This is a genomic window from Paenibacillus sp. J22P169 (genome assembly GCF_059691995.1).
The window spans coordinates 1-57,671 of record NZ_JCAUAO010000017.1 but is presented as its reverse complement, the minus strand read 5'-3'; the positions used below and the strand labels follow the sequence as shown (position 1 = coordinate 57,671).

Annotated in this window: 56 protein-coding genes, 1 rRNA gene, 1 pseudogene and 1 riboswitch (1 of these 59 running past the window's edge); of the genes and pseudogenes, 5 read left to right on the top strand and 53 right to left on the bottom strand. The window is 46.5% G+C overall.

The genetic code is table 11. The features are described 5' to 3' along the window. The 29 genes from AC58QG_RS35160 to pth form a co-directional block, all read right to left on the bottom strand. Positions 1–247, bottom strand: partial view of an anthranilate synthase component I family protein gene (locus AC58QG_RS35160; RefSeq protein ID WP_497366644.1) — the 5' end (the start) only. It extends 1,232 nt beyond the left edge of the window; only the first 247 of its 1,479 coding nucleotides appear in the window; it begins with the start codon at positions 245–247; its stop codon lies beyond the left edge, outside the window. Between the two features lie 169 nt (positions 248–416). Continuing rightward, positions 417–1,358 carry a cysteine synthase A gene (gene cysK / locus AC58QG_RS35155; RefSeq protein ID WP_056617904.1) on the bottom strand — a complete coding sequence of 314 codons (942 nt, stop codon included), beginning with the start codon at positions 1,356–1,358 and terminating at the stop codon, positions 417–419. A gap of 113 nt (positions 1,359–1,471) precedes the next feature. After that, entirely contained in the window at positions 1,472–2,422 is a 951-nt protein-coding gene (locus tag AC58QG_RS35150; protein ID WP_497366643.1) for a peptidyl-prolyl cis-trans isomerase, read from the bottom strand. A 73-nt stretch (positions 2,423–2,495) separates the two neighbouring features. Further along, a complete protein-coding gene (gene hslO / locus AC58QG_RS35145) occupies positions 2,496–3,362 on the bottom strand; it encodes an Hsp33 family molecular chaperone HslO (protein ID WP_497366642.1) in 867 nt (288 codons plus the stop codon). A 23-nt stretch (positions 3,363–3,385) separates the two neighbouring features. Next, on the bottom strand, positions 3,386–4,150 hold the full coding sequence (locus tag AC58QG_RS35140) for a type III pantothenate kinase (protein ID WP_497366641.1): 765 nt from the start codon (positions 4,148–4,150) through the stop codon (positions 3,386–3,388). Next, positions 4,147–5,016, bottom strand: a complete 870-nt coding sequence (gene nadC / locus AC58QG_RS35135; RefSeq protein ID WP_497366640.1) for a carboxylating nicotinate-nucleotide diphosphorylase — start codon at positions 5,014–5,016, stop codon at positions 4,147–4,149. Before nadC ends, AC58QG_RS35140 begins: the two co-directional genes overlap by 4 nt. 1 nt (position 5,017) lies before the next feature. Continuing rightward, positions 5,018–6,628, bottom strand: coding sequence for an L-aspartate oxidase (nadB, locus tag AC58QG_RS35130; RefSeq protein WP_497366639.1), 1,611 nt, complete (start codon positions 6,626–6,628; stop codon positions 5,018–5,020). Between the two features lie 129 nt (positions 6,629–6,757). Further along, the gene (gene nadA / locus AC58QG_RS35125) at positions 6,758–7,696 is read right to left on the bottom strand and encodes a quinolinate synthase NadA (RefSeq protein WP_056617922.1); all 939 of its coding nucleotides are present in this window, start codon (positions 7,694–7,696) and stop codon (positions 6,758–6,760) included. Positions 7,697–7,896: 200 nt separating this feature from the next. After that, positions 7,897–9,858, bottom strand: coding sequence for an ATP-dependent zinc metalloprotease FtsH (ftsH, locus tag AC58QG_RS35120; RefSeq protein ID WP_497366638.1), 1,962 nt, complete (start codon positions 9,856–9,858; stop codon positions 7,897–7,899). Positions 9,859–9,955: 97 nt separating this feature from the next. Beyond that, the gene (hpt, locus tag AC58QG_RS35115; RefSeq protein ID WP_497272814.1) at positions 9,956–10,495 is read right to left on the bottom strand and encodes a hypoxanthine phosphoribosyltransferase; all 540 of its coding nucleotides are present in this window, start codon (positions 10,493–10,495) and stop codon (positions 9,956–9,958) included. 61 nt (positions 10,496–10,556) lie between these two features. Then, entirely contained in the window at positions 10,557–11,984 is a 1,428-nt protein-coding gene (gene tilS / locus AC58QG_RS35110) for a tRNA lysidine(34) synthetase TilS (RefSeq protein WP_497366637.1), read from the bottom strand. A 35-nt stretch (positions 11,985–12,019) separates the two neighbouring features. Then, on the bottom strand, positions 12,020–12,925 hold the full coding sequence (locus AC58QG_RS35105; RefSeq protein WP_497366636.1) for a protein kinase domain-containing protein: 906 nt from the start codon (positions 12,923–12,925) through the stop codon (positions 12,020–12,022). Continuing rightward, positions 12,909–13,631: a vWA domain-containing protein gene (locus AC58QG_RS35100; RefSeq protein WP_497366653.1), complete on the bottom strand. Its 723-nt coding sequence runs from the start codon at positions 13,629–13,631 to the stop codon at positions 12,909–12,911. Before AC58QG_RS35100 ends, AC58QG_RS35105 begins: the two co-directional genes overlap by 17 nt. Before the next feature lie 213 nt (positions 13,632–13,844). Further along, positions 13,845–17,159 (bottom strand): collagen binding domain-containing protein, encoded by a 3,315-nt coding sequence (locus tag AC58QG_RS35095; RefSeq protein ID WP_497366635.1) that lies wholly within the window; start codon positions 17,157–17,159, stop codon positions 13,845–13,847. Positions 17,160–17,315: 156 nt separating this feature from the next. Further along, positions 17,316–18,053: a class D sortase gene (locus AC58QG_RS35090; RefSeq protein WP_497366634.1), complete on the bottom strand. Its 738-nt coding sequence runs from the start codon at positions 18,051–18,053 to the stop codon at positions 17,316–17,318. Between the two features lie 68 nt (positions 18,054–18,121). Further along, positions 18,122–20,587: a stage II sporulation protein E gene (gene spoIIE, locus AC58QG_RS35085; RefSeq protein WP_497366652.1), complete on the bottom strand. Its 2,466-nt coding sequence runs from the start codon at positions 20,585–20,587 to the stop codon at positions 18,122–18,124. A gap of 368 nt (positions 20,588–20,955) precedes the next feature. Further along, positions 20,956–21,555: a S1 domain-containing RNA-binding protein gene (locus tag AC58QG_RS35080; protein ID WP_057313299.1), complete on the bottom strand. Its 600-nt coding sequence runs from the start codon at positions 21,553–21,555 to the stop codon at positions 20,956–20,958. A 222-nt stretch (positions 21,556–21,777) separates the two neighbouring features. Beyond that, positions 21,778–22,101, bottom strand: a complete 324-nt coding sequence (locus AC58QG_RS35075) for an FtsB family cell division protein (RefSeq protein WP_497366633.1) — start codon at positions 22,099–22,101, stop codon at positions 21,778–21,780. Positions 22,102–22,116: 15 nt separating this feature from the next. Next, a complete protein-coding gene (gene yabQ, locus AC58QG_RS35070) occupies positions 22,117–22,692 on the bottom strand; it encodes a spore cortex biosynthesis protein YabQ (RefSeq protein WP_497366632.1) in 576 nt (191 codons plus the stop codon). After that, positions 22,689–22,976 carry a sporulation protein YabP gene (gene yabP / locus AC58QG_RS35065; protein ID WP_028557380.1) on the bottom strand — a complete coding sequence of 96 codons (288 nt, stop codon included), beginning with the start codon at positions 22,974–22,976 and terminating at the stop codon, positions 22,689–22,691. Before yabP ends, yabQ begins: the two co-directional genes overlap by 4 nt. A 139-nt stretch (positions 22,977–23,115) precedes the next feature. Beyond that, entirely contained in the window at positions 23,116–23,379 is a 264-nt protein-coding gene (locus tag AC58QG_RS35060; protein WP_057313307.1) for an RNA-binding S4 domain-containing protein, read from the bottom strand. Further along, positions 23,379–23,651: an HU family DNA-binding protein gene (locus AC58QG_RS35055; protein ID WP_028557378.1), complete on the bottom strand. Its 273-nt coding sequence runs from the start codon at positions 23,649–23,651 to the stop codon at positions 23,379–23,381. Before AC58QG_RS35055 ends, AC58QG_RS35060 begins: the two co-directional genes overlap by 1 nt. A gap of 120 nt (positions 23,652–23,771) precedes the next feature. After that, on the bottom strand, positions 23,772–25,298 hold the full coding sequence (gene yabN, locus AC58QG_RS35050) for a bifunctional methyltransferase/pyrophosphohydrolase YabN (protein ID WP_497366631.1): 1,527 nt from the start codon (positions 25,296–25,298) through the stop codon (positions 23,772–23,774). Between the two features lie 89 nt (positions 25,299–25,387). Beyond that, on the bottom strand, positions 25,388–27,163 hold the full coding sequence (locus tag AC58QG_RS35045; protein WP_497366630.1) for a putative polysaccharide biosynthesis protein: 1,776 nt from the start codon (positions 27,161–27,163) through the stop codon (positions 25,388–25,390). 133 nt (positions 27,164–27,296) lie between these two features. Further along, positions 27,297–27,839 (bottom strand): stage V sporulation protein T, encoded by a 543-nt coding sequence (gene spoVT, locus AC58QG_RS35040; RefSeq protein ID WP_065854327.1) that lies wholly within the window; start codon positions 27,837–27,839, stop codon positions 27,297–27,299. Positions 27,840–28,083: 244 nt separating this feature from the next. Continuing rightward, positions 28,084–29,175, bottom strand: a complete 1,092-nt coding sequence (locus AC58QG_RS35035; protein ID WP_497366629.1) for a peptidylprolyl isomerase — start codon at positions 29,173–29,175, stop codon at positions 28,084–28,086. Further along, complete coding sequence (gene mfd, locus AC58QG_RS35030) at positions 29,162–32,683, bottom strand: transcription-repair coupling factor (RefSeq protein ID WP_497366628.1); 3,522 nt, start codon at positions 32,681–32,683, stop codon at positions 29,162–29,164. The genes AC58QG_RS35035 and mfd overlap by 14 nt, the downstream gene beginning before the upstream one ends. A gap of 74 nt (positions 32,684–32,757) precedes the next feature. Then, a complete protein-coding gene (gene fin, locus AC58QG_RS35025; protein WP_310502535.1) occupies positions 32,758–32,985 on the bottom strand; it encodes an anti-sigma-F factor Fin in 228 nt (75 codons plus the stop codon). Between the two features lie 135 nt (positions 32,986–33,120). Further along, positions 33,121–33,681, bottom strand: coding sequence for an aminoacyl-tRNA hydrolase (gene pth, locus AC58QG_RS35020; protein ID WP_436239426.1), 561 nt, complete (start codon positions 33,679–33,681; stop codon positions 33,121–33,123). 218 nt (positions 33,682–33,899) lie between these two features. Here pth and AC58QG_RS35015 point away from each other — a divergent pair, with 218 nt between their 5' ends. Beyond that, positions 33,900–34,100 (top strand): hypothetical protein, encoded by a 201-nt coding sequence (locus AC58QG_RS35015; protein WP_497366627.1) that lies wholly within the window; start codon positions 33,900–33,902, stop codon positions 34,098–34,100. 231 nt (positions 34,101–34,331) lie between these two features. On the opposite strand, the gene glmU is transcribed toward AC58QG_RS35015, so the two are convergent. The 11 genes and pseudogenes from glmU to AC58QG_RS34960 form a co-directional block, all read right to left on the bottom strand. Beyond that, the gene (glmU, locus tag AC58QG_RS35010) at positions 34,332–35,729 is read right to left on the bottom strand and encodes a bifunctional UDP-N-acetylglucosamine diphosphorylase/glucosamine-1-phosphate N-acetyltransferase GlmU (RefSeq protein WP_497366626.1); all 1,398 of its coding nucleotides are present in this window, start codon (positions 35,727–35,729) and stop codon (positions 34,332–34,334) included. Between the two features lie 133 nt (positions 35,730–35,862). Further along, positions 35,863–36,147: a septation regulator SpoVG gene (spoVG, locus tag AC58QG_RS35005; RefSeq protein ID WP_028557369.1), complete on the bottom strand. Its 285-nt coding sequence runs from the start codon at positions 36,145–36,147 to the stop codon at positions 35,863–35,865. A gap of 118 nt (positions 36,148–36,265) precedes the next feature. Next, positions 36,266–36,649, bottom strand: coding sequence for a RidA family protein (locus tag AC58QG_RS35000; RefSeq protein WP_497366625.1), 384 nt, complete (start codon positions 36,647–36,649; stop codon positions 36,266–36,268). 16 nt (positions 36,650–36,665) lie between these two features. Beyond that, positions 36,666–37,490, bottom strand: a complete 825-nt coding sequence (gene purR, locus AC58QG_RS34995) for a pur operon repressor (RefSeq protein WP_056617995.1) — start codon at positions 37,488–37,490, stop codon at positions 36,666–36,668. A gap of 196 nt (positions 37,491–37,686) precedes the next feature. Next, positions 37,687–38,541: a 4-(cytidine 5'-diphospho)-2-C-methyl-D-erythritol kinase gene (gene ispE / locus AC58QG_RS34990; RefSeq protein ID WP_497366624.1), complete on the bottom strand. Its 855-nt coding sequence runs from the start codon at positions 38,539–38,541 to the stop codon at positions 37,687–37,689. Positions 38,542–38,808: 267 nt separating this feature from the next. Continuing rightward, positions 38,809–38,982 (bottom strand): annotated as a pseudogene (locus AC58QG_RS34985) (small, acid-soluble spore protein, alpha/beta type); the annotation flags it as partial. Between the two features lie 190 nt (positions 38,983–39,172). Then, positions 39,173–39,448, bottom strand: a complete 276-nt coding sequence (veg, locus tag AC58QG_RS34980; RefSeq protein ID WP_028557365.1) for a biofilm formation stimulator Veg — start codon at positions 39,446–39,448, stop codon at positions 39,173–39,175. Positions 39,449–39,826: 378 nt separating this feature from the next. Continuing rightward, positions 39,827–40,708: a sporulation peptidase YabG gene (yabG, locus tag AC58QG_RS34975; RefSeq protein WP_497366623.1), complete on the bottom strand. Its 882-nt coding sequence runs from the start codon at positions 40,706–40,708 to the stop codon at positions 39,827–39,829. A 55-nt stretch (positions 40,709–40,763) separates the two neighbouring features. Then, positions 40,764–41,672 (bottom strand): 16S rRNA (adenine(1518)-N(6)/adenine(1519)-N(6))-dimethyltransferase RsmA, encoded by a 909-nt coding sequence (rsmA, locus tag AC58QG_RS34970; RefSeq protein ID WP_497366622.1) that lies wholly within the window; start codon positions 41,670–41,672, stop codon positions 40,764–40,766. Positions 41,673–41,712: 40 nt separating this feature from the next. Then, complete coding sequence (gene rnmV, locus AC58QG_RS34965) at positions 41,713–42,246, bottom strand: ribonuclease M5 (RefSeq protein ID WP_497366621.1); 534 nt, start codon at positions 42,244–42,246, stop codon at positions 41,713–41,715. Positions 42,247–42,363: 117 nt separating this feature from the next. After that, positions 42,364–43,503, bottom strand: coding sequence for a resuscitation-promoting factor (locus AC58QG_RS34960; protein ID WP_497366620.1), 1,140 nt, complete (start codon positions 43,501–43,503; stop codon positions 42,364–42,366). 284 nt (positions 43,504–43,787) lie between these two features. Then, positions 43,788–43,981: riboswitch (cyclic di-AMP (ydaO/yuaA leader) on the bottom strand. A 283-nt stretch (positions 43,982–44,264) separates the two neighbouring features. On the opposite strand from AC58QG_RS34960, the gene AC58QG_RS34955 reads away from it, so the two are divergent. Both AC58QG_RS34955 and AC58QG_RS34950 read left to right on the top strand, forming a co-directional pair. After that, positions 44,265–45,008: an ABC transporter ATP-binding protein gene (locus tag AC58QG_RS34955; RefSeq protein ID WP_497366619.1), complete on the top strand. Its 744-nt coding sequence runs from the start codon at positions 44,265–44,267 to the stop codon at positions 45,006–45,008. Then, on the top strand, positions 45,005–46,255 hold the full coding sequence (locus tag AC58QG_RS34950; protein ID WP_497366618.1) for an ABC transporter permease: 1,251 nt from the start codon (positions 45,005–45,007) through the stop codon (positions 46,253–46,255). The genes AC58QG_RS34955 and AC58QG_RS34950 overlap by 4 nt, the downstream gene beginning before the upstream one ends. Here AC58QG_RS34950 and AC58QG_RS34945 read toward each other — a convergent pair. Next, positions 46,238–47,005 carry a TatD family hydrolase gene (locus tag AC58QG_RS34945; protein ID WP_497366617.1) on the bottom strand — a complete coding sequence of 256 codons (768 nt, stop codon included), beginning with the start codon at positions 47,003–47,005 and terminating at the stop codon, positions 46,238–46,240. The two genes, AC58QG_RS34950 and AC58QG_RS34945, sit on opposite strands and share 18 nt — an antisense overlap. A 50-nt stretch (positions 47,006–47,055) precedes the next feature. Beyond that, positions 47,056–48,333 (bottom strand): HD domain-containing protein, encoded by a 1,278-nt coding sequence (locus AC58QG_RS34940; protein ID WP_497366616.1) that lies wholly within the window; start codon positions 48,331–48,333, stop codon positions 47,056–47,058. Between the two features lie 365 nt (positions 48,334–48,698). Here AC58QG_RS34940 and AC58QG_RS34935 point away from each other — a divergent pair, with 365 nt between their 5' ends. Then, positions 48,699–48,953, top strand: coding sequence for an AbrB/MazE/SpoVT family DNA-binding domain-containing protein (locus AC58QG_RS34935; protein ID WP_028557356.1), 255 nt, complete (start codon positions 48,699–48,701; stop codon positions 48,951–48,953). A gap of 246 nt (positions 48,954–49,199) precedes the next feature. On the opposite strand, the gene rsmI is transcribed toward AC58QG_RS34935, so the two are convergent. The 10 genes from rsmI to AC58QG_RS34885 form a co-directional block, all read right to left on the bottom strand. Next, the gene (gene rsmI, locus AC58QG_RS34930) at positions 49,200–50,087 is read right to left on the bottom strand and encodes a 16S rRNA (cytidine(1402)-2'-O)-methyltransferase (RefSeq protein ID WP_497366615.1); all 888 of its coding nucleotides are present in this window, start codon (positions 50,085–50,087) and stop codon (positions 49,200–49,202) included. 45 nt (positions 50,088–50,132) lie between these two features. Continuing rightward, positions 50,133–50,894, bottom strand: coding sequence for a tRNA1(Val) (adenine(37)-N6)-methyltransferase (locus tag AC58QG_RS34925; protein WP_497366614.1), 762 nt, complete (start codon positions 50,892–50,894; stop codon positions 50,133–50,135). 72 nt (positions 50,895–50,966) lie between these two features. Beyond that, entirely contained in the window at positions 50,967–51,311 is a 345-nt protein-coding gene (yabA, locus tag AC58QG_RS34920; RefSeq protein ID WP_497366613.1) for a DNA replication initiation control protein YabA, read from the bottom strand. Between the two features lie 60 nt (positions 51,312–51,371). Continuing rightward, a complete protein-coding gene (locus AC58QG_RS34915) occupies positions 51,372–52,175 on the bottom strand; it encodes a PSP1 domain-containing protein (protein ID WP_497366612.1) in 804 nt (267 codons plus the stop codon). A gap of 1 nt (position 52,176) precedes the next feature. Beyond that, positions 52,177–53,154 (bottom strand): DNA polymerase III subunit delta', encoded by a 978-nt coding sequence (gene holB, locus AC58QG_RS34910; protein WP_497366611.1) that lies wholly within the window; start codon positions 53,152–53,154, stop codon positions 52,177–52,179. Positions 53,155–53,184: 30 nt separating this feature from the next. Next, a complete protein-coding gene (locus AC58QG_RS34905; protein WP_497366610.1) occupies positions 53,185–53,631 on the bottom strand; it encodes a YaaR family protein in 447 nt (148 codons plus the stop codon). A 32-nt stretch (positions 53,632–53,663) separates the two neighbouring features. Beyond that, positions 53,664–53,993: a cyclic di-AMP receptor DarA gene (gene darA, locus AC58QG_RS34900; protein ID WP_056618038.1), complete on the bottom strand. Its 330-nt coding sequence runs from the start codon at positions 53,991–53,993 to the stop codon at positions 53,664–53,666. Positions 53,994–54,038: 45 nt separating this feature from the next. Further along, the gene (gene tmk / locus AC58QG_RS34895) at positions 54,039–54,695 is read right to left on the bottom strand and encodes a dTMP kinase (protein WP_497366609.1); all 657 of its coding nucleotides are present in this window, start codon (positions 54,693–54,695) and stop codon (positions 54,039–54,041) included. 21 nt (positions 54,696–54,716) lie between these two features. Continuing rightward, complete coding sequence (locus AC58QG_RS34890) at positions 54,717–56,228, bottom strand: aminotransferase class I/II-fold pyridoxal phosphate-dependent enzyme (RefSeq protein WP_497366608.1); 1,512 nt, start codon at positions 56,226–56,228, stop codon at positions 54,717–54,719. A gap of 111 nt (positions 56,229–56,339) precedes the next feature. After that, on the bottom strand, positions 56,340–56,540 hold the full coding sequence (locus AC58QG_RS34885) for a sigma factor G inhibitor Gin (protein WP_477593109.1): 201 nt from the start codon (positions 56,538–56,540) through the stop codon (positions 56,340–56,342). A gap of 139 nt (positions 56,541–56,679) precedes the next feature. Between AC58QG_RS34885 and AC58QG_RS34880 the strand changes: the two genes are divergently transcribed. Continuing rightward, positions 56,680–57,207 (top strand): hypothetical protein, encoded by a 528-nt coding sequence (locus AC58QG_RS34880; RefSeq protein WP_497366607.1) that lies wholly within the window; start codon positions 56,680–56,682, stop codon positions 57,205–57,207. Between the two features lie 354 nt (positions 57,208–57,561). Here the strand turns inward: AC58QG_RS34880 and rrf are convergent. Further along, positions 57,562–57,671: ribosomal RNA gene (gene rrf / locus AC58QG_RS34875) — 5S ribosomal RNA — on the bottom strand; the annotation flags it as partial.

Below are 57,671 nucleotides of genomic sequence, written 5' to 3'. Positions count from 1 at the left end.
TCCATTGCTTGACGATATCGAGTGGCTTACCTTGAACGCGAGATAATGTCGAGTTCGTGTGCGTTGTGATTTCTGCTTCCAAGCCTGTGCCCCGCACAGTCGAAAAGGGATGCAGCCCAAAGTGCGTATACCGTCCGCCTTTTCCACTTTCAAGTACGAAGGAATCTGACGAAGCTTCTTTCCACGCATCTTCCCACGAGGCAATCCGATCATCTGCGAGTCCTAATTTAATCACGTACGGCAGCATGGTGTAGGTAGAGGCCCACTCCTGCCATTGTTCCACTGAAGTTAAAATCATACTTGCTCTCCTTAAAATCCGTTAATTCGTTGTCCATTAGTATACTCCAACCCTATACAGAAAAAAAGCCCCAGCTGTAATAGCTGAAGGCTTGATCTCTTTTGCATGCGATTCGATCTTATTGCTCTTCGAATTGGTACAAAGGCGTGGAAAGGTAACGCTCACCGTTACTTGGAACGACAGCAACTACACGCTTGCCAGCGCCAAGCTCTTTAGCAACCTTCAATGCTGCGAAAATCGCTGCACCGGAGGAAATTCCGCCAAGAATTCCTTCTTCTTTGGCAACACGGCGTGAAGTTTCGAACGCGTCTTCGTTCTCAACAGCAATAATTTCATCGTATACATTTGTGTTCAAAATATCCGGGACAAAACCTGCGCCGATACCTTGAATTTTATGAGGACCTGGTTTACCACCAGAAAGAACTGGGGATGCCGCAGGTTCAATTGCGTAAATTTTGATATTCGGGAAGTTTTCTTTCAAAACGCCACCCGCACCTGTGATTGTACCACCTGTACCGATACCGGAGATGAAAGCATCTAATTTACCATCATGAGCGTTGATCGCTTCCACGATTTCTGGTCCTGTTGTTTCACGGTGAACTTTCACGTTCGCTTGGTTCTTAAATTGTTGCGGGATGAAGTAGGACGGATTCTCAGCTTGAAGCTCTTCCGCACGTTTAATCGCACCCTTCATGCCTTCTGCCCCAGGAGTTAGTACGAGCTGTGCACCGTAAGCGCGAAGCAGGTTACGTCTTTCCAAAGACATCGTTTCTGGCATAACAAGAATGGCTTTGTAACCTTTTGCTGCAGCGACTAACGCAATTCCGATTCCAGTGTTACCACTTGTCGGCTCTACAATTGTGTCACCTGGCTTCAATTTACCTTCTTGCTCAGCTACTTCGATCATGGAGATGGCAATACGGTCTTTAACACTAGCACCTGGATTTTGGTACTCTAACTTCACATAAACCTCTGCACTGCCTTCTGGAACAACACGGTTCAAACGAACTAGCGGTGTATCTCCAATCAAATCCGTAATGCTCTGTACTAATCTTGCCATAATGTTTCCCCTCCAGATTGAGTATCGAATGATTTCCGAGTTAAAAGGTCGGTATTAATAAATCTAATCTTATCAATGCACTTACAGGTTGTCAACCAAATTTTCACATTCACTTACTGGAACGTCGGATCCACTACACTAGCCTTCCATTTAGTTCGCAGCTGCACGACAAAGTCTTTCAATGGAGGCGCTTGTTGCAGTGCAAGCTCTCTGCGAACGTTCTCACGTACAAACACCAGATCCGGGTTCTTTTTATCCCGTCGATCCTTAAGTGAGACGACCGCAAACCCCTTTGAAACAAGGAGGGGCTTACTCACTTCGCCAACCTTCAACAATTTCGCCGCTTCCAAGATAGGCGCCTCTACAAAAGGATCGTCACCTTCTATCCAACCCAAATCACCGCCGGTGTTATTGGTTGCATCATCAATTGACCGATCTCTGGCTAGGGTCGCAAAGCTCTCCCCTTTAGCCAGTTCTGCAATGACTTTCGTCGCTTGCTCCTTCGTGGTCACAATAATCTGCTGAATGTTGTATTCCGTTTCTTGCTTAAACTCATCCGCATGTGTATTTATGTAGGTATCAACCTGAGTGTCTGTGATGTGAATCGAGGCCGTTGCTAGCTTCTCAAGTAACAACTTATTCGATACATCCTCTTTGATTTCCTGCTCTGACATCCCTAATTGGCTCTGCATGGAGTCGTAAAATTGCTGTTCATTTTCGTACCCTTGCTGCATCCTTTTCAACTCACGGTTGACTTCCACACTCTCTACCTTAGTTCCCGACTCATTTCCCTCTAGGCGAATCACTTCACGGTCCAGCATTTGACTTAGCTGCTCTGCTCCATAATGGCGCGCGAGCGCTGATTCGAGCTCATCCATGGTAATTTCTCGATCCCCAATTTTGGCGATAACTCGTGTATTCTTATTCTCACCCTGCTGTTCTGGCTCTGGTGATTGTCTTGGTTCTGATTGGTTGATGGCATGACTGATCAGCAAGGATGCGAGCACGAGAATACATATCGCCATCGCGATGATGACTCCCCACAATCGCTTTACATTGCGCATCCTATTTCCCTCTTTTACTTCCATATTGCTGCTTGCACCCGTGTTCCAGCTAAATCAAGCAGATCACCCACGCTTACACATCAATCATCCGTTGTAAATCTTCGCCTTCATACCGGTAAGCTTCATTGCAGAAATGACAGACGACTTCCGCAACTCCTTCTTCCTCCAGTATTTCTTGAAGTTCGTGTTTACCCAAGGAAATCAAAGTAGATTCCACTTTCTCCCGACTGCATTTGCACCGGAACATAACGTCCATCTCATCGAGCTTCCGGAAGGATGGGAGCACCGTTTGTAATATTTCCTCTAGATTCAATCCGCCGCCTAACATGTTCGTGAAGGCTGGTATTTGGCCTAGCATGGCTTCGATCTCATCAATCTCACTATTCGTCAACCCTGGGAGCAACTGAATTACGAATCCCCCTGCAGCAAGGATCGAATAATCCGTATTCACCAATACACCTAGCGCAACAGCCGACGGTGTTTGTTCAGACTTAGCAAAATAATAGGTAAAATCTTCTGCCAATTCGCCCGAAATCAAAGGAACACTTCCTTTATACGGTTCTTTCATGCCTAGATCTTTCGTTATGTATAAAAAACCATCTGTCCCTACCGCAGCGGCAACATCCAATTTGCCGTTCTCTTTGAGCGGCGGATCTACGGAAGGATTATCTACGTATCCACGCACTTCACCCTTCGCATTCGCATCAACAACGATTTGTCCGATTGGGCCATCCCCTTTAATTTGTACAATGAGATGTTCTTCTCCTTTGAGCATAGCAGCAACGAGTAGAGCCGCGGCAGCTGTTCTACCTAACGCTGCTGACGCTGTCGGTGTCGTTTGATGCCTTTGACTAAGCTCTTCGGTTAAGCGCGTCGTCTGAACAGCGAAAGCACGTACACGCCCATCTAACGCTGTTCCTCGAATTAAATAATCACTCATGTCAATTTCCTTCCTTAAACAGCTTAGACATTTTTCTCATAAATCATTTGCAACCCCTGTAAGGTAAGCAATGGATTGACGACTTGAATCGTCCGTGACTCACTGGAAATGAGTTCTGCCAATCCACCCGTCGCGATAACGGTTGGATTTACATTAAACTCTTGAATGACCCGTCCGACGATTCCGTCAACCTGGCCAACATAACCATAAATAATTCCCGCTTGCATCGCCGCTACGGTATTCCGACCGACAACACTTTTCGGCTTAACCAGCTCAATACGAGGCAACTTCGCCGCCTTTTGATACAGCGCTTCCGTTGAGATCCCAATGCCTGGCGCAATGGCGCATCCCACCAGCTGCCCTGACGAATCAATGTAATCGTAGGTTGTAGCTGTACCGAAATCAACAATAATACATGGAGCTCCATATAGCTCCAGTGCTGCTACCGCATTCACGATGCGATCTGCGCCAACTTCCTTCGGATTGTCCACACGGACATTCAATCCTGTTTTGATCCCTGGCCCTACGATAAATGGCGCCCTTTTCAAGTAGTGTAAGCAGAGGTTTTCCATGGCATTCATCAACGGGGGCACGACAGATGAAATAATGACACCTTCTACTTGCGCAAAGGAAATGCCCGAGTGTTGGAACAAGCTGTGCAGCTGCATGCCATACTCATCCACGGTAGCCGAACGATTCGTACTCACACGCCAATGATGCATGAGCGTCCGTTCTTGGTAGAGGCCAAGCACAATGTTCGTATTCCCGACATCGATAACGAGAATCATAGTGCTGTCTCCTTCCGCTCATTCAGATCTAGTGAAATATCGAGCGCTGCTACCGAGTACGTCAGTCGTCCAACAGAAATCACGTCTACACCCGTTTCCGCCATTGCTTTAATCGTTTGCGGGGTGACCGAACCTGACCCTTCTACTACAATATGCGGCGCTTTGCTTTTAATTATCGAAACTGCTTCTTTCATTTTGACTGGAGCCATGTTGTCCAGCATGATGATATCAGCCCCTGCTTGGAGCGCTTCATGCAGCTGTTCAAAGTTTTCAACTTCCACCTCGATCTTCATCGTGTGGGGGATGTTCTGTCGAGCGGCTTGAACCGCCTGGGTGATGCCACCCGATCCTTTGATATGGTTATCTTTAATCATCACCGCATCATAGAGGCCAAAACGGTGATTATACCCACCACCAACGCGCACAGCATATTTCTCAAGCATTCTGTGCCCAGGTGTTGTTTTACGTGTGTCAACAAGTCTAGTCGGCAAGCCTTCCAAAGCGACCACAAATTCATTCGTTTTCGTGGCAATCCCCGACAATCGTTGCATCAGATTCAGACTCAATCGCTCGCCCAATAGGATACTCCGTGTATTGCCTTCCACTTCTGCTAGTATGGTCCCTTTATGAACAGACGATCCTTCGAGCACTTTTGTTTCAAAACGAAGTGATGCATCGACAACAGCAAAAACCTCCTGTGCGATGCGAAGTCCACAAACGATTCCATCTTCTTTGACGTGGATAATCCCTTTGGATTCTTGTTCCAAAGGGATTGTTGTCAGTGTCGTGACATCGCCAGTGCCGATATCTTCTTCAAGCCAAAGGCGAATTTGCTTCCGAACCAATTCCATATTTATTTCTAACATGCTAAATCCACTCCTCAATCCTAGCTTCCCCGCGCTGGAAAACAATATGCTTCTTCCATACCAAGTCATCCCGTTCAGGGAAATCTTCTCTATAATGACCCCCGCGGCTTTCCTCACGGGTTAATGCTGCTGTCGTTGTTAAAAGGGCTACATTAAGCAAATTGGCAAACTCATACTCTTCACGTTTCGTCATCAAGGAATCAAAAATCGACAATTGTCTCGCAAGCTCCTCATGCCCCTTTTGCAAGCCTTTGGCATCGCGCTTGAGACCTGCATAACGGAGCATGACTTTCTGAAGCTTCAACTTTTTCTCTACAACAGCTTGGTTTGGGATCTCTGTCCTTGGAGCTTCGGATGCCGTGCGGATCTGAATATCTCCTTGGAGCGCAGGCAGCTCTTGAATTCGCTCAATAATTCTACGTCCGAATACAATTGCTTCTGATAAGGAGTTGCTCGCTAAACGGTTAGCACCATGTACCCCTGTCGACGAAACTTCCCCGCATGCAAATAGGCGACGAACCTGTGTTTCTCCGTGCAAGTCGGTTTTTACGCCACCCATCATATAGTGCGCGGCCGGTGCTACTGGAATCCAATCCGTGCTCATATCGAGCCCGTAATTCAGACAATATTCAAATATCGTTGGGAAACGATGTTTAATCAGTTCTTCCGATTCGTGTGTAATGTCAATATAGACGAAAGTTGATTTACAGCTCTCCATTTCGTCAACAATGGCACGAGCAACAACATCTCTAGGCGCTAGCTCCAGTTGAGGATGATAGCGATCCATGAAGCGCTCTCCTTTGATGTTGCGCAAATAAGCGCCTTCGCCCCGCACCGCTTCAGAAATCAGAAACCGCGGTGCGCCCGGGTAGCATAGCGCTGTTGGATGGAATTGAATGAACTCCACGTCTTGAATCTGAGCACCCGCACGGTGAGCTATCGCTATCCCGTCGCCAGTGGCGATATCAGGGTTCGTTGTATAACGGAACAGCTGTCCCGCGCCACCGGAACAAAGAATCGTGGCGTTGCCGCGCACAAACACGCGCTGTCCACTTGGTTTCTGAACGAGCGCTCCGTAACATTCGCCGTCTTGGGTAATCAGGTCGATCACGAAGTGGTCGTCCCAAATTTCGATATTCGGATCTTGCTTCGTTCGTTCCGAAAGAGCTCTGACAATTTCTGCACCTGTCGCATCACCATTGGAGTGTAATATGCGTCGTTGGCTGTGTGCCCCTTCTTTAGTTAAAGCAAATTCCCCATTCTCTAGATCGAACTGGGTTCCCATACGGATCAAGTCCTGAACGCCTTCAGGACCTTCATGTACAAGTACATCGACAGCTTCCGACGAGCAAAGACCTGCGCCTGCAATCAACGTGTCCTGACGATGATATTCCGGTGAATCTTCGTCCGAAATCACTGCGGCAATTCCGCCCTGCGCATAACGTGTGTTGCTATCTAAGAGAGACTTCTTCGTAATCATGAGGACTTTTTTATTCTCACTAGCGCGCAGCGCTGTGAAAAGCCCGGCAATACCTGCACCAATAACAATAACATCCGTATGTATATGAGGAATAGAATCTAAATCAACATCTACGAGATATCTAGGAATCATGACGTTTCACCTGTTCTTCACCATTAATACCTCGTAAAGCAACGTCAGTTCGTCCACAATTTACTCATTGGATCGATACTAGCCTTGCTTCACGAGGGCACCTATTCACGGACAAGAGAGTAGCGCATGCTACTTAACTTGTAACATGCGCTCTAAGGACAATCTTGCTTTATCTGCTACGTCTTCTGGTACATAGATCTCTGGTTGCATCGTCTCAAGACATTTCACGATTTTCTTCAAATTGTTCACTTTCATATTCGGACACACCAAGTATTTGGTAGCAAAATGGAACTTCTTATTAGGACTGTCTAGACGCAGCTGGTAGCCAGTTCCATCCTCGGTACCTACGATAAATTCTTGGCAGTCGGACTCTTTACAATATTTAATAATCGCGGTCGTGCTCCCAACAAAGTCCCCTAGCTTCACTACTTCAGGGCGACATTCTGGGTGAACAACAAACTGTGCATTCGGATACTGCGCTCTCATTTCTTCAACATCTTTAACAGTCAGCATATCATGCGTATTGCAGTAGCCTTCCCAGATGATCACTTTTTTGCTTGTGAATTTTGATACATAGTCACCCAAATTTTTATCCGGTACCCAGATGATTTCATCTGAATCGACGGAATTGATGACATTGATGGCATTCGCAGATGTACAACAAATATCGGTTTCGGACTTCACATCAGCCGATGTATTAATATAAGCAACGACTTTGGCATTCGGATGTTGACGTTTAAGGGCACGCAGACCTTCCACATTTACCATATCTGCCATCGGGCAACCAGCACGTTCGTCTGGAATAATCACGGTTTTGTTCGGCGCAAGGATCTTCGCGCTTTCACCCATGAAATGGACACCACAGAATACGATGACATCCGCATCAGTTTGTGCGGCCTTCTGAGCAAGCAAAAAGGAGTCCCCTCGAAAATCCGCTACCTCTTGAACTTCGTCACGCTGATAATAATGAGCAAGAATAATAGCATTCCGTTCTTTCTTCAATTGCAACAGTCGTTCTTTGAGCTCGCGGTTTTGTTCCGCTTTGCGTTCTAATGCTAAGGCTTCCATGGTGCTTCCTCCCCTATCTGGGACGTAAGATGGTCTCATCGTCTATCTAAAAGTAGTATGATCTAATCGCAATAAAATTAGAGATTTACAACTAATTTACACATTCTCACATCGCCTGTCAATGCGCAAATACATTGAAAAAACTCGGAAATCCGCGCACACTTGATGTGTACAACGGATTTCCGAGTTCGTATTGCAACTTACTCTTCTGTTTGATCCGGTTTGATATCTTTAACTTCTTTTTCCTTGTCAAACTCCAGCTTATTGCTTTCGCTAGCTTGGCTTTGACCTTGAATATTAACTTTCACATCGTCCTCATCAGAACTGGCGTTTAACTTGCCCTTTTCCAAAAGTTCAATGATTTCGTCTTTATCCAACGTTTCTTTCTCAAGCAATGTCTTGGCAACAAGGTGGATCTGATCTGCATGCTCCGTAAGAATCGCGCGTGCACGTTCATAGCACGTACGAATAAAGTTTTGCATCTCCTGATCGATCTCGTAGGCAATCGCATCACTATAATTTTGTTCATGTCCGATGTCGCGGCCTAAGAATACTTGACCTTGGGAACTACCGAACTGCATCGGTCCAAGCTTATCGCTCATCCCGTATTCCATAATCATGCGGCGAACGATTCCCGTTGCTTTCTGGAAGTCGCTGTATGCCCCTGTGCCAATTTCCCCGATGAACAATTCTTCGGAAACACGACCACCTAAGAGTCCAGTTACTTTATCCAGAAGCTCGTTCTTCGTTTGCATCATGCGATCTTCGCCTTCTTTAGGCAACATCATCACATAACCACCAGCGCGTCCACGAGGAACGATTGTAACTTTATGAACCATGTCCGCATTCTCTGCATGATAACCGATAATCGCGTGTCCCGCTTCATGATACGCTACGATACGCTTCTCAGTCTCAGAGATGATACGGCTTTTCTTCTGTGTACCCACGATAATACGGTCAAATGCTTCTTCAACCTCCGCCATCGAAATATCTTTACGATTACGACGAGCTGCGATCAAAGCTGCTTCATTCAATAAATTCTCAAGATCCGCACCCGTAAAACCAGTTGTATAACGTGAAAGTGAATCTAGCTTCACGTCTTTAGCAAGCGGCTTGTTACGCGCGTGAACTTTCAATACGGCTTCACGGCCTTTGATATCCGGACGATCTACCGTAATTTGGCGGTCGAAACGGCCTGGACGCAATAAGGCAGGGTCTAGAATATCAGGTCGGTTGGTTGCTGCTACGATGATAATACCTTCGTTCGCGCCAAATCCGTCCATTTCAACAAGCAATTGGTTGAGTGTTTGCTCACGCTCGTCATGTCCGCCACCTAAACCAGCGCCACGTTGACGACCAACCGCATCGATTTCATCGATAAAGATAATACAAGGTGAATTCTTCTTCGCATTCTCGAACAAGTCACGAACACGGGATGCGCCGACACCGACGAACATCTCAACGAAGTCAGAACCAGAGATGCTGAAGAATGGTACGCCCGCTTCACCCGCAACTGCACGTGCAAGCAAGGTTTTACCTGTTCCTGGAGGACCATTCAAAAGAACACCCTTAGGAATTCTAGCGCCAACCGCTGCGAATTTGCGAGGATCCTTCAGGAACTCAACAACCTCGATCAGTTCTTGCTTCTCTTCATCTGCACCCGCAACATCTTCAAAGGTAACTCGTTTCTTCTCCTCATTATAAAGGCGTGCACGGCTCTTGCCGAAGTTCATGACCTTACCGCCGCCGCCTTGGGCTTGATTCAATAAGAAGAAAAACAAAATGAAGATAATGACGAATGGAATAATGGACGTAAGAAAGCTAATCCAAACGCTATCGCGTTCCATCGGCCCGTACTCTTCCGAAGGTACGCCGTTCGCTTCAATCATTTGTACAACTAACGGCTCGTAAGGAGCATGTGTTTCGAAGCTCTTCTTATCCGCGCCATTAGGCGGGTTAATATACTTACCCTTAATCGAATAGGTATACCCATCGAACTTTAATACTACGGACTCTACATTTTTGTTTACTACTGCTTGTCGGAATTTATCGTAAGTGATTAACTCCTTCTGTTCATTCTGGGTACTGATGAAATGAACGATCCCCACGGTAACCAAAAATATAAGCAAATAAAAGCCGGTATTCCGGATAATTCGATTCATAACGAGCCTCCTCTCAAACGGCACACAATTATTATTTTACCACATCCCGGTAAAGCGCTACAACATTACTGTCCTGCTGCGCCTCTGGAACATGACACTAGCTCGAATAGATCTCTGGTTTCAATATGCCGATAAATGGAAGGTTACGATACTTCTCTGCATAATCCAGACCATATCCGACAACGAACTCATCTGGTAGCACATAACCCGCATAGTCAGGCTCTAGCTCTACCGTTCTTCGTGCCGGTTTATTAAACAGCGCAACAACTGAAATTGTCTTAGCGTTGCGACGTTCTAGCACATCTATCAGATAACTTAGCGTTAAGCCGCTATCGATAATATCTTCCACGATCAGAATATGACGTCCTTCCACCGGAACATCAAGATCTTTGATAATCTTAACGACGCCGGAGGATTTCGTGGATTGACCGTAGCTGGATACCGCCATAAAATCAATTTCCAAAGGCACTTTAATTTGCTTCACAAGATCCGCCATGAAAATAAAAGCGCCCTTCAGCACACAAATAACCAATGGATTCTTGCCTTCGTAATCAGTGGAAAGCAATTCCCCTAATTCTTTAATCTTGCCTTGAATTTGTTCTTCACTGTAAAGTACTTCTTGAATGTCGCTGTACAAGGATGAACCCCCTAGATTATATTATGAATCCTTATAAATTTACATTCTAGAAGAACGAAATTTACGTATGTTCCTGCAGCACTAGCTTCATATGAAGCACACGTTCTGTGTCTGGTCCGACCATAGCGTGTTTGGACCTACGAAATCCAGCAATCCAGAGAATCCGTCCGGATGCGTCGACCAGTAGTGGGATGACCTCACGCTTCGTTGGAGGCATTTTGGCATCAATGAACATATCCTTTACTTTTTTGGACCCGTTTAAACCAAGTGGTTCCAATCGGTCACCCGATCTGCGGCTTCTCAAACAAAGCGGCAATTCTACTTGGTCCAAATCCAAAAAAACGTCGCCATTATTATCTGGAGATGAAGCAGCTTTCTCATACGAGCTTGAAGGCATCCATGAGTAGATCAATTTGGCGTTCATGTCAGGCAGGTCCATTTCATTTGAATCTAGCCGGATCTCAAAAGCATATGGCTTCGGATCTGGCGCGAAGGTCTGAAATTGAATAGATCCATATTCTCTCACAATATAAACCTGTTCATCCACCTGGAGGACTTGATTCGACATCTGATCTTTCACAATTAACTCACGTACACGCTCAATTCGTGTAAATACCAGCCGTTCCCTTTCCAAACAAAGACAGTTTAATATTAATTTAATCAAACGCCTTTGTAAAGCAACGTGAAGCTCAGCGAAATCACTCCGATTCAAGCGGCAGATGTTCGACTGACATGTCACGATTCGGCGAAAAACGTTATCCGTTTGTGCATCCAAATAGTCATTCTCAGCTTGCATCACATCCGTCAATCGATTAAGTGACTCTGGAAGTTGTTCATTATACTGTTTCAGCACCGGCATAAGATCTAGCCGAATCCGATTGCGGAAATACTTCCGCAGCTCATTGCTGCTGTCCTTACAATAGGTAATTTCATGCTGAGCGCAATAATTCACAATATCTGATTTGTATATACGTAAAAAAGGACGAATCAGTTCCACTTTTTTTTCGCGCCTGCGTTCCGGCATGCCAACAAGCCCTGAGGGGCCTGTCCCACGTAGAATTCGCATCATCATCGTTTCCGCTTGATCATCAGCATGATGAGCCAAAGCGATCCGATGCGCACCGTATTTATCGGCTACCTGATGAAGGAATTCATACCTTTTTTCACGTGCTGCCGCTTGCCCATTTAAAGAAGCTTCCTCTATATAGGCAGGAACATCGATGACACCAATTTCACATGGAAGCTCCATTCCTGCCGCGAGCTCCGCAACGAAATCTGCTTCCGCATCCGATTCCATGCCCCTGAATTGATGATTCACATGGGCTACAACAATCGTCCACTGATAGGTATCCGCAAGACGAAACAGGACATGTAATAGCGCCACTGAGTCAGGTCCCCCTGAAACCGCAACGATAATCACATCCCCTGCATCAACAAGCTGTTCTTCTACTATTCGTCGTTCTACTCGGGCAACAAGATCCGTTCCCATACCACAATTCCTTTCTGCCAATACCTTACCGAAAACTACCAATACATATATATCGTCGCTCCAAACATAAAAATAGATGCAGCAAAGCATATTTTGAGCCACGGCATTTTCAGCGTCGACTGTGCGGCTTGCTTACCTTTCATCAGCTTTTTCCAATAACTGATCGCTTCTTCCGAAGTGCTGAACTCGCCACGTAAGGCTTTATTCAAAAATGGGGACAATTGTGCTGCAACAGGATTTTCACGCATAATCGCCGTTAACTGATCTAACTCTCGGTTCTGGGGCAGCGTTTTGATAAAGCCTGAAAAGCGTTTGCGGTGATCTAGTGTTTTTAATAGTAAAATGGCAAATGAAAATAGATCGTAGCTTTCCTCAGCAACCCGCTCCCCCATATTCCAAAATCCACGATCGTAGACTTCCGTTAGTTGTTTAATCGCTCGTCCCTTTGAGGATACGCCTCCGAAATCAATGAGATCCACGTCACCATACCTAGATACAATCATATTCTCAACCTTTAGGTCCCCGAATACATACCCGCTTCTATGGATTTCGGTAAGCTTTTGCAAGAGGTTCGTGCCTATTACATAGATCCAGTCTTGCCCACGCTTATGTATAAATTCGGTAAGGGTCGCACCTTCAATATAGCGCATGACATAGAAAGAAATTCCCCTTCCCTGAATCATCATATCGTCCGAATCAATCAAAAAATTCTTAAATGAATTCTCTTTCAGTGAAATGGCAAGCAAGGAATTGATCTCTGACTGATGATCTACCGTTTCATATCCCGCTTTAAGCGCAAATCTAGCGTTTCCCCTTCGTACAAGAGCAACAATACCATTGGAACCTGCACCTAATAAGCGTTCGACCACATACACATGGCCATTCCACTTCCCTTTAATCTCAGACCCAGGGCGAAAGGCCTCATCATACCACGTAGTCACTCAGCATCCCTTCCTCGGTCGTCTTTGGTGAGAAAGGCTTTTCTGTCACGAACTGCAACGTTTGCAGCAACGCTGGACCGGTTGGTGTCGTACCCTTCATGTTTATTTTATAGAACATCTTATCAACATTTGCAAGCTGATTCGTCCAGCCATGATCCATTTCTAGCTCCTGGTCACTCGATTTGGAGGATGGAAAATGGAAAACAGCCAACTCACTCACGCCACTACGGGCTCTTAGACTAAGCAAAAGATCATGAATGGCTTCACGTACCGCGGCAAGCTTCGGCTTCATACTCGCACTAGCATCTATTAAAAGAGCAACACGCAGCGACGTGGTTTCACTCATATTATCAATCACTTGTACGACTTCCGCTCGCTTCTCCGGTGGCAATTGTTCAATCTGAGAAATCCCCAGAATGCTTTGCAGTTCCTTGCCTACAGCGTGCTGGATCGTCGCATTCACGGTTTTCCGGGTCATCATTTGTACCGTATGTGAGAGCTGCTCGGAATTAACGATCCGGCTCATGCCACCACCCGCTGCTGCAATCTCTCGAATCTCTTCTGAGCCTAGTACCCCTAGCTCCCCATGATCAATCACCCCGATGACATTCACAGCAACACCTTCTGCATGCGCTTGAGCCGCTGCAATAACGGGACTTACGCCAACATTGGAACAACCATCAGTAATCAATAGTATTTGCCTCATCATGAACTTCTGCCTCCCTGGCGGAAAAGATTAGCTCTCTAGTAGTTTCTTCATATCCTAGTTTTTCCATTTGTGAGAGTGTCTAATCATCTCTTGTACACGGAGTGAGAAAGGTATTTGCTTGACGCTGTGCTGCAAAAAGTCCATACAAAAGCGAATAAGCAGGGGGACACCCCTACTTATTCTAAACTTTTATTAAATTGTGAGATTAACTTAGCGTTTCCTTCGAACTTTCCTTCCTAACATAACACCAAACAGTACGAACGTGAGTCCAGCTAGCTTGATATAAAGATGGCTAGACTCTCCTGTTACAGGCAGTGTCGCAGGCTCAACAGTAGGAGGAGCCACTACACCAGGATCTGAAGGTTTAGGTGACGGGACTGTCACAACAGGTGGTGTAGGCTTAGGAGTCGGCGTAATCGACGGACTCGGAGTAATACTTGGTGTTGGTGTTGGTGTTGGTGTTGGTGTCGACGATGGCGGCGGTGTCGGTGTCGACGATGGCGGTGGTGTCGGTGTCGACGATGGCGGTGGTGTCGGTGTCGACGATGGCGGTGGTGTCGGTGTCGATGTTGGCGGCGGTGTTTGTGTTCTCGCGTTCGTATACGTCACCTTTTTATTCTCTGCCGGTTGCAGTGTGAATGGATGATCACTTCCATCTAGGATATACCCACTTGGAGCTGTGACCTCCTTAATCACATAGTCACCTGCAAGCAGCCCTTGGAAAATGGCTATACCTATTTCATTCGTCGTTTGCGTTTGAATTAAATAAGTCGTTTCGCCAGACTTCCGGTAAAGCTCATAGGTTGCGCCTCTAAGCGATAATTCCCTGTTCGTGGCATCCACCTTTTTCACTTCTAAAGACCCGCGGACACCATTCCCTGTGCCTGAACCAGTGGATACGCCCACTACAATGTCTTTAACGGTTTCTTTTGTGATCGTTGTCACATTATTCCCACTAAAGCTCACCGCATTAGTGACAGATTCCTGATCGCGAGCAGCAATGGCAGATTGATATTCCAACACATAAGCTGTAGAGATAGGATTCGTGAATTTTAAACGGAACGTCTGATTTCCTTCTGCATCCGTTTGGATATCAACTGTGTAGCCGACGCCTTTTACTAATTCTACGTCTTTGGTCAAATCACCATTGGCAGCTACCTTCATACTGAACAAGTGAAAAGAATCCAACAGAACGACTTGATTTCTGGATGGACGATCGAATATTTCCGCATCTGTTAACTTCGATTGACCCTGATTGACGATAATCTGCCAGTTAATCTTATCGCCGCTTTGCGTGCCGTTCTTGCTCACGTATTCCCCACCATGAGGGATATTTACAGTGGCGGTAAGATTTCTAGATACCGGGGTTTGCTTATCGAACACCCTAGCTGTATTGGTAATCGTACTAGGGATTAGCTGTCCCTCCAAACTTGTTTTAAACACAATCGTATAGGCTGCCGAAATTGGTTCGTGGAACGTAACAACAAGCTTATTCTGATCATCAACGTTAACTCCATAACGGGAAGCATCTACTACTGTGCCCAGTGAAGGGTCTCCATCTGCAGAAACGACCATGTTGTACACAACAATAGAGCCCTCAACTAACTTCTGATTATCTTGTAAGACATCCTCTACTGTCGCAGAAGCAAGCTCTTCTCCCCTGTAGTTAACCCCTACTGTCCATGTCAGCTCTTTGTTTACCAAATTATAATTGCCATATTTAAAACCGTTGTAATATGATTCATCTCGTGGATAGAACCCCGCTCCAACTGTTTTCGTATACTCCACTTCATCAGTCGATATCCAATTCATTTGAGCCGTATTATGGAAATCCTCTGCACCTTCAGTGAGTTCAAGCCAATCCAAGCTAAACTTTGTTTGATAGACGATGATGACTGGCTCTGTTAGCTCATTATTGAAGCTTATTGTGAAACCTTCATACTTACTCACATTATTATTCAAAGTGTAATCAGTGGGACTATGAAGCGTCTCATTTCCCTTAGTTATGACCAATGTATCTTCTAAAAAGTACATACCCTTATTAGGGAACGTATCCTTTACAACAACATGATTCATAACCTGACTATTGCCGTTTAATTCAATTTTCCAGCCTACCATCTTCTTACTATAGTCAAACGCACCTAGGTTTTTAACAAGACCTACTTGATTAATATCCTGCGATGCACTGCTATGCTGCTCCATCCATGTTGTCACCTCATTCGTGATGGTAGAATCATCGATGATTGGACGGGTGGCTTGGGTTTCATAATCAATTCGGTACGCACTAGTGATAGCCATTTCAAACTTCAACTTAAAAACATTGCCAACCTCCCCAATTGTTGTAATTGTATACTGATTGGATGGCAGCATGGCGCCACGAATCTCATTTCCCATTGTATCAAAAGTGACTGGATACACATGAAGAGATCCATCTACTAGTTTATGCGGCACGCTTACGGTGTCTATGATATAAGCGTGATCTTCACTAATAGATACCTCTCCGCCATTGTAAAGAACGCTCCAAGATATTTTCTGCTGAGTCACTTGATAATCCGTATTTTCCTTCCTGAGCATACTTCCACGTTGCACTGCAACTGTTGACGTTGCTTCTACAGCCGATGTATGACTTCCCTCAAACTTGGCAGTATTCGTGAATGACGACTTGCTCAGGTTAGTGATATCTGTTACATACTGAATACGGTAAGCCGACGTGATCGAGTTGTTTGTGAAATGAACTGTCAAAATGCCTCCTGCTGTGCTCACTGTGTACTGACTGTTATCCAGTTCTGCCCCTTGTGTGACAGTGCCGTTCAGTTGCACATTCAAAGCATAGATCTTAACTTCCGTTGGTGCAGATAATCCCTCCACGATCGGATCTGTCATGATAGCATCTTGAACCGTATCCAGTGATTTGTTCACATCCACCGTCCAATTTATTGACTTCGCATTGTATCCTTTGGGAACACCTGATTTACTAATCGTTGTATCCAAGGTAGGCCTGAATTTTACGGTAAATATCTGATCACCGCTACGTACAGGGATCACAATCGTTTGCTCGGTGCTCCCCGTAATTTGACTCTTATTAAATTGGGTGAGGAAGCTGATCGTTCCCTTCAGATCATCATAGCTTTCGATAAATTGGTTAAACGTAATCACCACATGATGCGTATCTTTATCGGCATGGAAATCCCCCACAGTAGAGCTATTATCCATGACAAGCGAACCGCTTACATCATTGAACAAAAGAAACTCCTGTGGCAATGTAAACGTAAACGTATCCCCATTATGGTAGCCATGACCATTTGGCAACGACCAGGTGTAGTCCAACTTCGCTTGGGCATTCTGATCATACACATTACCCGTAACAACTTGGCCGTTGCTATCGTATACCGCTAATGTGACACTATCCAGGATGTTGCCTGAGATTTCGGTTGCATTTACTTTGCCCGATAAGGTAATTCCATAAAGGCATTGCATAAACATAAGGAGTGCAATCAGCATGGCCTTCGTTTGTTTCTTCACCATCTTTGTTTAAACCTCCATTTCAGATATGTACCTTTCCGTTAATAAAGAAAGAACATTTCATTTATCTTGATACAAATTGTATCATTTTTGACATGCGGGTAGTACACATGTTTTGAAAATATGTAATTTCCATCCTTTCTATACGTGATCTTCTATTTATTCAATTAATTTTCCTTTCACAATTAAGCGATGTGTCGGGTCTACCATGGGATCACACGTAATTAACGTAATTTCCCGATTACTTCCATTGCTCTGCAGCACCCACACATCCGTTGGTAGGACATACAGCTTTTCCTCTACTTTGTACACTAATTTGCTACTCCCCGTATCTACCCCTATCAAATCACCTGGCATAACCTCATCTAAGCGATTAAAATTTTTGCCATAGGTCAAATTTCGGTGTCCTGCAATCGCATAATTACCTATGGCACCCGCTTTAGCTGTATTAGCGATACTGGCAACTGAGATTTTCATATTATCCATCGTCGCACCTGATAATATGGGTAGTTTCAAATCAATTTTATCAATACTCAGAATCCCCTCCATGTTCTTTGGTTTCGCAGGTGGCGGCTTCGCTGTCGCTATAACATTCATGGCCGTGTCGCTCACGCTTGCGGGCTTCGCTGTTACGGGTACTAACGGCTCGACAGCACTTGCACTTGCATCTAATGACGAAGTCACATCACCCCCAACGGACGTAGCGTTCAAAACACCTACGGAAGGCACAACCTCACTCTCCTCTCCATTCAACTGGTCCATCGCTTGCATATTGTCTTGCCACTGTTTCAAGATCTTCTGTTGTTGATAGCTTTCATATCGATCATTCACCGTGGGATACAGAAACATGAATACGCCCAGGAGTATGAGCAATAAGGCAACCACTCTCCTAATCATTCATCTACCCGCCTCTCTTGACTCAAAAACCGCGCCAGCAAATGAGCCGGCACGGCTTCTATACATCATTAACTAACCGTTTTGGGCCGCTCCATCCGCGTAATGCCAGGCCAACGGAACGTGGCCCACTCGGGCTGCCGCTTCTCGACACGCGCTACTACGACTGTCATATCATCCTGAATCTCCCCATGATGATGGCGGAAAATACGCTCTAATAAGCAGTCCGCGAAATCCTGCGGTAAGGTCGTGTCGATCTCCTGAATCATTCGCTTCATCCACATCTCCTTGTTCACAGCATGGCCCGGTGCATCATAGATGCCATCGGTCATCATCACAAGGATGTCCCCCGATTGCAGCGGGATAGAAACCAGATCAACATCAATCTCGCTCAAGATGCCCACTGGCAAATTGTTCGCTGAGATCGCGATAACCTCCGTGCCGCGCTTGATAAAGCTTGGCGTAGAGCCAATCTTCATGAACGTCGTATTCGCGTTGTACATATCAATCAACGCCATATCCACCGTCGCGTACATCTCATCCGAAGAACGCAGCATCAACACCGAGTTCAGCGACTTGATCGCGAGCTTCTCGTCCATGCCCGACTGCAGCAGCTGCTGCAGGATGTTAAGCGCCGTCTCGCTCTCCGCCCGCGCGCGCTCGCCATTGCCCATGCCGTCGCTCAGCGCAACGGCATACTTGCCATTACCCAGCTCCACCGTGGAGTAGCTGTCGCCCGAGAAGAGGTCGCCTCCCTTGGCAGCGCCGGCGACTCCGGTTTCCACCTCGTATTCCTTGGCTGAGCCGAATACGACCGTGCTGTAGCCCTCGCCGCGCGTGTGCATCTCCTCACGCATGACGGCGACATTCTCGCCGATAATTTCGCTTAGAAGCGGCGCGATGATTTTACGGCATTCATCAAATCCTTTCGTATATTGATGGATAATTTCAATTTCAATATTTCCTTCATCCAAGGAAATGACGTCAATGGTATGAATAGATAAACCGAGCTCCTCCAGGGCATTACGAATTTGCTCTTCTTGGAGGAACAACTCTTGTCCTTCCCTTTTAATTTCCTTCGCTAAATCTTCCATGACCTGCGAAACACCTGATAATTGGTCGGCAACAAGATGTCGACTATCGATGATCTGCTTTTTCCAATGCATGTCGTTCTTATATAAGCTATATTGCTGCTTCATCACATCTAGCACTTGTTCTGTACGGATGCACACCTTCTTCCACTCTGGCGGAATCTGTTTCTTCGTCATACTCTCCTTCGTCTCAATTTGGCTCATCATATCCGTCATATACGTGTAGGTTTGATAGAATTTCTGGTCCCAGCACTGGCTCTTCTTCCAGCAAGACTCACACGCCTTCTGGGTGACAGCGTTCATAAAGTGCCCGACATCCTCCTCCTTACGACTCACCTCATCTTCCGTAGTCAGCTGCTTAAAGCTGCGTGCCAACTGGCGAAACACCTCCGAGAACTGTTCTACGCGCCCCGCAGTCACATCGCGGACACGCTTCGCATAATCCTGCTGCGACTTCAGATTCTCTTGGGTGCCAGGGACATACTTAGCAAGCATGAGAATCACACTGCGCGGTGTAAGGAGGAATAGAGCAACAGCTGCAAGTGACTCCCAGGCGGAGTTGATAACATCCACACTAGAGCCCATATAGAAAGAGAGAATAGATGATCCTAGCAGCATCCCGAAGGCAACCATTAAGCGATTACCTTCCTTCAGGAGACCTGCGAGCATACCAGAGAATGCAAGTAGACTCATCTGATAGATCGCATTGCTGTTCGCCAGACTGAGAATAAGACCTGTCACAACACCGACAGATGCTCCGAACGGCGCTCCCCCTACCAAGGCGAAAAGTAGAATTAAATAACGAGACAACACATGCTCTACAGTAACAGGACCTACGAGCCAGCCAACCGTACCTGTCATTACGGAAGCCAACAAGATGATTAGGCAAATAATCTCCTCATGTTTCAAATGATAGTTTTTACGCGTCAGCGTAAAGACCGGAATTGCTTGAATGAAAATGAGCGTCAGCACCAAACTTAGCAATGCTTCAACCGTGAGCATCATCAGCGAGTACCACGTTAAGTTGGAAACCACTAGCTCTGCAAAGAGCTGCACCAGGAAGGTTGAGCTGAAAACGAGTATCGGCGCTAACGAAACATCGGATCGCTCATATTTCTCGAGTGCCTTCTGGATCAGTATGAAGACCACGATTTCTGTCACTAGATATCCGGTGTTCCCATTCACCGCGAGTAGACTGCCGGTAAAAGCAGCAATGCCCACCCAATGCAAAATATCCTTTCGTGTAAAATAGATGACTGCGATAAATGCCAAGGCAAATGGTGATAACTGTTCCAGAATCATCGCACGACCTAGCAAGAAGCCCATAACGATTAGCAGTAACGACCATTTCTTAGCAACAAAAGCTTGAACCCACCGATTCTCCACAGCTGCACTGTGAACGCCTACTTTTGCTTTCTGCCATATTCCCGACCATCCGCCACCCATCACCGCGCCTAAGCTTCGTCTTTGCATATTCTCGAACACCATCCATTTCTTCCCTTATTTGTTTCTCTAGTATAGAGACAATCTAGCAGAAAGTTTGTCAGAATGAGTTGATAGATTCAAAGAAATTTCCGACATGTCCCGAAGTCCTTGTCAACAGGTCCCAGCCCTTGCCTACTCTAGGTTCCTCATATTGGAAACGTTTCCAAAAGTCTGATTACCTCGAACTTTCGCCCCGCATATGAGGGAGATACCCGTAACTCCATGTCGATTGATTTGCATCGTTTGGGCATGATTTGTCAAGTGAGAGCACCCGCGGCAAATAAAAAACCACATTCGCCTAAGCGAATGTGGTTCATCATCTGCATCTATTAGTCTCTTCTTCCGCCTCGGCCACCGCGTTTGGACTCAGTGTTCTTCTTCAAGGACGAAATCCGCTCTTCACTATCTTTCAGGAAACGAGATACTTTATCTTCGAACGAAAACGGTCTAGCTCCGCCTTGCTGCTTGTTAAAGCCGCCGCGACCACCACCGCCGCCGCCACGATTGAAGCCACCGCCGCCACCAGGACGACCGCCACTACCACCTTGACCACCGCTTGGAGGACCACTACGGTCTCCGCCGCTGCTTGGACGACCACCTTGGTAACCGCCACTTGGACGATCTCCACTAGGGCGACCTTGATAGCTGCTGCCACCTGTTCGTTCAGGACGAGCTGGTCTTTCCTCAACTGGCTTGTCAATCGTTTGCTTGATCGACAGTCCGATCTTGCCATCCTTGTCCACGTTAATTACTTTGACCGTCACCTTGTCTTCCAACTTCAAGTGGTCATTAACGTCCTTCACATAATTGTCCGCGATCTCCGAAATGTGAACAAGACCGGTAACTCCTTCAGCAAGCTCGACGAATGCTCCAAAGTGAGTAATCCCCGTCACTCTTCCCTCTAACTTGGTGCCAACTTCAATTGCCATAAAGTAAAATGTTCCTCCCTTAAAATGTTGAAAACACTGGCTACGCCGATTATAACCGATGCAGAAACCACGGTCAACACGGCATTCGCCACTTCTTCGTAACGTTTTTTACCACATAAGAAAGTATAAGTTTTCGGTATCCGAAAATTGCTTTGTTATTGGCGATAAAACCTACATCTAAACGCGGTCGATCATCTTCGAATTGCCTCGATAGAGGTTTTCTCATTGCGACTTCGAGGCACTCAGTGGCGTCTCTCCCGTTTTACTGTAATGAAAGTCTCGGCGAATGATCTGATCCAAATATTCGTCGTTATGCAGCCGTGCGATTTCCTTCGTCGTTTGGGCATTCACTTTCTGCGCCTCGACGAGTTGTTGTTCCATATTCGCAACGACACTTTTCTTCTCGTGCAGCTTGGCGAACTGCCCCCAGATGTTAACAGCAGCCCAGCTCAGAAAACATAAGACAATGATCAAAAGGATACGCAGTCTTCGCTTCGAGCCTTCCCGACTGATGCGCTTGGTTGAAACGGTTGCTTGAGCATGCATGAATAGGAATTCCTCCTACTTCGAGAATATCCTGCGATAAAGCGTAATGATACGTCCCTTCAGTTTCTTCAACCATTCAGGGATTACCAAGTACTTATGCACAGGCTTAGTCATCCAGAGGAATAATCTCCACACAGGATATAGCAATTGTAGCACAATTCTGTAAAGGAATATAGCTACGGCAAGCAAAAAGCCTAAAATTATCACCGTTAGACGATATAAGCCAATAATCGGTTTAATGATGAGAATTTCGACAGTCCTCGTAAGGAAGCGGTAAATCGCCACAATAATTCGAATGAGAATAAGTGTAAGACGAATCACAAGCGAACTCAGAAGAGCGAAGTAGAAACAAATACCGATCCCCATGCCGAGGAAAATAAAAATACGAACTTGTCCTTCATTACTGTAAATGAGCATCTTGAACACCAGGATTGTCGCCACAATCCAATAGATACTATCTACAATAGGAATGGTCCAGCGTGGTAATCGCAGCTTGCCCGAGAGTACATGACATACATCGAACAGAGCTCCTATGCAAATTCCACTTAGGAACATCATGAAAATCGTATGAAATTGAACGTGAAGTGTCACTTAAACAGCTTACCAAGGAACCCTTTGGATTTCTCCTGGGTATTCCCGTCCACATAGGCTAATTCATGAATGATACCTTCAATGGCGACTAATCCTTGCTCCAAGCTCAAGTTCTTGATGTGCAAATTTTGCCCCTTAATCATCAAGTAGCCCATTTCCGTTTCTAGGAGGAATTCTTCGCTATCAAAGCTTTCAACGTTCAAAACTCCTGATATTTCCAAGAGCTTGCGATTCAGCATCTTAATTTCTTGCCTTTTATTATTGTTTTTCACGGGTTCGATCATGGCCTGTACCCCTCCTTCACCTAATCTTACGATATGGGAGGATGTCCATTTTTAGAACCAAGCCTTGCAACCTATGCCTACAAAAAAAGCAGCCCAAAATTCCCTCTGCAGGAATCCCAGGCTACTTCATCGTTATGCGTTATTCGGATTGGAAGGCTTCTTCCTTCAGCAACGTGTACATCTGCGCAGCGTCTTCCTTACGGGTAGACTCCGTCAGAAGCTCAACGCGAATCGTTACTTTCTTCTGACCGAACTGGATGGATAGCTCATCTCCAACTTTCACATGTGTACTCGCTTTAGCGTCTCTACCGTTAATCCACACACGCCCTTGGTCGGACACATCCTTCGCAACGGTACGGCGTTTGATCAGACGAGATACTTTGAGAAATTTATCGATCCGCATTATTTTACAGCGTCTTTAAGCTTGTTGCCCGCTTTGAAAGCAGGAACATTGGATTCTGCGATTTCGATTGGGTTACCCGTTTGTGGGTTACGACCCGTACGGCCGGAACGTTTGCGAGTTTCGAATGTACCGAAACCAATCAATTGTACTTTATCTCCGGATGAAAGAGCGTCTGTCACTTCACCAAGGAATCCGTTAAGGACAACTTCTACGTCTTTCTTAGTAAGTCCGCTTTTTTCAGCGATGTTGTTGATCAAGTCTGTTTTGTTCATGTGTTTTCTTTACCTCCCAAAATGTTTGAAGATCAGGTCTTCTATGTACCAAGTGTGGTTACATTTCATGATTATACCTTGCAACAAGTCTAGTATTCTGCTTTTTTCGGCAAAATCCTTCTATCGCAGATCAAGTTTTACAACTTTTTTTGCTTCCTGCCAGTAATGTTCCATCTCTGATAACCCAGTTTGTTCAAAAGATAAGCCCTTTAAACGTAGCTGTTCCTCAATATATGAAAATCTTTGCATAAATTTACGATTTGTTTGAGCTAGTGCCTCTTCGGGGTCTACTTTGAGGAATCTAGCAACATTGACGATAGAAAAAAGGACATCCCCAAGCTCGTCACGGCGCTCCTGAGCCCCGTCTTCCGCTCCTAACGCAATCGCTTCGCGCAGTTCAGCTAGCTCCTCTTCTACCTTGGCAAGCACATCATCCAGCTCTGTCCAGTCAAATCCGACCGTCGCCGCCTTCTTCTGCAGCTTCATCGCCTTCATCAAGCCAGGCAGCTCACGCGGAATCCCATCCAGCACAGATTGCTTCGTAACATCGATGCCTTTCTTCCGCTTCTCTTCGACCTTAATCGCATTCCAATTGACTAACGCTTCATCAGCATCATCTACCTTCGACTCTCCAAACACATGCGGATGGCGGCGGATCAGCTTCTCATTCAACGTAGCGATCACATCATATACGGAGAAGGTACCGATCTCCTCTTCCATTTGCGCATGCAGCATGATTTGTAAAAGCAGATCCCCAAGCTCCTCACACATGTGATCCGGATCATCTTCATCGATAGTTTCGAGCACTTCATAAGCTTCCTCTATCAAATTCTTACGCAGACTCTCATGCGTCTGTTCACGATCCCACGGACAACCCTCTGGGCTGCGCAGAATCTGTATGATCTCATGCAGCTTACCAAATGTCCGATTGTACGGCGCCTCCTGCTCACTGCGTGGCACCCACACCAGCGACAGGTTACCATAACCTTTGACATGATCCAACTCATGTAACGGCACTTCAATGATCCGCTCCTGACCTGCAACCCCTAAGGAGTGACCAACAACAACCTTGTACTCATCTGGATAGGCATCCATCAGGCTGATTTTCAGATCAGAGGCTGTGTAGGTATCGTACACTTGCCCAATTACTGTATGCAGCATCGGATTCAACGCATAACGGCTGATACTCGTTGCATCCAGTAACTGAAAACCATCGATTGGATCGAAGCCAAAGCGTAGGAAAGCTTGGTCTAAGAAGCTCTCTCCACCCGTTATTTGGAGTTGGATACCTTTAGATTGACAGCGTTGCTTCAGTAGTTGCACCGTGTACTCCGCCACCATGGGATGGCCTGGGACGGCGTACAGCACTTCAGCAGTATGGCTTTTCGCTGCAGTGATTAATTCTTCCGCAATAGACTCATAGACTCCCTCAAATGACTCATTCGACATGTAATTCGCATCAAACGTTTCATACGGAATCTGATTGGCATCCAGAAGCTGCACCATCGGATGGTCTTTCGTACGTAGGAATAGCTTCGCTTGCGACTTTGCCGCTAATTGAAGCTTCTTCCATACACCTAATGTTAATTGATCTTCGTCTCCGGTCCCGAGTCCAAGGACGGTTATTTGCGGTTTATTGGTTGACATGGGATGACACCTCCTGATTGATGGTTATGTTTATAGGGAGTAATTGCTAGTAATATCACGGTTTATCTCCATACTGATTCAAAGCCCTGCTACTGATCCCGCTTCGCCAGCCTCAGCTTCATCAGGACCCGCGCCAGCTTCCGGTCCAGCTCCGGCATCAGCTGCATCTCCTCGCGGCTGATGCTGCCGCTGCGCAGCAGCGCAAGCGCGTATACGGCTGCGCCGCCGGCTACGCCAACCACAGCGATGGCGCTAGCACTCCATCGCTCAGGCACGTGCCATGCCGCTGTAGCGAGCATGGCCAGCCCTTGCAGCGCTGCGAGGCCGCCGCCCATCAGTCCCACGCCCAGCGCGGGACTGACGGCGTACGGCCACAGCGCGAAGCGCACACTGGTGCTGCGACGCAGCTGCACCAGATTCAGCCCCGCCGCAGCGGCGTAGGCGACTACCGCGCTGAGCGCGGCGCCGTCGATGCCCCAGCGGGGCATCAATAGGACGTTGCCGAGTGCTTTCAGCACGATGGCAACGAGCAGGGCTTTGGCCGGCGTGCGGATCGCGCCGGCGCCCTGGAGAACGCTGGCGCTGACAGCGTTCAAGGTACTAAACAAGGCCGTGAAGGCCAACACGGCCATCGTCCAGCTAGCCTCAGCGCTCGTGTAGAGCATCACGTTGATCGGCACTGCCAAGAAGGCGAGGCCAAACGAGGCGCCGAGCCCGATCAACCATGCGAGCCTAACGGACATCTCCGCGCGAAAACGGATAAGCTCGACCTGCCCTCTTAGCTTCGCTTCCGCGATAGCCGGCACCAAGACCGCCGACATCGAGGAAGCCACCATGACGACCAGCTGTACGAGAGGAAGGCCTCGGTTATACAGACCGAACTGACGCATAGCCTCCAGCTCGCTGCCCAATGAAGCTTTCAGCAACCGAGGCATGGTGAACGTATCCACGAGCGTGAGCAGCGGCACGACAATCGCGCCTAAGCATACAGGGATCGCAAACAACGTTATCCGTTTCGCCCATTGCCAAGACGAAATCACTTGCTCGGCCTCTACGCTGGCTGCTATCGCTTTCCTCGCTTCTTGCTCTGACCCTTGCCCCGTTCCAGCCTCTAGCTCCCCATCATACGTCGGCAAGTCTGCCTTCACATGCTTCACCTGCTCCGCACGCCGCTCTCGCTGCCAATACACGGCCATCACGACGAGACCCGCTCCAGCGCCTGTCACTGAGCCAAATGTAGCCCCAGCTGCGATCCATGCCTCATCATAGGCAAGCGCGACCATGTACAGAAGTAAAGCAACCATCGTAATTACACGAATGAGCTGTTCAATGACTTGCGACACCGCGGTTGGCACCATATTTTGATACCCTTGAAAATAACCGCGGAGGACGGCGAGTACGGGAGATAACAGCAGTGCAAATGATACACTGCGGATGGCAGTCACGGTTTGCTTGATGCCTATCCAACCAGCAATCGTCTCGGCACCGAAATACAACAAAAGAAATAAAAGAAGCCCTGCACTCATTAATAGCGCTGATGAGACAACTACAATTCGTTTCGCGCCTGGATGATCCCCTGCCATAACGCGTTCGGCTACAAATTTAGACACAGCAACTGGAAATCCAGCTGTAGCTGCAAATAAAATCAAAATATAGAGCGGATAAACCGCATTATAAATACCAAAAGCCACATCTCCGGCTACGTTTTGCAAAGGAATCTTCTGCAGCGTTCCTAGTAACTTGGAGAGCACTGCGGCAGCCCCAAGCAAGGCAGCTCCTTTCAATAACTTGTTCCCCTGTTTACCGACATTCCGCTGGAGTCGGTCGGCCTGATGACGATCTCGATCCTTGTCGCCCACTCCCATTCGATTTACTCCTCTACCCTATCGTGATTCCTATGTACGTATTATAGCGAAATCTGCCAGTACAGACAAAAAAAGCTTCACTTACAGATGCGTCACCATCTCCGTAAGGAAGCCTTCGTTTGGCATTATGTGTTCATTGCTCCATCTGCTTCGCTAGAAATCCAGCGGCAGTCTCGACCATTTTAACTTCCATATTGCCCATTTTCACATTCTCATCCTTCGAGATCAGGATAACCGAACCAATGGGATCCCCTCCTGCTACAATCGGCGCAGCTACGAAGGAAGTGAATGTTTCATTGGTATCTTTAATAATCTCAAATTGCCCTGAACTGCTTTCAATGACAGCCTTACGATTTTCCATGCAAGACTCTATGATCGCTCCGACGGATTTCTCTAAATAATCTTTTTTAGATCCGCCAGCCATAGCAATAATATTATCTCGATCAGAAATCAAGGCAACATGATTGGTGCTTTCAAATAGTGACTCTGCATATTCCTTTGCAAAATCACCTAGCTCACCAATCGGTGAATATTTCTTCAGAATGACTTCTCCATCACGATCCACGAAAATTTCCAAAGGGTCACCTTCACGAATGCGTAGGGTGCGCCGTATTTCCTTGGGGATTACAACTCTCCCTAAATCATCTATCCGACGGACAATTCCAGTTGCTTTCATACCTCTAGATGCCTCACTTTCCGCTTTCGAATTAGATACGACACGAGCATGAAACCTTGTATGCTAGATCGGGATTTGGTGGGAACTTGAAATCTATCCATAGTATTCTTCACTTCCCATTCTTCTATGCAGACGCCTCGACTAAGCAATTTACTTTATTTAGCTCTGCACCCTGCTGCGCTTATCATGTCCAAAAATAACAAATAAAAACAGGATGCCCATTATCGGACATCCTGGTAAGTTCTTACTTTGCAGCTGGGCTTGCAGCAGGACTAGCTGCTGGACTTGCCGCTGGCGCTGGGCTTGTTTCTACTTTAGGAAGGTTATTCGTTTCGATCAATTTCGGATACTCAGTTTCTGCAAACTCAGACAAGGATTTCTCTGCAAGCTGAGATTTGATTTGTGTTTTAAGCGTGTCATCCAGTTGCTTCGTGCTTCTGGATTCAACTTTCATCACGTGATATCCGAATGTGGATTCAACAGGGTCACTGATTTTATTCAGTGGAAGTGTGCTAGCTGCATCCTTGAACTCGGTTACCCATTGATTGATGTCAGCATCTTTGTACGTACCACCAGTATCTTTGGAACCTGGATCATCGGAGTATTCTTTCGCCAGTGCCGCGAAGTCGCCACCTGCATCCAATTTTGCTTTCACTTCTTTTGCTCTTTTCAGTGCTTCATCCTTCGTACGAAGATCTGCTTGTGTCGCAGAATCTTTCAATCCGATTAGAATGTGGCTAACCGTTGCAACGTCAAACGCATGTGCTGCCGCTTGCTCTTTATACGCATCTTGAACCGCTTGGTCTGTGATTTTGCTTTCCATGCTGCCCATTGTGTAGAAGCTTAATTTCATCAGGGACTCGATATCTTTCAATTCGATACCGTTGTCTTTCAACTGCTTGTCCATTCCGCCTTCTTGCTTACCGAAGTAGTCCGTAATGGCTTTCATTTGCTCGGTTACTTGTTTGTCAGCATCCGCTTTCACTTTGTCGTCCGCTTTAGCGGAAAGAACACGGAAAGTAACCATTTGCTTCAACATATCTTGTTGAAATGCAGGATCTGCCAAATATTGCGCTAATTGTGGAGAGAACATTTTATTCACGTTGATGAATGAATCGAATTCACCACGTGTAATTTTCCCGCCTTCTTTGTACGTAGCAATAATATCACTTGGATTACCTGTAGCAGCCGCTGATGCGGAAGGCGAAGCAGTTGCAGCGCCTTCCTTTTTGCTTCCGCACGCGCTGAGGACAGAGAATGCAAGGACTACTGTCACCAAACCTAATATCCATTTTTTCGAAGTAAGTCGTTGTCTGCTAGTTTCATTTGGCAACATCCTGTAATTCCCCTTTCGTTTTCAGAACATCCTTATATTGTACCAAGAATTTCTCCAACAATTCGATGGAGGCTTCCGGCTTCATACCTTTAAAGCGGATAACAATAAGTAGCTGCGGATCTGCGTTCAATTTGATACGACCATCAAAGCCTTTGGACAAAGCAAGCAGCTTCTGACCATCCAGCCTGCCATTCTGGTCGATATGCACCTTGATTAGGTAATCCTCCCCTTTTTGGCTAATCGTTTCAATCCGGTAATCCGAACCGTATGCTTTCAAACGAGCCACTGTCAGTAGGTTGAACACGGCCTGCGGCAGATCGCCAAAGCGATCAACGAGCTCATCATGCAGATCCGCGGCTTCTTCCAGCGTACGAATGGCGGCCACTTTTTTGTAAATTTCGATTTTCTGCATGCTGTCATAGATGTAATCAGATGGCAAGTAAGCATCCAATTGAATATCGATCGACGTATGCCATTCCGGTTCTGGAATGACCGCTTCTCCATCTATTTCTAGCTTCAGCTTAGCAATTTCTTCGGCTAGCATTTGCGAATACAAATCAAAGCCGACGGAAGCAATGAAGCCGTGCTGCTCAGCACCCAACAAGTTCCCTGCGCCACGAATGGATAAGTCCCTCATCGCAATTTTAAAGCCTGAACCAAGTTCTGTAAACTCTTTAATCGCTTGAAGTCGTTTCTCGGCAACTTCTGTCAGTACTTTATCCCGCTGATACGTGAAATAAGCATAAGCGACGCGATTCGACCTGCCTACACGTCCGCGTAGCTGATAGAGCTGGGAAAGCCCCATTTTATCCGCGTCATGGACAATAAGTGTATTCACATTCGGGATATCTACGCCGGTTTCAATGATACTTGTGCTGACGAGAACATCGTATTCCCCGTCCAAGAAATCGAGAATCGTCTTCTCAAGCTCTTGCTCGCCCATTTGGCCATGCGCTACAGTTACCCGCGCATCCGGAATCATCATCGAGATTTGATCAGCGATTTGTGTAATGCCCTGCACACGATTATAGAGATAATACACTTGCCCCTCACGCGCTAGCTCACGTTCAATGGCTTCTCTAACCAGCGTCGGCCCATATTCCACCACATAGGTCTGAACCGGGAAACGGTTCTCTGGCGGGGTTTCAATGACCGATAGGTCACGAACGCCCAGCATAGACATGTGCAAGGTTCTTGGAATTGGCGTTGCAGTTAGTGTAAGTACATCCACGTTCGTCTTCAGGCGCTTAAGCTTCTCTTTGTGGGACACGCCGAAACGCTGCTCCTCATCGACGATGAGCAAACCTAGATCCTTGAACTGAATGTCTTGCGACAAAAGGCGATGGGTGCCAATCACGACATCAACGACGCCCTTCTTGACCCCTTTCATAACCTCCGTCTGTTCTTTCTTGGAACGGAAACGACTTAATACTTTCACATTGAACGGATAGCCGGAGAAGCGCTCACGGAATGTTTCATAATGCTGCTGCGCCAAAATTGTCGTTGGCACGAGAACAGCCACTTGCTTTCCGTCAATCGCCGCCTTGAAGGCTGCACGGACAGCAACCTCCGTTTTCCCATAGCCAACGTCCCCGCAAAGCAGCCGATCCATTGGACGCGCTTTTTCCATATCGGTTTTGATTTCTTCGATCGCGCGAAGCTGATCCCGTGTTTCATCGTAAGGGAACATCGCTTCAAACTCATTTTGATACGAACTATCCTTGCTGAATCCATAACCCGTCGCAGCTTGACGCTCGGCGTATAGCTTAATCAGCTCATCTGCAATATCTTTGACAGATGCGCGTGCTTTGCTCTTCACGCGAGCCCAGTCTGCGCCGCCAAGTTTATATACCTTCGGTTCTTTCTCTTCGGAACCGACATACTTCTGAATCAAATCAATCTGATCAATCGGGACAGACAGCTTATCGCCGCCGGCGTACATAATATGCAGATAATCCTTATGAATTCCGCCAACCTCTAAGGTGCCGATACCCACGTATTTCCCAATCCCGTGATTCACGTGAACAACGTAGTCGCCGACCTTCAGCTCTTGATAGCTTTTGATCCGCTCCGCATTCTCTAGTTTCTTCTCAACTTTACGCGCTTTACGCTGCTTCTGGGTGAAAATCTCACCCTCCGTAATCACGACGAGATGGATCGAAGGCATTTCAAAGCCTGTTTGCAGATTGCCATCTACAATTTCAGGAACTTCAATCTGGTAGTCGCCCAGAACCCGACGTACACGTTCCGCACGGTCATCTCCATTTGCCAGAAGAATGACCTTACTTCCATTCTTCTTCCAGCGCTCCATCTCCGCCTTGAGGAGATTCATCTGCCCATGGAAGTTTTGCATGACACGGCAAACGAAGTTAACGATATTTTGCGGCTGAATCCCCGCTACCTGACGAAGGAAAAGGGACACATACAACGTCGGGAACGGTCTGCGATGCAGCAGGGTTTCGTAAGATTTGGACAGCACAAAAGCCGGCAAGCTCTTCCCCTCAGTTAACGCATGCATCATCCATTCTGCTTCATCGCGTTCAAGCTGCTTCGCTGTTTCCAGGAGGCGGGCCGGTTCATCGATAATGAGAATCGAATCTTTGGGCATGTAGTCCATGAGCGTCTGTCTTTCCGTGTAAAGGAGAGAAATATATTTATAAATGCCTGGGAACGTCTGACCCTCGCGCATCAACTCGATATCGCGGCCTATGACCTCTAACAGCTTGTCTTTGGCTGAGCGCTCGGTCATCTTCGCCAGCTGCGCCTGCAGCAGCTCGTACGCGTGCTGTGCCGCTGACTGTAAACGCTTTCTATCTGCTTGAATTTCGCGGCATGGCGGGATCGTCACCGTTGTTAATTTATCAATTGACCGCTGGTCACTTACATCGAAAGTCCGAATAGAGTCGACTTCGATATCAAAAAGCTCAATCCGGATCGCATTCTCCGACGTTAATGGAAATAAGTCGAGAATACCGCCTCGCACACTCATTTCGCCTTTGGTTTCAACGCGTTCAACCCGTTCGTAGCCTAGGCTGGATAACGAAGCTAGCAGTTCATCTAATTGAACTGTATCACCGACATTAATCGTTACGCGGGATTCCTCGAACACCTGCTTGAGTGGCAGCAGTCTTCGCACACCTGCAAAAGGAGCAATGACCACGCCGCGGTATCCGCCGGCGAGTTTAGTGAGAACGTCAATACGCTGCGCTAGCATCTCTGGGCTTGAAGCCGCTTCTTCTGTCGTCAGAAGCTCTTGAGATGGATAGAGCAGCACTTCATCAGGGGATAGACACTCCAAGAGGTCTTCCGCTATTTTTTGCGCAGCGAACATATTGTGCGTAACAACGAAAAGCGGACGCTCAAGCTCACGCGCGAGTGAGGCCAGCATCACTTGCCTGGAGGAGCCAGTTAAACCGGCAATGAGCTGCTCTTTCATTTCGGACTTGAGGCCTGTCACGATCGTTTGAAAGTCGGTATCCGCAGAAAAAGCTTGAATTAAAGCTTGCAAACAAGTACACTCCCCTCACAAAAAGAAGCCTCGGCACACTTGCCTCGGCTATTAACTCTTCATCTTCATCATAATTATTGCAACGGACTGGCTAGCAGGGATAACTCTGGGTTCGCTTCTAGTGCCTCATGACAATAGTCGCAAACGACTCTAACCGTAACATCTCCGTTCGTATTATACGATATTATATCTCTACGCTCATCAGGGGTCAAGAAATGGAAGCCTAACTGCTGCTCGGTAATCGCATGCTGATTAATTTCCCCGACAAAGGTATGACAATGCCTGCAAATATACTTGATCATATGTATGCCTCCTTCGACAATTCGATTACATCCTAGTATGACCATTCTTCGGAGGAATTAGCCGAATCTGCCATTGTCATTTTCGAATAGGTCGCTTACATATCATCATGTATACAGCAGGTTAATGTATTGTGATTATTTGTTGAACTTGGCCATCGTCTTCTCGAAAGACTCGCCTAAGCTGAATTCCATCGCATCACACGTTAAATCCAGCACATCGTTAATGGACTTCATCTCTTCTTTGGAGAAGTTGGACAGCACATAATCTGCAATGTTATAGCCTGGCGCCGGGCGGTTCACACCAATGCGAATGCGATTGAAAATTTGAGTCCCCCCATGCTGAATAATCGACTTAATACCGTTATGCCCACCTGGGCTCCCTTGGTAGCGAAGACGAATTTGACCGAAGGATGTGTCCATATCATCATACACAATCACGACATCCTCTAATTTCGCTTTATAAAAATCGAGAAAGGCTCGCATGGATTCACCTGAAAGGTTCATGTACGTCATTGGTTTAAGTAAATACACCTTCGTCCCGTTCACATTACCTTCTGCCAGCAGCCCCTTCCCTTTATTCTGAAAAGAGGTAATCCCCCATTTGGCGGCAAAGCGATCAATGGCCATAAACCCGACATTGTGCCGATTCAGCTCATACTGCTTTCCCGGATTTCCCAGTCCGATAAAACATTTCATAATTTTCAAAATCCCCCCATAGATAAACAGATACGCCGTCCTTCTATGGACGAGCGTGTTTGTCCAGGTTGACTAGAAAGTAAAAACGAATACTTTCTTTTTCAACTAGCGATAAACTAAAAAACCTTTGCGGAACCCGCTTCTAAAGGTTATTGTTTACAATATACCTGTAATCCGATGTTATCCATCCCATAAAAGCTGTAGGTGATAAAAGAACGATGTATCTTCATGGACAACAGCTTACAGAAGATGATCATTTCCAAGATCATGTGGATGCGGACGTACCCGTCCAAGTATACTATCAAAATCTGCACAAGGATATAGGATTCATTGAAATGTACAACCGTCATTTCGTTAAGATTAATCGTATCTTTTACAGCAGAAAGAAGCATACTTTTATTTCGCGCCCTGGATATTAAGCGCTTACATAGGTGAGACAGATGTGATTCGCTAACTTATCCTCACAACCGTCTTATGACAGCTGCAGGCGCACTAGCATGCGAAAAAGAACCCCTTTCGGTCTCGCTCAGCTTGGTCGCTTTCACGTATTCAAGCTGAGTGGGCAGCAACTCATTCTTAGCGTACCCTGCCTCAAGAGGTTCCATTCCTATTGCTCAATCTAACCGTCGTGCATGATCACTCACAGTTCATCAACGACCTTTATTTTCTTTCTTCGCCCTCATCCGCGCTTTAATTTTATCTGCATACCCTGCTTTATTCTCTTGCCGTACACGAGCGATCGCCATATCGCCCTCATTCACGTTATGGGTAATCGTAGCGCCAGCAACGACAAACGCACCATCCCCAATTTTCACAGGAGCGATCAAATTGACATTACTGCCAATAAACGCATCATTCCCGATTTCTGTTACGTTTTTATTAAACCCATCATAATTCACTGTTATGGCACCGCAACCGATGTTCACGTTCGTCCCGACCACCGCGTCACCTACATAGCTCAAATGCGAAACCTTCGTCCCTTCACCCAGCGTTGCATTTTTGATCTCTACGAAATCGCCAACCTTCACTTGCTTGCCAAGCTTAGCACCAGGTCTTAAATACGCGAAGGGTCCAACGGATGTTTCACTATCCACATAAGCCCCTTGCAGAACGGATTGCTTAATCGTTACTTCATCTTGAATCGTAGAATCGATGATTTCGGTTTGTGGTCCAATCGTACAAAGCTCACCAATACGCGTGTTTCCGCGCAGAATCGTACCTGGCAGCAGAACCGTATCTGCGCCGATCGTAACATCCTTCTCGATATACGTATTCAACGGATCGATAATGGTAACCCCGTTTAACATGTGCTCGCGATTAATCCGAGCTTTGAACAGCTGTTCCGCTTCGGACAACGCCACACGATCGTTCACGCCAATCGACTCAGCTGGATCTGCCATGCAATACCCTTGAACGACTTCGCCTGCGCTTGTCATAATCCCGATAACATCGGTTAAGTAGTACTCGTTCTGTACATTCTTATTCGTAACCGATGCTAGTGCTTTGAACATTTTACGATTATCAAAAATGTACGTACCCGTGTTAATCTCCGGAACAGCCGCTTCCTCTGGCGTGCAATCCTTCTGCTCGACGATCCGCGCAACGCGTCCATCTTCTCCGCGAATAATACGTCCGTAGCCTGTCGGCTCACCCAGCTTCGCAGTCAAAATCGTCGCCGCTGCGCCCGATTGTTGGTGCAGTTCAATCGTTTTTTGTAGTGTAGCTGCTGTAATAAGAGGGGTATCGCCGCAAATAACAACCGTCATTCCCTCTTCCTCACCAAGAAGTTCCTTCGCCTGAAGCACCGCATGACCCGTTCCTAATTGCTGTTCTTGCAGCGCATACTGCGCACGATCTCCCAGGTAACCTTTCACTGCCTCCGCACCAAATCCAACGACCACTACGGTTTGCGTTACTTCTATATGTTGCAGCGTATCCACAACGTGACCCACCATCGGTTTACCGACAACCGGGTGAAGCACCTTGTATAGCTTTGATTTCATTCGTTTCCCTTGTCCTGCAGCCAACACAATTGCCATGAGCTTCAACGAATATACAACTCCTTTATAATGAATTCATGATATCTCTCTTTATATCTAAAACGATGAGTTCTTCCCCCAATATAGCATCATTACCTGCGAAAAGAAAAGAGAGCCCTAAGGGCTCTCTCAATAATCTGAATTATGCGCCTTCTTCAATAACTTCCTCTTCTACAGCCGCGCGATCATATTCAGCGAGTACTGCTGCTTGAATTTTCTCACGAGTTGTGGACGAAATCGGATGAGCGATATCGCGGAATTCACCGTCTGGTGTTCGTTTGCTCGGCATAGCAACGAACATTCCGTTATTGCCATCGATGACACGAATGTCGTGTACGACGAATTCGTTATCAATGGTAATAGAAGCAATCGCCTTCATCCTCCCCTCGGAGTTTACCCGGCGGAGTCTTACATCTGTAATTTGCACTTGTGTTCACCACCTTTTTCCATCTCTGAGACTTGGGTGATATATTCAACATCTTCATGCAAATTCCTTCTTATTTTTTTGAAATTTTTGATAATTTAATGCGTTCTTAATGTTTCTGTTAAATTTCGACAGGAATCACAGCAATTAGTTCAATTTCGACATAAACATCACGTGGTAATCTCGCAACTTCAACGGTAGATCTAGCAGGTTTATGGTCACCGAAGTAGGTGGCATAGATCTCATTAAGCTCTCCAAATTGGTTCATATCTTTCAGGAAGACTGTTGCCTTCACGACATGACCGAACGTTGAACCAGCTGCCTCAAGCACACCTTTCAAGTTCGCAAAAACTTGATGCGCCTGTTCCTTGATGCCGCCTTGTACGATTTGACCGTCCAAGCCTAACGGAATCTGTCCGGAAGTAAACAATAGATTGCCCAGTTTAACTGCTTGTGAGTAAGGTCCAATAGCAGCCGGTGCTGCTGATGTTGAAATGAATTCCATGCTTTCGAATCTCCTTTTATTTTGAATCAAAATAGTTGCCAGGCTCTACCGTAATTTGCTTCGTCTTGGAGTCTACGCCATATAACCGAGCTAGTGACACATAATTATCCACCAACTGCTCCTCGGCCTCGCAGGATTCCATGAATACGCCTACGCCTTGTACGGTCGCTTTAAACTCCGCCAACAGATCCATCATGCCATGGATTGTACCGCCAACATGCATGAAGTCATCGATGATCAGCACCTTGGATTCTTCCTTAAGTGCGCGCCTCGCTAGTGACATCGTCTGGATCCGCTTGTTGGAGCCCGACACATAGTTAATGCTAACCGCCGAACCTTCCGTCACCCGGCTGTCTCTGCGCACAATCACAACAGGCAAATTCATATAGGTGGCTGTCGCATAAGCGAGCGGGATCCCTTTGGTTTCAACAGTCATAATCACATCCACGTCCCGACCAGCGAAAGCGGATGCAAAGGTCTTGCCAATTTCGTTCAAATATTGGGGCTGCCCCATGATATCCGACATATACAAATATCCACCTGGTAGAATCCGTTCTGGTTGCTGGAGTTGCAAACATAGGTTCTGGATAAACTTCAGGGAGATTTCTTTGGGCACCTTCGGTGAAAACTTCACGCCTCCAGCGGCACCAGCAAGCGTATTAAGCTCACCTAGTCCTTCTTCTTCAAACACTTCTTTAATGATGGCAAGATCTTCGCTTATGGAAGATTTCGCAGAGTTGTAACGCTCGGCAAAAGTCGTTAAAGGGATTAACGAGTGGGGGCGAAACAACAAATATTGTGTCATTTCTACCAGCCTAGCGCTCCTTTTCAACTTTTTCATCGCACTACCCCCAAAAATCCGAATATTATAATGAAAATATACCACTTTTATACGTATTTATTCAAGCTTACCATGAAAATTATGTTAACACCAACCTAACACATATGTAACATTGCCTAAGGTTTGTTTTACCATTCTTACCATTATGCCCCTTTAGATGAAAAAGAGCCCCATCGCGGGGCTCAAATATAGCTCTTTACGTCAGCATGCGCACTGCGTAAACATCCTTACAAAAACCTCGCAGTCCGTTATAGATGCGCGGCACCTTAGCCTCCTTGGAAACTAGGCCAAACACAGTCGGCCCACTGCCCGACATCAACACACCGTCTGCGCCCAAGCGCTGCATGCATTCCTTCAGATGTCTGACCTCTGGATACAGATCCAGTGTCACTTCCTCAAGTACATTGCCTAGATTGTCGCATAAACGATCGAACTGCTTGTCCCGTATCGCACTCAATACACCCTCCGTAGAAGGATGACGCTTGATTTCTCGCGCGTTCAGCTTTCCATAGATCTCCGAGGTCGACACGTTAATCGGTGGCTTCGCTAGTACAACCCAACACTGAGGCGGGGCCGTGATATGTTCCAGCTTCTCGCCACGCCCTGTGGCAAGAGCAGTCCCTCCCGTCACACAGAAAGGCACATCCGAGCCAAGCTCTGCGCCTAGCACCTGAAGCTCCTCATTGGGGATATTAAGGTTCCAGAGACGGTTGAGACCCCGCAATGTTGCCGCTGCGTCACTGCTCCCGCCTGCCAAACCTGCAGCCACCGGTATCCGCTTGTCCAAGTGAATATAGACGCCCTGTTTGACGTCATAGCGGTCTTTAATGAGACGCGCAGCCTGGAAGGCTAGATTCTTCTCATCGAGGGGAATATACCCCGCCTGACTCGATATGATAATCGTATCACGCGCCATCTCCTGCATTTCGATCCGATCAGCCAGATCCACCATCGTCATAACCATCTCAACTTCATGGTAGCCGTCTGGCCTTTTATGTAAAACATCAAGAGACAAATTAATTTTAGCCGGTGCTTTCTCAAAAATCTTCATCCGATCACCTTCTTTTGCTCGTTTGCCATTGAGATATTATAACAAAAGCGCAAAAAAAAAGCTAAAGCAATTGCTTTAGCTGTAATACGGACGTTGTGCACCATGAACACCCTGCTGATAGCTCGCCGGCGAATGATTCATCGTACCTGCTTGTTGCTGATACGTGTTATAGGATGGTGCATACCCCTGTCCATAATTAGAAGGCTGACTAGCCGGTGTCTGGCGGTAATTTGATGTGCCTGTATGCACGTTGTTCGGAGCAGAAACATGTTGCTTGGCCAAATGCTCCTCCGCAATTTGAATCGCTCGCTTCACCATATTCCCCGCATCCTTAGTGCGAATACCTGCCCAACCTTCACGTTGCACGACATCATAGAATCCAAGATCCTTCGCCAATTCATATTTGAAGCTTTCAGACATAACACTTCTTCTTCGACTCATACCAAATCCCCCTTATCATTTTCGCACAATGAACGCTGCAACCATCATAAGCAGTGATTGATGACGATTTCGATTAGTATGCCCTGACACTGTCAGTCCATGCACCACACTTAACTCCAGCGTGATCAGCATATCTATACAAAGCAAAAACAGACCGCGAGGGTCTGTTCAATATCGGAACGCTATTAAGCTAATGCTGTATGTAAGTGATGCGAACCTGGCCGTCATCATTGCATACAGTAACTTCAACGGATTCGGTAAGGATATCGGCGTAGCTGTATGACACTCGTTTGAAGGCGTGGGATTCTTGATCTAATTTCACAATAAACACAGAAGGGTAGGTTTCTTCTAAAACACCAGAACGCTCGACAGTCTTACGACGGCCACCATTCGCTCTCAACATGATCTTCTGCCCAACGTGGGGCTCCAAACTGCGTTTGATTTCCAATAGCGCATTTTTTGCCATTGTCAACTACCACCTCTTTCCTTGTCAATTATAACCCATACACCCCATCATGTCAAATGAGGTCAAATATTATATCAGCACCCTAATCCCGTTGTCAACGGCATTTTTGTTCGTTTTCCGATTTCTCCTCCCTTCAGGTTGTCACCAATGTTCGCAAATTATTCACACTTTTCCAGTTAAGGAGAAACTTCTTACTTACGCCTTAGGCGTACGCGCATTCTTTTAGCTTGATTTAGAGCAAATACGGGCCATACAAGCTTTCTGTGAGCAAAAAAAGAACACTTGCTGCCACCCTCCTCCACGGAGATATGACAAGCAAGTGTTTCTTTCATAAAATGACTAGCAACTATATGTTGTCCTTCAGGAACGCCCATCCAGCTATACTGACTCTTCGGTGTGATGAATGCCAGGGACACCCATCCGATAACTGCCACGCGTCTCCACCCCTCCTAGACCCTCTAGACCTGTCACCGTTAAATCCATAATATCCAACATCGAGATTGTCTCTCTCGTCGGGGTATAGGACAGCTTAGCGGCTATGCAAAGTGGATCTAAGGCGTGAATGAGAATGCGAGCAGGTGAGCTTGCAAAATTAGCTCCAGCCCGCAGCAAGGCTTCGAAATGCGACTGACAAGCACCCGCCACAATAATGAGAGAATCACGATTCCTCTCATATTGTCTGGCCACTCGAACCGCATTCACAAAGTTTTGAGAATTCTTATAGCTCGACAGATTGCTGGGACTGACACTTTGCCGACTTTTCAAAATGCCATCATGACCAGTAATGACGACAATGTCAGGTTTATATTGAGGAAGCAATCTTTGCAGTGCTTCCGCCATTTGCACCTCAGGAATGTAGAAACCTTCTGCCGGCACGCGCAATTCGCCGTATAATTGCATACTCTTGCGTAAATAGCTTGGATCGCCATCTAAGTGAAGCACCCTTCCTGGTACTTCAAAATAGCTATTATTAGTGGGTAGAGACTTCTGTTTATTGTTAATAGCTATCTGATTCTTCTCCTGCAATTGCACTTGGGACACCGCCAGTCGACGCAGTGACTCACGAAACTCAGGCGAGCTTGACCGTGGATGATCTAAGGTCTCCTTAGGATTCGCTTTTGTCAGATCCGTGAGCGGCGCATCTGCTAGCAACCGAAAATCGACACCTCGCAGAATGGCCTTGAGATGCTCAATTCGTTCAATTTTAAACACGACGTCGCCGCCATAGGAAATACGGGTAACAAAATCTCCTTGCCTCATCGCACAAATCCCCTCCTAAGGGTATCCTATGGCGAGACTAGGCATTTGGTGCGGGTTATTTGCAGCCGTGCGCACGAAGCGCCGTTGATAAGCGTGCGAACTCTTCCATGCTAAGCGTTTCACCGCGGCGCGAAGGCTCGATCTGAATGCTGTGCAGCAAAGCTTCCAGCTCTGGCTTGTTCTCTTTGGAAAAGAACCTCGCCGCGAGGTTGTTGTAGAGGGTTTTGCGACGCTGAACGAAGGACGCTTGGACGACAGCGAAGAAGAAGTCCACGTCCACCACTTCGACAGGCGGCGCTTGACGCACACACAGCCGGATGACAGCGGAATCGACGTTCGGCTGCGGTACGAAGACGGTGCGAGGCACGATCGTGACGAGCTCCGGCTCGCAGTAGAACTGCACGGCGATGCTAAGGCTGCCGTAATCTTTGGTGCCCGGACGGGCCGCCATGCGGTCGGCCACCTCTTTTTGGATCATCACTACGATATTCTCGAGAGGAAGCTTCTCTTCCAGAAGCTTCATGATGATCGGCGTCGTGATGTAGTAGGGCAGGTTGGCGACAACGCTGACGCCCTCCATGCCTTCAAAATGCTGCTGGAACAGCTCCGGCAGGTTGGTCTTCAAGATATCCCCATGAACGACAGTGGCATGGGGGTAAGGCGCCAGCGTTTCGCCCAGAATGGGCAGCAGACGCTGATCGATCTCGACGGCCAGGACGCGGCCAGCGAGCTTGGCTAGCTGCTGTGTGAGCGCGCCGATGCCGGGGCCGATCTCAAGCGCAGCCTTCGTAGGCCCAAGCTCAGCGGCCAAGACGATTTTGCTCAATATATTTTGATCAATCAAGAAGTTCTGGCCTAAGCTCTTTTTCAGCACGAGACCATTTTTCTTAATAATTTGTTTCGTTTTACTTGGTGTAGCCACATCTTCTGCAGTTACAATAACTTCTTGTCCGGATATTGTCATTGGATAGACCTCATTATCTATAGGTTCTCATTCTCGTCAATCAATTCAAATGCTCGAGGGCCGCCTCGAATTCTTCACGCGAAATCTGAAACATCGCGCAGCGCTTATAAAATTGTTTGCCATTGCAATAGCCAATACCAAGTGCGTTGCCTACGGTCAATCGGCGAGCCGCCGCATCCGGGTGCACGATGAGGCCGGCAGCGATCAGATCCTCTAGCGTCAGCTGCGAGACCGCCGCATGATACTCTGTCCGCAGGCTCTGAAGCGCCTGGCGGATCGTCTCCGGCGTCGCGTTCTCGACGCCAATGTCGCCTTTATACGCAGCTTGCTCCTGCGTAATGAAGGCATGCTTGCAGCCAGGTACCTTGGCTGCCACGATTTTACGGATCCGCTCACCGGCGTGATCCGGATCCGTGAATATAATGACGCCTCTACGCTGCTGAGCCAGCGCAATCCGTTTGAGAACGGCTTGTCCGATAGCGGAGCCGCCTGTTTCAATTGTATCGGCCTCCACAGCCCGCTTAATAGCGGCTGTATCGTCTTTGCCTTCCACAACGATCATTTCTTTTATCATTTACGTTTTCCTTCCCCAGTACGCAGAAAAAGAAGAGGGGTCTCCTCTCCTTTCGCGCAGGCATATGCCAAGCTACGTGTATAGCCTAGTGTTCCCGGCCTAACTACCGTTTACACGTTAGTTTTGGGACGGTTTTGTGGGGCCTACCACATACACCGTGTATCCTTGTTTCGTTCCGAATTTATTCGCATAACCGTGATCTTCATAGTACACATCAATCATTTGGCCTTTCACGCCACTGCCAATATCCTCAGCACGACGGAAACCAATCCCTTCAATGTACACCCACCAACCGAGCGGAATAACCTTCGGATCGACAGCAATCGTACGGCCTTCGGTTACAGTAGTCCCTGTGTAGGTTTTACCATACCCCGCGGATCCCTCGGTTTTGCCTGTCGACGCGGCGCCCGCTGAATAAGCAGTAAGCTTCACGTTTTTGAGAATCTGCTTGTAGCCGAAGGTCACACCGCTCTTGGAAACCTCATCCACACTCGGTGAAGAGGCAGAGAGAACAACCACAGGATTTTTCGTGCCTACGGATACTACTTTCTTAACGCTTTCTGTTTGTACTTCTTCACCCACAACTGCTTCCGCGACTAAAACACCGTCCTCGAAAGTCTTTTCTTTCTTCTTGACCAATACGCCTTCTTTACCTTCTTGGACGATTTGCTCTTTCCCTTTAAGTAAAGATGCGTCATTCTTTTTCTCTGTCTCAAATGCGATCGGTTCAGAGACTTCCTCCGTCTCTTTTTTCACACGGACGATCTTGATTTCATCGCCAGTGGTAAGAGCGGATGTCGGTTCGGGAGTAATTCGATCGTTCTCCCCAAGTGCAATATTTAAACGTTGCAATGCACTTTCTACCGTTCTTGCAGTTGTGTAAACAGTGGTGGTCTTTCCATCAGCAGTCAATTGAATTGGTGAGGCATGCTCGATGACAATTTTGTCTCCACCCTTGAGCTTGGTCGTGAGTGAAGCTGAAATTTCATCGTGCTCACCAATCGTTATGGCTTGTTCATCCAGTAGGCGTTGCAGGACCCATTGCTTCGTGTGCACAATAGTTTCTTGTCCATTCACAACCACGGATACGCTCTTGGTAGCCGTTCCGTACAACAACACCAAAAACATGAAAGTCATTGCGATTGAGATTATAGCCAGGCTTAAAATCAAACGCAAGTTTTCATGCTTCCATCGCAATGCGAAGGACATGCTGGATGATCGTTTTACATGGGTCTCGCTAATTGAGATACTGCCCACTTCTTCGGTCCTCCTTCAAAGCCTCGCCGCCAGGTTACAGCATGATTAAATTTGACGCGACTAAGGTTTTTAGTTTAACTTAACATGTTCACCAGCATCAGCTTTCTTACCCTGCTGAATCTGGTCGTCCCCCCCTTTTACCTATTCATCATCCTATGAATTCCGGGTTGTTTTATGTCTTCCGGTCTGTGTAGAACCCTGTATGTGGACAAAAAGCCAGCAAGAAGAGGACTCTTCTCGCTGGCTTAGTTTGCATAGTGAAATACAAATAGCACGCACGACAATCGTTACCTCTCTTACGCTTACGAGGTTAGCTGACGGATTCGGACGTGAGAGTCGCCCTACGTGAACGCAAACTGCTTGTTTGACGTCCATGATTCACCCCTGTTACTCTCTGCTCACTTAACAGCATAGGAATGCTAATTAAGCTTGCAGTGGTTCCCCCGTTTCCACATTTGGAACTCAGCGAATGGAAAATTGGCAAATTGGATATTAAGTTATTATGAAAAGTATATTACGCTGTTAATCTCAACCTGTAAAGGGATTAACACCCGTTAAAAAGGGCTAAATCAATTAAATTTCGATTATTTTTCAAATATAACCCACTTTTATCTACATTTTTCTAACTTTAACGTACGTATGCTCAATTTTTCATAGTTTAATGACCAAAACTAGGCTAAAAATGCAAATTTGTTTATAATGATTCTGGAAGTATTTGATTGGAAAATACCAATAATTTGCTATTTAGGGAGGCAATTGAGATGGGCCCCATCTTGCAAGTAAACGCTTTATTCGGTGGATATTTACCCAACAGACCCGTTCTTCATGACCTTTCCTTCTCAATCCGTCAGGGTGAAATGATGGGGCTGATCGGACTCAATGGTGCAGGTAAAAGTACCACCATCAAAAATATTCTCGGACTGCTTCAACCGCAAAAAGGGTCCATTCGCATTAACGGTTTAACTTTAGCCGAAAATCCAATACCCTACCGTGCCACATACGCTTATGTACCTGAAAGTCCAGAGTTATACGAAGAGCTTACGATTCGCGAACACCTTGAGTTAACTGCTATGGCTTATGGCGTTTCCAAAGAGGATTACGAAACTCGTTCTCGGTCCTTGTTAGAGCAGTTCCAAATGAAAGACAAACTGAATAGCTTCGCAAGTCATTTATCCAAAGGGATGAAGCAAAAGGTCATGATCATGAATGCATTCCTGATCGAACCCTCTTTATATATTATCGATGAGCCGTTTCTCGGTCTCGACCCTTTAGCGATTCGTTCCTTGCTCGAATTAATGGTTAAAATGAAACAAAAAGGCGCATCCTTCCTCATTTCCTCACACATTTTGTCTACAATTGAAAAATATTGCGATGCCTATGTCGTTCTCCACAAGGGCCGCATGGTTGCTCAAGGAGATTTAGTCGAATTACGCGCACAAACAGACCTGCCTCAGGCGTCATTAGACGACATTTTTTATAAGCTTGTTCAAGGAGATATGGCATGAGTCAATCAATGGATAGTACACATGCATTTAACACACAAGCATTATGGAAGCAGCGTTTTCAGCATTATATGAAGGAATCCATGGGGTATTGGCAGTATGCCGCACGCAGTAATTTTATCGGCTTCTTGTTGTTTCTTGTCATCGTTTCTTCCTATTATTATGCAAAAACATTACAGCGTCTTCCGACAGATTATCCATACCTGTGGATTGTCCTTCTCGTGCTCGTTCCACTCATCGCTTCGAGCTCTATCCGAACGCTGACTCGCAGTGCCGATCGGATGTTTCTATTGCGGATTGAGCATGAAATGGGTGCTTACTTCCGAAGCAGCTTCCTGTATAGCTTGTCACTTCAGGGTATTTGGATATTTCTTGCTTGGGTCACCCTACGACCGCTATATAATCACTGTTTAGGCGCTAATTCACAGCCTTTTCTTCTTATCTTAGCTCTGTTGCTTCTATTAAAAATAGCAAACCTATTAGCCAGTTGGCAGGAAGGAAGATTTGCTGCTGAACGTACAAGATTGGTATCTGTTTATTTCCGTTGGGCGGCAACCATCGCCTTAATTACAATCCAATTTCACTACAGCAGCTTATGGGCAAGCCTAGCAGCAATACTTCTAGTATTCGTTTGGTTAATTGCATTCCGTTACGTGGCCAAATATGTGATTGGATGGGACTACCTGATTGCCAAAGAGAAACAGCAGCAAGCTAGACTCTACGCCTTCTTCAATTGGTTCGTAGATGTACCTCAATTGCCAACGCGAATAGCCCGCCGAGGTTGGATCAGCGGGCTTACCCGAATGATTCCATTTCGACAGGATTCGGCGTTTCTCTACTTATATATGAAGACATTGCTGCGCACTGAGTTGTTCGCCATTGTGCTACGTCTGACCGTCATCGGCATTTTAGCTATAGCCGTTGCAGACTCCGCTGCTGCACGAAGCGTCATCCTATTCATCGCACTTGTGATCTCGATGGTTCAGCTTACTTCATTAGAGCGTGCGCATCGCTATACGTTCTGGCTGGATATGTATCCCTTAGAAGCACAAGCCAAAGCTGGCTCCCTTGCTTACATCATCTGGTTAACCCTTACACTTCAGCTGGTCATCCTGACGATTCCGTTTATGATGGGTACCTCCATCATATATCTCCTAGTTCCTCTATTGAGTCTAGCCTTCATTTCTTTCGCGTGCGGCGTTGTCCTTCGCCGAAAGTTCAAGAAAAACGCCTTACTTGAGGCCGAGTAAACGAATCGCATTATTCGTCGTGATCTCAGCAATCTCTTCCAGCGTCATCCCCCGAATTTCCGCGGCAGTCTCAGCCACCAAGCGAACATAACCCGTTTCGTTGCGCTTACCGCGGAAAGGATGGGGCGTTAAGTAAGGAGCATCCGTTTCGATCAGTAGACGATCAAGCGGAACCTGCGCCAACACCTCTTTCGGTTGCACAGCATTTTTGAATGTAACCGGCCCCCCAAAAGAAATATGGAAATTCATATCCAGACACTGCTTAGCCGTTTCCCAGCTGCCTGAGAAGCAATGCATGATACCTCCGACTTCCGCTGCCTTCTCCTCTTTGAGAATCGTTAGAATATCTTGGTGTGCATCTCGATTATGAATCACAATGGGCATGCCCAGCTTTCGTGCAAGACGAATTTGCTCTCGAAATACACGCTGCTGAACATCCTTCGGCGACTTATCCCAGTAATAGTCCAGACCGATCTCCCCAATTGCGACCACCTTCTCATGCTGACATAAGGACTCAATCCATTCCAAATCGCCAGGCATCATATCAATGGCATCGACGGGATGCCAGCCTACCGTTGAATAAATAAAATCGTATTTCTCGGCTAGCTCAATGGAGCTAGGGATGGTTTCTCGATTAAAGCCGACATTTACAATTCTCGTAACGCCAGCCTCTAACGCCCGCTGAATAACTTCCTCTTGATCTTCTTTAAATTGTTCGGCATTTAAATGTGTGTGTGAATCCGTTAGCATGACTGTTCTCCCTTATGTAACTAAGTATGATTTATATTCTATAGCCTTTCTTATTCTTGCTCGCCCAACATCTCCCAAATATCTGGATACTCTTCCGCATTCAATCGCTCTAGCAGCTCCTCTGGGTAGTACACATGATGTTTCCCCATTTGAAAACCACTAATAGACTGTACAATTTCCGAGCGATGGGTAATTTCCGTTAAATTGTCCTTATGATCCAACAAGAGGATTGGCAAATTATCATCATTTTCACCAGCTCTGTACACGTCATAGGATTGATTCGAAGGGAAATCGATCTCCATATAATAAGTCGGGTCAAAGCCAACCTCTCTCATCACTTTTTCCATACGCTGAATGAGTTGCTCCTGATCTCCATCGAAGGTACTGTACTTGTACAATTTACGATCCAAGAAACGCTTGCACATATCCCCCAGCATACCATCCTTCTCTTGGCTCCAAAAGGTCAGCATGGTCTGCATGACCGACTCGTCGAGCAGCAAATAATCTTCCAAGGAGATGCGATTCTGAATAAGATGAAGGATCGGTTCAACCATAAAGCCGAACGTATACCCTTCTTCATATAAGTGCTTCGCTCGTGCAAATACTTTATGTAAAAGAATTTCCGCACTTCGTGTTACAGGATGGAAATAAACCTGCCAATACATCTGATAACGAGACATGAGGTAGTCCTCAACGGCATGCATACCGCTCTCTTTAACCACAATATGCCCTTTGTACGGCCTAATCACCCGAAGAATTCGTTCTAGATCGAATGTGCCATAATTAACGCCTGTGAAGTAAGCATCTCGCAGCAAATAATCCATGCGGTCCGCATCCAGTTGACTGGATACCAGGCTCACCACAATTTCCTCGCTATATGATTTACAGATGACCCCTGCCACCTTCTTGGGAAAATCAGGTGAGACTCGGCTCAGTACTTCATTCACTTCGGTATCGCCTAGCACGATGCGGCAGGACCAGTCCTCGTGTCTTGTACCGAAAGCCTTCTCGATCGAGTGAGAAAACGGACCATGTCCCAAATCATGCAGCAAAGCCGCGCATAAACAGAGCAAACGCTCTTCCTTCGGCCAATCCTCGTAATGATTGCGTTCGAATTGCGAAATAATTTTCCGAGTAATCTCATACACGCCAAGCGAGTGAGAGAAGCGACTATGCTCAGCGCCATGAAAAGTTAAGTAGGACGTGCCAAGTTGACGAATACGGCGTAAGCGTTGAAACTCCTTGGTATTAATCAAATCCCAAATCGTATTGTCTTGTACATAAATGTATTTGTGAACGGGATCTTTAAACACCTTTTCTTCTTTCATGTAGCATGGCCCCCTTATTATCGTAAATGCTTTCGACATTTTCGACACACAACCCTTCTTCGTGTCGATTATTGTCGATTTTCAAATTCCAATTTATCCACTTCTCAACATCGATTTTTTCCAATATTTCTCAAGCATTCAGGCATCAAAAATACGTAATATACCCCTTACAAGCCCTTGTTTCTACGGCAATTATCGTTTTTTTATATGTCACAAAAATAATGAATTTGTATATCAATCCGCTTGTTTTTAGCGAAAATATGGTTGACTATTTTGGGAATCGTTGGTATCATAAGTCATAAGCAAATGTCGAAACATGACGATCTTGATTAAAAATTGATAAAATCGAAAGGGGTTTTATATATATGATGAAATCTACCGGAATTGTTAGAAAAGTGGACGAACTAGGACGCGTTGTTATTCCAATCGAGCTGCGCCGCACGTTGGGTATTGGCGAGAAAGACGCTTTGGAAATATATGTAGATGGCGAGCGCATCATGCTGAAGAAATATGAGCCAGCTTGTATCTTCTGTGGCAATGCGGAGAATGTATCGTACTTCAAAGGAAAAATTGTTTGCCATATTTGTTTAGCAGAAATGCCAACACCTGTGACAAAATAAGAAAAGTAGTATATAATAGAAGTAGCACTTATCCTATTGGTAATTCTAACCTTTTTCATATCTCCTTTCATCTCTAACTTTGTTGGCTTCGGCCACGGGTTAGAGATCTTTTTTTGTCTGCGCCAAAGAAGACACCTAGTTTGAAACCATCTAGGCTGAAAGTCAAAGAAAGAAGTCATCCTATATCTGGTAGATGGATCCGGCCCCCTAAGGGGCCTTTTCCTTTTCTATGTCTGTCTGAGCCCATTAGCGCTCCAGCAGCGCATTGTATACATCTCGCTTCGATAATCCACGATCCGTCGCAACCAGCTTCAGCGCATCCTTGCGATCGATCCCGCGTTCCTCGTAGTGGGCAACATGCTCGCCGAGCGACTTCGCCTCCCACCAACCATCAGCCGCTTCCTGCACGGCCGCGTCGGAGGCGCCTTCGGCGATAATGCAGTACTCGCCCTGCGGCGGGTTCTGCTCTAAGTGCACGAGGCACTCTGCGATCGTGCCGCGCAAGAACTCCTCGTACCGCTTCGTCAGCTCGCGGGCGAGGCAAACCCTGCGCTCCGCCCCCCACACTTCCGCCATGCGTAGAAGTGTTTTGTCCACGCGGTGCGGCGATTCATAGAACAGCAATGTGTCTTGCACATGCTGCAGCCCTTCAAGCAACTTCGTCTGGTCCTTTTTCTCCCTGGGGAGAAAACCGACGAAGGCAAATCGCTCTGTCGGCAAGCCTGATGCAATCAGTGCCGACAGGGCCGCGTTCGCGCCGGGTATGGGTACCACCGGCACGCCCTCGTCTACGGCCATCCGCACCAGGTCATAGCCTGGGTCGGATATGGCCGGCAGGCCGGCATCGCTGACTAGCGCGATGCTCTGCCCTTCAAGCAGCAAGCGGACCAGCTCCGGGCCGCTTGCTTGCTTGTTGTGTTCGTGATAGCTGACCAGTCGCGTCGCGACTTCGAAATGGGTCAGCAGCTTGCGCGTTTGCCGCGTGTCCTCCGCGGCAATCATGCTCACTTCCTTCAGCGTGCGAATAGCGCGAAAGGTCATATCTTCAAGGTTGCCGATCGGCGTGGCAACCAGGTATAGCGTACCTACACCGATATGATCTTCGCGGTAGCTTTTTTGTATAGTCAAACTCACGGTTAAATCCCTCATCGCTTTATATTAATCATACAGTTAACCTACTCATGAGAACTCAAGTGAGCTCCGGCCTCCATAATAGATATCTTTGAGCTCTTGGCAGTATTCTTCGTTCTCTGTGTATACGATCAATGGCGGCAGGGTGCGGATCTCTGGCTTGCCATCCTTCATCCCTTCGATCAGTACCATCATCGCTTCTTCTCCCGCACGCGCATGCACATAACGGATTCGCTTCGGTTCGATACGATACTGCCTCATCATGCAGATGATGTCGACAAGCCGCGTAGCACGGTGTACCATGGCTACTTTGCCGCCAGCTTTTACAAGCTTTGCGCTTGCCGCAATCACATCCTCCAGCGTGCAATGAATCTCATGACGCGCCGCTGCAAAATGCGCATTACTATTCTGCTCTCCATTGGGTACTGGCAAATAAGGCGGGTTCACAGTGACAGCATCAAATTGTCCGTGTCCCAAGGTTTTGTGAATGGTTTTCAAATCGCCCTGTACCATATGCAGGCGGTCGGATAAATCGTTAATCTCCGCATTACGCATGGCCATATCCGCCAATCGTTCCTGGATTTCAACGCCCCAGATCTCCGCACGCGTCCGTGTTGCTAGCAATAGGGGCACCACGCCATTACCTGTGCATAAATCTACGATTCGCCCCTTGGGCGGAACACTGCTGAACCTCCCCAGTAATACAGCATCCATCGAGAAGCTGAACACTTCATCACTTTGGATAATTTTCAAATCATATGTCAATAAATCATCAATGCGTTCAGTCGGTAGTAAAGGAACTTGCTTCATACGTCTTTCCTTTCTCTATGTTGCTTATTATGGAAAAAAACCGTAAGGGATACACCCCTACGGCCAAGCGTCTTATTTATTTAAAAAGGATAAGCAAAACAAACAATCTCCCTCAGTCCGAAGGTGTCCATAATACACATTGCAAATATGAAATCCTTCATTGTATAAGCGGGTTAAATTATCATATCCGGCTCCTGGTATCTGTACCGGTTCTTCATCAGTTTCTCTCGTCGGCTCCTCGACCACAGTTTCCTCTTGGCGGATGAGCTTACGCAATTGCTGATTCTCTATGCTTAATCTCTTGTTTTCTTCGATGAGGGTAATAATCCGTTTCTTCAAGGCACCTAATTCAGCATACGTGGTACCCATTCTTTCTTCGATCCCATCTATTTGTCCAAAAATATCTTGTTTATCCACGCTTTCACCTCTAGTGCCATGCATGCTTACTGGCCAGCGCCTCCTTGGATCCTCGATCTTCTATTCCTGTTCAACAACATCATCGAATGGTAGATCTAGCGCTTTCCCAAGATCAAACAATTGAACCTTTGCCGTACGTTCTTTAATATTAAGCCCTAATACTTTCCCACTACCAAATGAAGTTATAACCAAACGACCAACTGTCGGCAGCGAATCTTTGGCACTTTCATAGTTATCATGTTCATATTTCAAGCAGCACATTAATCTTCCGCATAACCCTGAGATTTTGGTCGGATTCAAGGACAGATTCTGATCCTTCGCCATCTTAATGGAGACTGGTTCGAAATCACCTAAGAATGAAGAACAACATAGAATTCGCCCACACGGACCTATGCCACCCAGCATCTTCGCTTCATCACGCACACCAATTTGACGGAGCTCGATTCTTGTCCGAAAAATACTCGCCAAATCCTTCACAAGCTCACGGAAATCGACGCGCCCTTCAGCCGTAAAATAAAAAATAATTTTATTCCGGTCAAAGGTATACTCTACGTCCACTAGCTTCATCTTAAGACTGTGGTCTTTAATTTTATCATGACACGTTTGGAAAGCGTCTTTGGCTGCTTTTTTGTTCTCTTCAACCAAATCAGCATCCGTATCATCCGCAATGCGAATGACCTTTTTGAGCGGCAGAACCACATCGTTTTCTTTGACGATCTTTTTACCCACTACGACCTTGCCGTATTCTACACCGCGTGCGGTCTCAACTATTACGGCACTTTCTTGCTCGATCGGTAAATCAATGGGGTCAAAATAATATATTTTACCCGCTTTCTTGAAGCGGACGCCAACCACTGAGTACATCTTACACCCCCTGCATCTCCACGAGCATTTTCTCTATAACCAGCTGAGAATTGGCATTGGAACGCAGTCGCTTTTGTAAATCTACGGCTTGCTCCATCATACGCACCCAGACTGAGACATCTCGACTTAACGCGAGGGAGCTCATCCAGTCTAGCTGGTCATTATATACAAGCTTATCTCTGCGCTCAAGGCGCAACTGCACCATATCTTTAAACCAGAGAATCATTAAGTCGAACAACGTCGAAACATGATCCGCAAGTTCTGTTTTCACAATCCGCTGTTGCACGGTAATCATGGAAGTAGGGAAACGTGTGAGCGTCTCCTTCGCTAATTGTAACATTACGGTTCTCATTTCTGCAAACCAATTTGCTGCAATTAAATCTCTCGCTGCTTGCAATCCTGCTGTTACATGTATTGCAGGCCCAACTAACGCTGCTGGAAGGCCTTCTTCCAACAGTGTGAGCATCATTTGTTCACGTGCCATTGGTGTAAATTGGATCCACTGAGCCCTTGATTGAATCGTCGGCAGCAGTGCATTTCCGTTCTCGGTTATAAGTATCGCCACAACGCGAGAGTTCGGTTCCTCCAGAAATTTCAACAAACTATTCGCAGCTTGCACCGTCATCTTCTCTGCATGGTACAAGACATATATTTTCGTTCCAGATGCTGTTGCACGGTAAGCAAACTCTTTTTGCAATTCTCGGATCTGCTCAATTTTAATTGAAGCGCCTTCAGGAGCAACCACATGGAGATCCGGATGATTGCCATGCTCGACCTTACGGCATTCCAGGCATTCGCCGCACGCGTCATCCGTACCGTTCTGGCAATAGATCGCTTTAGCGAGTGCTATAGCCATTTCAGAACGGCCTGTCCCAATAGGTCCACTAAAAATATACGCATGCGAAAGTCTATCTTGATGCAGTCCGTTCTGCAGCAGCCGTTTGGCCGCCGCTTGTCCCGGTATCGCTTGGAAGGACATTTATTTTCGCCCCATTACACGCTTATATTTTTAAAATAACAAATTGATCAACATTCCTCGGATTTCTCCGATTCTATGCAAAATTTCGATCCGCCCCTGCTCATTCTCCAACAATTCATCAGCTAACGAGAGGAGCTCTTGATCGATTTCTTCCAAAAGCTTATATCGCTTCGAACGACCGCGACGATCCCAGCCCTTCGTATCTCTTAAGTTAACCCCGCGACGCGCTGTTTCCTCGAGAAACTGACGAATCAGCAGCTTATATTGCAGCAACTCCCTCACCGTCATGCCTCTCGACAAACGATCACCTTGAAGTGTGATTTGCTGCACCATCTTGGCTAGCTGCTCCTGCGTGTACTTCTCATCATGCTGCTGCATGATGTCAGAGAAGTTCCGAGGAGCCATCTGTGGCGGAGGGACGTTCTCGTTCACTTTGATATTCTTACCGATGGGCTGCAACCCCGGATTAATTTTCAAGACGCATCCATCCTTGTGTAGATCTGATTATGTTAGAAATGCTCGAATCGTTCAACTGGCAATACGAAAACGGCCGCTCCACCCACTTGCACTTCCACTGGGAAGGGAATGTACGAATCTGTCGTTCCACCCATTGGAGAAACAGGTGTAACCAGCTGCTCACGAATTTTACAATTTGCTCGAATCACCTGCATCACTTCTTGCACTCGGTCATCTTCCGTACCAATCATAAAGGTTGTATTCCCTGCACGCAAAAATCCACCGGTACTTGCCAGCTTCGTGGCTCGAAACCCTTCCTTAATTAAAGCGTTAGAGAGACGGTTACTGTCTTTATCCTGAACAACGGCTACGACTAGTTTCATAGGTGATGCCTCCTTATATTATAAACTAAGAATTGGTTTTCCGCTTTAAACGGAAATATGTTCCTCTAGCAACTGTTTGCAATCCTGCCATATATCCGCGGCTATTAGATCTACACTACGATTCGCATCAACAACCAGGACACGCTCTGGATGATCAGATGCAATTTGGTGAAAGCCTGCTCTTACTCTGCTGTGATAATCGACATTTTTCTGCTCAATGCGATCCAATTGCTGTGTCTTGTCACCAGCACCTGCTCGCAAATTTAATCGCTCTAAACTCACTTCAACAGGTACATCCATGATGTACGTTCTTGTCGCTTGGAGCCCTGAGCTGGCGTATTTCGAAATACTCTTTACCATCTCGATATCGACGCCAAGACCATAGGACTGATAAGCCACACTAGCATCAATAAAACGATCGCAAAGAACAATACGACCTGCTTTCAAAGCTGGAAGAATCAACTCGTGAACGTGTTGCGCACGTGATGCCGCATAAAGCAGTACCTCTGCTTGATCCACCATCTCCTCGTTAACAGGGTCAAGAATAATGCTGCGGATTTTATCGCTAATTGCAGTACCACCTGGTTCTCTTGTAACGAGCACGTCATGTCCTAACTTTTGCAGTTCCTGGGCTACTTTCTTAAGCTGCGTTGTTTTTCCGGCGCCATCAGGCCCTTCAAACGTAATGAATATTCCGTTCACGTGTTCCTCCTGCATACTGCCTCACGAAGTCCCTTCGTGATCTGTGTATATAGTTAATTTGTACGTCTGTCCAAAATGGGTTCCTTGGAACCTAATGCCCTGACTAGCCAAAAATATAAGTGCCTCGACTACAGAAGCCGTAATGACTTCACCTGGATATAAGTAAGGAATACCCGGTGGATAAGGAATTACCATCTCACCTGAACGCTTCCCAATTGCTTCCTCTATATTAACCAACCGAGTCGTTGCTTGAAACACAGCACGATGGTTAAACCTTATTGGCGAGGAGATGGGTGCGTAGGTGGGTAATTTAATTATATTCGAGATAGGCGCCTGAAGTTCCTGCTTATGGTTCGTGATGTCCAAACAAATGTTACTTAATACGCGGAGTACTCGAAGCATATCCTCTCTAGCAGTAGCAGGGGAAAATACCAGTAAAACCAGATATCCATCTGTCATCTCTACGAAACAGCCTTCAGCTTCTAACCTATCTTTGAGCTCCGTCCCCGATAAGTGGTAATTGGGATCATAAATCGCTATTTTAAAAGGATCCCTCGTTTCGACGATTCCCGCACCGCTTGACTTCTGATTATCCCGCGGATAGACACGGAGACATTGCAACGCTTCTAACCCTTCTCTGAATTCTTTCATTGTATGGAGTCCTTGTTCCAACCAAGGTTGACCCTCGGTATGCATTCTTTTTCTCGCTAAGTCCAACGAAGCCATAATTGGATAGGATGGGCTTGAACTTTGCAGCATCGCCAACAATTGTTTGAGTGCCCTGCGATTAATCCTTGGACCTTGCACATGGAGCATCGCCCCCATTGTCATAGCGGTTAGCATCTTATGCGTAGACTGCACGACAGCGTCAGCGCCTTGGGATAATGCGGATGCAGGTATCTCCTCATGGAAGCCGAAATGCGCACCATGCGCTTCATCCACTAGCAGAAGCTTTCCTTTCTCATGCATCAGATCTGCAAGAGGTTTCAATTCCGTGCCGATACCATAATAGTTCGGGTTCGTTATAAATAATGCCTTTGCGGTCGGATACTGTTCGATCGCTTGTCTAACATCCTCAATATGTAAGCCTGTTGCTACGCCTGTCTCTGGGTCAACCTCTGGTGCTAGGAATACGGCTTGAGCGCCCGCCAGCATGAGCCCGTGAATGACCGACTTATGTACATTCCTTTGAACAAGAATGAGATCGTCCTGTTGGCAAACAGCTCCGATCATCGCTAAATTACCAACCGTACTCCCGCCGATGAGGAAATACGTCTCTTCCGCGCCAAAGCATTCTGCCGCGAGCCGTTCCGCCTCCCAAATCACACCCTCTGGATGATGCAAATCATCAAGGCCTGTAATTTCTGTATAATCAATGGACATGACTGTTTGTAGAAAAGCTATTCCTTCTTCCAGAAGCCCTTGGCCTGATTTGTGTCCAGGCACATGTAAGCTAACGGACTTCTTGGTATGATGGGCAACCATAGCCTCATATAGCGGGGCTCGAGCCTTATGTGAATGTTCGCTGCACAAACGGATCAAACTCCTCGAGCTTCGTGAGCCTTGAATTTTCGATTTACCCTTCTATAGTAGTGGATTAGCGGCAAAAAAACAAAAAAGCTTCTATAAAAGAAGCTTCTCCTCTTAATTCATATACTGTCTTGAATTTCCCATGTAAAATGCCTTCCTCATCTGACTCACAAAAAACGTATACTTCTGGTCAGACACATTGGTTTTGACGATCTCTTTACTGCATTCATCACAAATGAATGCCGTTACTATATGAATACCGCCAATTCGTTGTTGTTCGCAAATCATACACAGTCCAAACCGATTCTCCTCCATATGATCACCCCACGATCTTTTACTTACGACTAGTATGTCCGATTCTCGATTCTCCTAAACTAGCTAAACACTCATATTATGGAAGGGAGATGCCGATAATACATTCATAACACGTTACCGCGGCGCGGAGGTCTGTCTTATGTCAATCAAACAAGAATCTAATTTATCTAAACAATCTACGATTTATAGCTATACGTTAATGAGGCGTTTTTATCATTCTTTATATAAAATAGTTCTCTATTATACGTCTCTAATACTAATAGTTTTCTACAAATTCGACTCATCCCACTGGTTTCCATTGCTTGTAAGTTACCCACTCGTGCTCATCTTTCATACACTGCTTATTCGCGCTTATTTCCACTTCACCATTGGTATGGCGATGCGGGGTTGGTCCTACCGCTTCGGCATCTTCTGGTCCGGCTTCTTACCTGAAGGCAATGCCTCCGTTCGTCTTGTTACCAAAGTACAGCTTCACCTATTCTGCATTGGGTTGGCATTAATACTTATCATGTATCCGTGGATACCAGGCATTTGGCTGCTTCATCTGACAATATTCCATTGCTGGATGCTGCTTCCGAGACTGTGGATGCTACTTCGTTTCCAGCCTTACCGCAAGGCAGGCTTAGTCAAAATATCGAGTAAAGAAACGTCCTGCTATATGCAGTAATCGAGGTTAGGCTGGTGCGGCTGGTGCATTGACTAAGAAGCACTGCATCTACCATTCATCCCCGCGATTAACTGGAAAAACTCCATCTAAATTGTCGCCTACATCTCGTATCGACAAAATAGATGGGTTTTCTCCCGCTAATTTTAATGATTTCAGCCTTCTGGTAGGAAAATCTCGAAATTAACTACATATCACCAAGAATATCGATTATTTCATGAAAATCACAAGAATTAGCTGTAGGAAATCCATCTAATCTTAGTGGTGACGAGCGAGACATATGCGATACCTGCAGTGATCAGCATATCCAGACAAAAAAGCCTTACCTGGATTTCTCCAAGTAAGGCTCTTTTAGTTGCTTGGCAACGTTCTACTCTCCCAGAACCCTGCGGTTCAAGTACCATCGACGCTGGAAGGCTTAACGGTCGTGTTCGAGATGGGAACGCGTGGATCCCTTCCGCCATCAT

Coding starts and splice junctions, on each gene's coding strand:
- AC58QG_RS34915 (WP_497366612.1), bottom strand. CDS start 52,175: ATGTACTCAGTGGTTGGCGTCCGCTTCAAGAAAGCGGGTAAAATATAT.
- AC58QG_RS35100 (WP_497366653.1), bottom strand. CDS start 13,631: ATGAGGCAAATACTATTGATTACTGATGGTTGTTCCAATGTTGGCGTA.
- ftsH (WP_497366638.1), bottom strand. CDS start 9,858: ATGAATCGAATTATCCGGAATACCGGCTTTTATTTGCTTATATTTTTG.
- AC58QG_RS35055 (WP_028557378.1), bottom strand. CDS start 23,651: ATGAACAAAACAGACTTGATCAACAACATCGCTGAAAAAAGCGGACTT.
- AC58QG_RS35095 (WP_497366635.1), bottom strand. CDS start 17,159: ATGGTGAAGAAACAAACGAAGGCCATGCTGATTGCACTCCTTATGTTT.
- ispE (WP_497366624.1), bottom strand. CDS start 38,541: ATGAAGATTTTTGAGAAAGCACCGGCTAAAATTAATTTGTCTCTTGAT.
- holB (WP_497366611.1), bottom strand. CDS start 53,154: ATGTCCTTCCAAGCGATACCGGGACAAGCGGCGGCCAAACGGCTGCTG.
- spoIIE (WP_497366652.1), bottom strand. CDS start 20,587: ATGGGTGGCGGATGGTCGGGAATATGGCAGAAAGCAAAAGTAGGCGTT.
- yabN (WP_497366631.1), bottom strand. CDS start 25,298: ATGTCAACCAATAAACCGCAAATAACCGTCCTTGGACTCGGGACCGGA.
- AC58QG_RS35015 (WP_497366627.1), top strand. CDS start 33,900: ATGTATCTTCATGGACAACAGCTTACAGAAGATGATCATTTCCAAGAT.
- rsmA (WP_497366622.1), bottom strand. CDS start 41,672: ATGACAATATCCGGACAAGAAGTTATTGTAACTGCAGAAGATGTGGCT.
- AC58QG_RS35000 (WP_497366625.1), bottom strand. CDS start 36,649: ATGGAATTCATTTCAACATCAGCAGCACCGGCTGCTATTGGACCTTAC.
- AC58QG_RS34955 (WP_497366619.1), top strand. CDS start 44,265: ATGGGCCCCATCTTGCAAGTAAACGCTTTATTCGGTGGATATTTACCC.
- pth (WP_436239426.1), bottom strand. CDS start 33,681: ATGAAATGTTTTATCGGACTGGGAAATCCGGGAAAGCAGTATGAGCTG.
- nadA (WP_056617922.1), bottom strand. CDS start 7,696: ATGGAAGCCTTAGCATTAGAACGCAAAGCGGAACAAAACCGCGAGCTC.
- fin (WP_310502535.1), bottom strand. CDS start 32,985: ATGATCAAGTATATTTGCAGGCATTGTCATACCTTTGTCGGGGAAATT.
- veg (WP_028557365.1), bottom strand. CDS start 39,448: ATGGCAAAAAATGCGCTATTGGAAATCAAACGCAGTTTGGAGCCCCAC.
- AC58QG_RS34950 (WP_497366618.1), top strand. CDS start 45,005: ATGAGTCAATCAATGGATAGTACACATGCATTTAACACACAAGCATTA.
- AC58QG_RS35035 (WP_497366629.1), bottom strand. CDS start 29,175: ATGTTGCCAAATGAAACTAGCAGACAACGACTTACTTCGAAAAAATGG.
- yabP (WP_028557380.1), bottom strand. CDS start 22,976: ATGATCGAACCCGTGAAAAACAATAATAAAAGGCAAGAAATTAAGATG.
- nadC (WP_497366640.1), bottom strand. CDS start 5,016: ATGTTAGAAATAAATATGGAATTGGTTCGGAAGCAAATTCGCCTTTGG.
- AC58QG_RS34945 (WP_497366617.1), bottom strand. CDS start 47,005: ATGCTAACGGATTCACACACACATTTAAATGCCGAACAATTTAAAGAA.
- AC58QG_RS34940 (WP_497366616.1), bottom strand. CDS start 48,333: ATGAAAGAAGAAAAGGTGTTTAAAGATCCCGTTCACAAATACATTTAT.
- nadB (WP_497366639.1), bottom strand. CDS start 6,628: ATGATTCCTAGATATCTCGTAGATGTTGATTTAGATTCTATTCCTCAT.
- AC58QG_RS35045 (WP_497366630.1), bottom strand. CDS start 27,163: ATGGGAGTGGGCGACAAGGATCGAGATCGTCATCAGGCCGACCGACTC.
- AC58QG_RS34885 (WP_477593109.1), bottom strand. CDS start 56,540: ATGGAGGAGAATCGGTTTGGACTGTGTATGATTTGCGAACAACAACGA.
- cysK (WP_056617904.1), bottom strand. CDS start 1,358: ATGGCAAGATTAGTACAGAGCATTACGGATTTGATTGGAGATACACCG.
- spoVT (WP_065854327.1), bottom strand. CDS start 27,839: ATGAAAGCAACTGGAATTGTCCGTCGGATAGATGATTTAGGGAGAGTT.
- rnmV (WP_497366621.1), bottom strand. CDS start 42,246: ATGATAAAAGAAATGATCGTTGTGGAAGGCAAAGACGATACAGCCGCT.
- AC58QG_RS35075 (WP_497366633.1), bottom strand. CDS start 22,101: ATGCATGCTCAAGCAACCGTTTCAACCAAGCGCATCAGTCGGGAAGGC.
- hslO (WP_497366642.1), bottom strand. CDS start 3,362: ATGAGTGATTATTTAATTCGAGGAACAGCGTTAGATGGGCGTGTACGT.
- AC58QG_RS34935 (WP_028557356.1), top strand. CDS start 48,699: ATGATGAAATCTACCGGAATTGTTAGAAAAGTGGACGAACTAGGACGC.
- AC58QG_RS34925 (WP_497366614.1), bottom strand. CDS start 50,894: ATGAAGCAAGTTCCTTTACTACCGACTGAACGCATTGATGATTTATTG.
- AC58QG_RS35060 (WP_057313307.1), bottom strand. CDS start 23,379: ATGCGGATCGATAAATTTCTCAAAGTATCTCGTCTGATCAAACGCCGT.
- AC58QG_RS35140 (WP_497366641.1), bottom strand. CDS start 4,150: ATGATTCTCGTTATCGATGTCGGGAATACGAACATTGTGCTTGGCCTC.
- purR (WP_056617995.1), bottom strand. CDS start 37,490: ATGAAAAAGTTGAAAAGGAGCGCTAGGCTGGTAGAAATGACACAATAT.
- AC58QG_RS35150 (WP_497366643.1), bottom strand. CDS start 2,422: ATGCGCAATGTAAAGCGATTGTGGGGAGTCATCATCGCGATGGCGATA.
- tilS (WP_497366637.1), bottom strand. CDS start 11,984: ATGGGAACGGATCTTGTTGCCCGAGTAGAACGACGAATAGTAGAAGAA.
- darA (WP_056618038.1), bottom strand. CDS start 53,993: ATGAAACTAGTCGTAGCCGTTGTTCAGGATAAAGACAGTAACCGTCTC.
- AC58QG_RS34880 (WP_497366607.1), top strand. CDS start 56,680: ATGTCAATCAAACAAGAATCTAATTTATCTAAACAATCTACGATTTAT.
- yabG (WP_497366623.1), bottom strand. CDS start 40,708: ATGAGGCAAGGAGATTTTGTTACCCGTATTTCCTATGGCGGCGACGTC.
- AC58QG_RS35080 (WP_057313299.1), bottom strand. CDS start 21,555: ATGGCAATTGAAGTTGGCACCAAGTTAGAGGGAAGAGTGACGGGGATT.
- AC58QG_RS35090 (WP_497366634.1), bottom strand. CDS start 18,053: ATGATTAGGAGAGTGGTTGCCTTATTGCTCATACTCCTGGGCGTATTC.